The following is a 55,008-nucleotide window of genomic DNA, read 5'->3' as shown; positions in this document are numbered from 1 at the left end:
GGCCGCCGTGCTGGGTCGCGCCGTACCGCTGGGTGAACGCGAGGCGCCCGGCCTCCGCGGCGGGCGGCGCCGGGGCGGCCAGCGCGCCCCCCGGGGCCCAGAGGGCGGCGAGGGCGAGGACGCCCACCGTCGCTCGGCGCAGCAGCGGACCCAGGGAGTTGCGCATGACCGGCGTGGCCCTTTCAGAAAAGGTGCGATCTGCTGGCAATAGGCGTGCGGGGGACGGTCCGCAACTCTAATCACTGTCCGGATTAATCCTGAGAAGTCGGTCATGTGTGTCGGAATGGTGAAGCGTGATCCGTCGTGACTTCACCCCGTTGGCGGCACAACCGGCGGCGGCGTCACGCGTTGACACAACACCGGGCATCCCCGCCCGTGTGCATGTGTCGCAAACCCCCAAGGAGCACCTCTCCATGTCGCGTATCGCGAAGGGCCTGGTCCTGACCTCCGTTGCCACCGCGGCCGTCGCCGGCGCCTCCGGCATCGCCGCCGCCGACAGTGGCGCCGACGCCGTCGCCGCACACTCCCCGGGCGTGGTGTCGGGCAACGTCCTCCAGGTTCCCGTCCACATCCCGGTCAACGTCTGCGGCAACACCGTCGACGTGATCGGTCTGCTGAACCCGGCGTTCGGCAACACCTGCGTCAACGACTGACGTCACCTCGACCGAGGTCACGACGTGTACGCGTCAAACGGCCGCCCTTCCGCCAGGGCGGCCGTTCGCATTGCCCCGAATCGGCGGAGAGTGCCGCGGCACGGCCTACGGAGCTTGACGTGCCGCCCCGCCAGGGGAGATGCGCCAGCGGTCTGATGTCGGAGAGTGACCCTCCTGTTGCGGAGGGTGAGGAGTGTCTTCACGCTGGAGCTGCGTCCCGACGCATATCGAAAGGAACCTCCATGCGTGGTCTGCCCGTTCGGCGTACCGCTCCCATCGCACTCTGCGCCACCCTCGCTCTCGGCATCGCCGCTCCCACCGCTCTGGCCGCAGACGGCGACGCGACGCGTCAGCGCACCTATGCGGCGCCGAGCGCGCCTCTCACCGGTGCGGACGCGCTCCTCGCCAGTGCCAGGAAGCTGGACGAGGTCCAGCCCGTGCTCACTCCGATCACCGACCTGCTCGACACCTCGCTCAGGTCCGACGGCGACCGGCTCGGCACCGACAGCGCAAGACGCCTGGGCGCCGCCGCCGAGGAGGCCCTCACCGAGGTCACCAAGGCCGCCGCCCCGACCGGCACACCACCCAGCGCCGACACCAGGGCGCGGACCCGGGCCGCCGACGTCACGGACGACCTGCTCGCCGCCGTGCAGAAGCAGGTCGACGCCCTGCTCGCGGCGGCCACCTCCGGTGACATCGGCCAGATCCTCCCGGCGGCCACGAGCCTGGTGACCGGCCTGGTCGACATGGTCACGTCCCTCGTGGACGGCCTGTCCCTGCCGGCCCTGGACGACCTGCTGCCGGAACTGCCCGGCCTGCCGACGACGCCGGAGCTGCCGGTGGAGACACCCGAACTGCCGGTCACGCTGCCGGCCGTGACGACGGAGTTGCCGCCCGCGCCGGTCCGCGTCGGCTGACGGGCGGGCGGTTCTCCTTTTCTGCACCTCGGCGTTCGGGTGCGCCCCGCGCCGGGGTGCAGAAACTTTCTGCGTGCGGGGTTTCCGCCGTCGCTGCACATCGTTAGGCACGGCGACAGAATTCCTCCTGGTGACTTGAGTTGCCGAGTCGCCGAAGAAAGGTCCCCGATGAAGTCCCTGAAGGCTGCCGCTGTCGTTGCCGGATCCATGGTGATCGCAGGTGCCGCCGCACCGGCATTCGCGCACGACACCGCTGACCTCACGCCCACCAGCCTCAACGGCGCGGTCAACACGCTCACCAAGGGCCCCATCGACGTGATGCCGCTGCGGCACCAGTCGGACGCGCTCGACACGGAGAACAAGAACTCCGCGCTCAGCACGGTCAAGGACGCGACCACTGCGCTCAACGCCCCCAACTCGCTCCTCGGCGGCCTGCCTCTGCAGGGCTGACACCCCGCCCGGAGGTCTTCCCCAAGGCCGGTCCCGTCCCGGACGGGACCGGCCTTGCGGCGCTGTTCGAAGCGGGTCGGCAGACCTGTCCCTCGTTCGTGTGGAGCACGCGCCCGACGTCCTCCGCCCGGGTGACAACCGTCCGGGCGGACCTCGGGGACGCCTTAGGGTCGCGCGGTGACCTCAACCCCAAGCGCAACCCGCCCCTTCCCCGTCGCCGACCTCGGAACTCTCGTCATGATGCCGTGGAGCGGTGAGGCTTCGGACGGCCGCGCGATGCCCTACCTGCTCGCCTGTTCCCTCGGTAACGGTCCCGGCGGCCCCGAGGGCGCGACCGCCGCTGTCGAGAGGCTGCTGGACGGCAGCGGCCTGACCGTGGGCGGTATCACCGACGGCACTCAGAAACCGAGCCTGCCCGTCACCATGCTGGTCGTGGCCGGCCAGGCCGTCGTGACCATGCCATGGTTGAGGACCCAGTGCACGGTGCAACCGGAGTGGCTCGAGGCGGTGGCCCAGCGCGGCTGGGCCTACTTCCTCTTCACCACCCGCCCCTGGACCGGCGACGCACCCGGTACCACCGTTGCCCCTGAGGCGCTGAACACGTTCGCGGGCGACGAGGAGACCTTGAAGGCAGCCGCGCACATCATCTTGCCCGCCCGTAGCCTGCGCGCCTGACGGCGCGGACCGCCGGACCTCGCGACCGCCGTCCGGACAGCAGGAAAGCCGTGAGTCCGTGCTGTCGCCGGACTCACGGGCGCGTCGGAAGTGTCGGCCTCGCGGGTCGTCTCCCCGGCGGAGCCGAACCGGCGAACGCTGCGGACCTCACCCCCTGGACGCGGGGCCGGCCCGTGGTGTCGCACCGGCGACGTCCTGTCCGACTCCCGGCGTCGGGCCCCGGCCCACGTCGTGGCACCTGGGCGAACGTGCCTGTGACGCCGAAGCGGTCCGGGCGGATCGACAGGGTTCCGCGATGCCGGCCCCGGGACCCGCGGCCCGTGCCACAGCCACCCCGAGGAACAGCCCGCACGGCGCACTGGTGGGATTGCCGGACGGTCCGACCATCCCGCCGTCGCACTACTGCGGCATCCGGGGGATTTATGAACTGTTGCCGTTTTCAGGCTCGTTACCCGGTACGCAGGCGTAGCCCCGTCCAGAACTCCGAAAGGGCCCGTACCCGAGATGAAGTCGACCACCCGAGGAACCCTCGCCGCCGTGCTCACCTGTGTGGCGGCCGCGGCCGGCACCGCCTCCGCGACCTCCGCCGCCGCGGTCGGTACGGTCCCCGTGCCCGTCCCGCTGGACGGCGTCGAGAAGTCCCTCAACGTGGAACTGCCCAAGATCGGCGGCGAGATCCCGCTGCCCATGCCGGGCGCCCCCGAAGGCCCGCGGTACGTCGAGGGACGCCTCATCCCGGACCGGGTGATCCCGCAGCTGCCGGTCTCCGGCGGGCTTCCCGGCCTGGGGATGCGCGCGCCGCTGCCGGAGGTCCTCGGCGACGGGTTCAACCACGTCGGCCTCGACGCCCCCGCCTCCGACCTGCGCACTCTCAGCCCCGGCCTGACCCTGGACGCCCCGCTCACCGCCCCCGACCCAGACCGGTTCGGCCTGCCGGACCTTCAGCTGCCGCAGGCCGGCGTGCTCACTCCGGTCCTCCAGACGGTGCCGGGCGCCGACCTCGGGCTCGGCCAGGGCAGGTAACCACCGGCCACCCGACCACAGGCCCGGACCCGCCGTCCGGGCCTGTCGCCTTGCCCGGCCGCTTTTCCACCCCGCACGGTGACCCCTCGGGCCGCCGGACGGTTACCGCTGTGGACATCCGAACCGGACGAGGAGCACACATGGTCGTCAGCGTGGACGGAGCCGCCGTGACCGCGGTCCCGTCGGACACGACGCAGCCGGGACCTACGACGCGTCCGGCGAGACGCCGAACGAGGCGGGACGCGCTGCGCGGACTGCTCGGCGTCGCCGCGGCCCTCGCACTCGCCCCGCTCGTCGCAGCCTCCCGGCCCGCCCGCCGGGACGGCACCAGGCCCGCTCTCGGGCTCGGTCTCGGGCTCGGGGAGAACGCCTTCGACGTGACCTACCTCGGCCGTCACCTGCTCGGCCGCCTCGTCCCGCCGACCCGGGCCGGGGACGCCGCCCGCTGGGAGATCACCGTCGACGGCCGCCCCCTGCATCTCATGCGCCGCGCCGACGGCACCTGGCTCAGCATGATCGACCACTACCGCTCGTACGCCCGTCCGCTGGACGCGGTCCGCGCCGCCGTCGACGAACTGGGCCCCGGACAGATGCTGCGGGCCACCGCCCCGACCGGCCGTCACACACACATGGGGGGACACCATGGTCTACATCCGTAAGGACGTCAGCACGCTCACCACCGGTGAGCGCCGACGCTTCGTCCGGGCCCTGCTGGAGCTGAAACGCCGGGGCGAGTACGACGAGTTCGTGCGCATGCACATCGACTACTACGTCTCCGACGGCGAGGGCGGCCTGCGTACGGCCCACATGACGCCCTCCTTCCTGCCCTGGCACCGCCAATTCCTGCTGGAGCTGGAGAACGCGCTGCGCCGGGTCGATCCTTCGGTGACGGTGCCGTACTGGGACTGGACGCGGGACCGGGCGACGACCTCCGTGCCCTGGACAGCGGACCTGCTCGGCGGCAACGGACGGCGTTCCGACCGGCAGGTGACGACGGGGCCGTTCGCCTACACCACCGGCAACTGGACGATCAAGGACGGCGTCACCGACGCGGAGTTCCTCACCCGCGACCTCGGCCGGGCCGGCGACCCGATCGGCCTGCCGACGAAGGCCGACGTGGAGTGGGCGCTGAGCGACCCGGTCTACGACGTCTCGCCCTGGGACTCGACGGTCACCCGTGGATTCCGCAACAAGCTGGAGGGGTGGGGGACCGGCCGGGGCAGCACCGCCTGGCTCAACCACAACCGGGTGCACCGGTGGGTGGGCGGTGCCATGGTCGGCGGGGCGTCCGTCAACGACCCGGTGTTCTGGCTGCACCACGCCTTCATCGACCTGCTGTGGACCCGCTGGCAGCGGCGCCACGGCGAACACCGCTATCTGCCCGCCGAGCCGCCGCTGCCGGACAGCAGCCAGTTCCGCCGGGTCGTCGCCCGGCACCAGACCCTGCCTCCGTGGGACGTGACCCCGGACCAGCTGGAGGACGCGGGACGGATCTACCGGTACGCGTGACGGACGTACGCGAAAAGGGGAGAACCCCGGCGCTCGAGGTGCCGGGGCTCTCCTGGGGGGTGCTGCGAGACGGACGTCAGCCGCCGTAGCCACCGGCGTCGCCGCCGCTGTGGTGCTCGCCGCCCTTGTCGTGACCGCCCTTGTTGTGGCCGCCCTTGTCGTCGCCGCCCTTGTCGTCGCCGCCCTTGTCGTCGCCGCTGACGTTGGCGCAGGTGTTGCCGAAGGCCGGGTTGAGCAGGCCGATGATGTTGACGGTGTTGCCGCAGACGTTGATCGGCACGTGGATCGGAACCTGGACGAGGTTGCCGGACAGGACGCCCGGCGAGCCTACGGCCGCGCCCTGCGCGCCCGCGTCCGCCATGGCCAGGCCGGCTCCGCTGACGATCATGGCGCCGGCGCCGACGGCGACAGCGGCTGCCTTCGCGATGCGAGACATCACGTTCTCCTTTGGGATTCGGTTCGCACGGCAGCAGGTCGCGCCACCGCACTCCCCGTTCAACGCCGACTCCCCGGGCAGGTCACGGCGGCGCCCGCCGGATCACCCTTGCCGAGCATGCGCGGGGGGCGTGCGCCTCAGCGGGTGCCCCGATGCCCCGTCACGAAGTCGGCCAGGGTGGCGATGGACTGGAGGCTGTCCAGACTGAGGTCCAGCGCGGCGACATCGACGCCGAAGCGGGCGTCGACCGCGCCCAGCAGCGTCACCCCGGCCAGCGAGGTCAGGCCGATCTCCGGGCCGAACAGGTCGGTGTCGGCGGGGAGTCCGGCGACCACGGCGGCGTCCAGGCGGGCGGCCTCCGCGATCATCGTGCGGAGTTCGCGCTCCACCGCCGCACGGTCCGCGGAGGAGGGGGAGGAGGGGGCGTGGGCGTCGGTCATTCGGCGGCGTCCTTTCGGGTGGAGACGTGCAGCCAGGCGGGGGGCTTCGGCAGGTCCCCGCCACCGCCACCGTCGCCGTGGTCGAGGGCGCGGGCCAGGACCGCCCCGTCGTCGCCGGCGTTGTCGTCGGCCTCTGTACGGCGCAGGCCCGCCTGGCGGAGCAGGATCCGCATCTCCAGGTTGGCGTCCGTCGGCCGCAACGTCACCCGGAACTCACCGGCACCGGACTCCCGCGCCCGCTCCATCAGCCAGAACAGGAAGGCCGCCGCGGCGCCACGGCCGGCGACCCGGCAGGAGAGCGCCAGCAGCGGCACCGACCAGGAGCCGGGGGCGGTCCGGTCGACGAGAGCGGCTCCGATGATGCCGTACTCCCCGAAACGGTCGGACATCCGGGCGGTGTACAGCTCGTGCCCGGCCGCGGCGGCGAGCGCGCGGAGCCGGTCGGGGGTCAGGCCGGATGAGTTCAGACGGTGGGTGCGCGCGGCGAGTTCCAGTGCCCGCGGGACCTCCTCCGCGACGGCCGGGCCGATCGTGAGGCGCATGTCGCACCAGCGCAGGAACTCCTCCCGGGTGCCCTGGAAGCGCTCGCCCTCGGCCCGGCGGGTCTCCTCGGTGCGGTAGCGGCGCACCCGCTCCCGCGACTCGGGGGTGACCTCGCGGTCCTCGAACGCCGCCAGCAGCGCGGGGACTCCGCCCGGGTCGAGCGTGCGTACGCCCGGCAGCAGCGCCTCCACCTCGGCGCGCTCGTACGGGGAGTCGTCGATCAGGATCAGTGCCTCGACGGCGATCCCGAGGTCCTTGGCGATGCGGCGCAGCGACTCGCTCTTGTCCTGCCAGGACACCTGCGGGGCGAGGAAGCGCTCCCGCAGTCCGGGTACGGCGTCCATCCGGTCGAGGACCGCGGGCGCGCTGCGGCTCGCGAGGCTGCTGAGCACGCCGCGGGCCGCCAGCGCGTCGATCGCGGCCAGCATCTCGGGCCGGGGGACCGGCAGTTCGTCGGTGGGGGTCTCCACCGCGATCTCGTCCCACAGGGTGCCGTCCAGGTCCCAGACGACGCACTTGATCCGGTCGGGGTCGTGACCGGACGGGTCGACCGCCCCCGTCGCGCCGGTCATCGGGGGTCCTCCTCCGGGAGGCGCAGCTTCATGGTCAGGGTGGCGGGGTCGAAGCCGAACTTGCGGTAGACCGTGCGCATCGGGACGTTGCCCACGTGGACGCGGCCGACGACCTCCGTGATGCCGTTGGCCAGGCAGAACTCCAGGCCCTCGGTGAGGAGGAGTTCGGCGACGTCGGCGCGGTTGTCGAGCGGGGCGACGGCGAGGGAGCGGAAGTTGGCGTAGCGGTCGCCGGTCATCTGGTTGTGGTTGATGCTCACCCAGCACCAGCCGACCGTCTCCCCGCCGGGGCGGTGGGCGACGATCATGCCCTCCTTCGACTTCTCCATGGAACGGCCCACACGGGACGCGTGCCGGGCGGGGTCGTCGACGGCGTCCTCGCCGAAGGAGATGCGGGCGATCTCGGCCTCGAACTCACCGATGGCCGGGAGGTCGCCCTCGTCGGCCTGACGGGTGAGGTAGGGCCGGGCCCGCTCGGCGAGGGCGGCGCGGGACTCGGGGGCGGGGCGCTGCCAGCCGTACGTCCCCCCGGTGGGGCCCGGTGCGGGGGCCGCGGCGGGAGTCTGGGCCGGGGTGCGGAGTTCGGGCTCCGGGGAGGGAGTCGCCTTGCCGAGTTCGGGCTCCGGGGAGGGAGTCGCCTCCGCGGGGGCCGGTGTCGGCTCGTCCGCGGCGACCAGACGGCCGGGGCGGAAGGGGCCCTTGCCGCACCGGGGGCAGCCTTCGTCGCGCAGGGCGGCGACCGACGTCCACCGGGCGCCGGGGCCGACGCGCAGTTGTGCGTCACAGGCCACGCACGTGTACTCGCGCTGGCGGGTCCGCTTGTCGCCCGTGTAGAGGGGGCCCTCGAAGTCGCCCTGGTGGGAGGCGGTCGAGGTGGTGGTGAGGAGGTGCTGGAAGAAGCCGACCCCGCCGAGGATGCCGCTGCCCCGGTACTCGTTGAAGTTGCGGATGTAGCCGTTGGTGACCAGGCCCAGCGCCATGATCTCCCGCTGCACCTCGAGCATCTCGTCCGGGCTCTTGCCGCCGAAGGAGAAGAAGATGCTGTGCGAGGGGCCCGGACGCAGGCCCTCCACGGCACGCGACAGGAACAGCCGCGCCCCTTCCGCGGTGTAGGGCGGGTCGGTCATCGCCACGTCGAAGCCGCTGTGCAGCTCGGCGGGCAAGGGGTGGCGCAGGTCGTGCTCGACGGTCTCGACGCGGGTGCCGAGACCGGCCGACACCTTCCTGATGTAGGCGAGGATCTCGGGGGAGATGTCGACGACGGTCACCCGCTCGACGATCGGGGAGCCGAGCACGTCCCCGACGACGGCGACGGCCAGGGAGACGAGGTCGTCGTCGCCGATCAGCAGCAGGCTGCCGCCCGGCAGCGCGCCCGCCGCGAGCAGCGCGAGGACGCGGCGCACCTTCGTCTCGGGCGTGCAGTGGGACTGGTCGATCGACATGTCGGCGGCCGGGCCCGACTCCATCAGGTCGCTCAGTCGCCGTACCGCCTCCTCCAGCACGTCCGGAATGACCAGTTCGCGGCCCTCGCAGGTGGTGCAGGTCGCGTCGAGCGTGAGGCCCATGCCCAGCTCGGCCACGAGGTCCAGGCCGGCCGTGGTCAGCCGGGAGGGACGCTCCTTGGTGAGCAGGTCGCGGCGGCGCAGCTCGTTCCCCAGGGCGGCCACGATCGGGACGGGCAGGCCGGTGGCCCGGCTGATGTCCCTGGTGGAGGCGGGGGCCAGGCGACGCAGGGCTCGCAGCACGGAACGCACTCCGGGCGGGCCCTCCTGAAGCCTGACGGCGTCCGCGACTTCCGTGAGCACTCGATCGGCGGGGGTACTCCGACGGTGTCGAGGCGCGTTTTTCACAAAGCTGCTCCGGGCGGGCCGATGGAATCCAGGTCTATCGAGTATACGGGCTGGCGCGGGGTCGACGGGACACGCCCGCGCAGCGGGGAATTCCGAAAGGGATCACCGAAATGGGGAAGGCCTTTTCGGGGTGTTCGCCTAAACAGTTCCCGGATATTCGGAGGGTGGTGAGGGGAGAGGTCTCGTACCCCTTGACAGCATGCATGCGCGAGCCGTAGAGCGCCTCGGATGCTACGCTGGGCCACACCGCGCGTCGGTTTTCGGCGCCGAGACCTTCCCCCTTCGGCCGCGCGGACCAGCGCACCTCTATGTGAAAGGAGACGGGGGCAGCGGATAGCGACCCCCGGTTCCCCATGACCAACCCCGCCAGCCTCGCCACCGAGGGCATAAACGTCGATGATTTGTGCTCCTACGCCGTAGACGTGTGGGTGAGCGATCACAGCATCCTGACCGACCAGCAGCGCCTCCTCCAGGTGCTGCGCACGGCCGCCGAAAAGGGAAACGCCCAGGTGCTCGGCGAGGCCTCGCACGTTTTCCCCAATGGCGCCGTCACCGCCATTCTGCTGCTTTCGGCATCGCACCTGAGCATTCACACCTGGCCGGAATTCAGCCTGGCCAACGTCGATCTGCTCGCCTATGGCCGGCTGAACGGCGAGCGGATGATGCAGAGTGTGGAACTCGGTCTTTCGCCGACGAAAATCAATGTGACGCGCATGCTGCGTGCGGTGCACTGATTCGGGGAATGACGCGATCGCGGGGCGCGGTGTGTTCTGCGGCGTGAGGTGCGTTGATTCTCCGCCGCATTGATTTCACAGCCATGCCGAGGGGGATGCGACGAACGCGTCGAATCGGTCCCGGTGGATCGAATCGGTCCCGGAGGATCGCGTGCGGTGCGTCGGGCACGGTGCATCGGGCACGGTGCATCGGGCACGGTGCCACCTCGAAGCCCCGTCGCATGAGTCCGCCCGCCCCTGCGCGCCGACACCGGACCGGCGAGGGGACGACGGCCTTCTCCGCCGTGTGGTCGACGAGGCGGTGGGCGGAGAGGGCGAGGGCGGTGTTCCCGTCCCTGGCGTCCAGGGCCTGCCCCTCCACCGAGAGTCGCCGGCGCCCTCGGTGCCGCTCTGCGGCCGGGAGAAGCTGGTCGGCAGGTCGGGTGAGCGCTTGAAGAGCGTGAAGAAGGCCGGGCCGAGCCCGCCCACCGACCCGCTCAGCCGCCAGGCGGGCTCCGAGTGGACCGCGCGGGCCGGAGCCGGCTCCTCCACCGCCGGCACCAGGGCCGGCGCGCCCAGTGAGTGGCCCGGCACCAGCTCGTGGTGGCGAGGGAGCTGGTCCAGCAGGCCCTCGGCGGAGAGCGCGGGCGGGTACGCGGTAACCCGCCCGGTGAGCACCGGTGTCAGCTCGTGCCGGGTGCCGTGGTCGGTCATGATGCCGTGGACGCGGACGGCGAGACGGTCGCCCGTTCCCCCTCCTGTGCCCTGTGCGTGCAGGCGCCTGCTTGTACGCGCGGGCAGGGGTTCAGGGCGTGGGCAGGCCGGCGGATCAGGATGAGGGACCGTGACGGAGCACGAGGTGCTGGTGCGGTGGGCGCGGTCGGGTGACGCCCGGCCGGGGCTTCTCGACCTGCTCGACGCCGTGGAGCGCGCCCGCTACGAGGCCACGGCCCGGCCGGCCGACAAGGCCCGCTTCCTGGTCGGGTGCGCGCTCAGCCGCCTCACCCTGGGCGAGCTGCTCGGCCTGCCCCCCGCCGACGTGCCCCTGCGCCGGGTGTGCCCGCGCTGCGGCGGGCCGCACGGCAAGGTGAGACTGGCGCTGCCCGAGGGGTCGCCGTACGCGGACGTCGACTTCTCCGTCACCCACAGCCGGGATGCGGTCGGGGTCGCCGTCTGCCGGGACGCGGCCGTGGGACTCGACGTGGAGGACGACGACATCGGCCTCGACGTCGACGCGGCGGCGCGCACAGCGCTCGGTGACGCGGAACTGACTGCGCTGTACGCCCGTCCCGCCGCGGGGCGCCGTACCGCCTTCCTGCGCACCTGGACCCGCAAGGAGGCCGTACTCAAGGCGCTCGGCGTGGGCCTCCATGTGCCGTTGCGCGGCCTGGAGATGTCCGCCCCGGACGCCGCACCGGCCGTCCTCGCCTGGCCGGAACAACTCGGCCGGCGACCCGAAGTGAGCCTGGCGGACCTGACGGTAGCGGCCGCGCACACGGCAGCGGTCGCGGTGCTGGGAACGGGCGGAGTGCGGGTCGTCGTACACCCGGAGCCCAGAATCCCGGCCTGAACGCCAGTTGCCATGCCGACGAACGGCACCGCACTGACCTGCACAGACACGGAGCGGAGAAGAGCGCCCCCGGCAGGACTCGAACCTGCGGCCAAGCGCTTAGAAGGCGCCTGGCGTGTCAGGTGTCCGTCTGCTGCTGACCTGCATCCCTTCCGCCGCTGGGCGGCTCGTCGATCAGCCTTCGACACGTATTCGACTTCGACAGGGGACAGGCTAGGGCCACAACAGCGCTCCGAAACCGAGGATGTAGGCCGAGCCGAAGATCAGCGGCACCCACATCTCAACCAGGCTCAGCGGCACGTAGAGCCGCCAGTCCGCGCCCTCGCCGAGCGACCGCCACTCCGCCTGGGAGAGGGCCATAGCCGGCAGCCGCTCCTCCAGCGACGCGATGACCCGGTACTTGGCGCTGTTCAACTGACGGTACGACCGCACTGTGATCCACCAGGCGGCGCACTGGGCCAGCACCACAAGCAGCCCCGCCGCCACGGCCCACCGAGGCGCTACGGACAGGTCGCTCCCTCCGGACACGGCGAACGCCGCGACCAGACCGCTGTTCACCGTCAAGAAGAAGGTATTCGCCGCATTGCGCCGGGCACTGACCCGGTCCGACATCTCGACGCACAGCTTGTACTGCTCGAGCACCGCCGCGCGGTAGTGCTGGCCCTCGGCGTCGTACGCGGAGGGGGTGATGGCGGCGTTCCACAGGTCGTCTTCGGCACCCGTCACAGGTCCATTGTGGTCTGGCGGCCGGTCTCGGCGAGGCGGAGGAGAAGGAATACGCCAAGCTGCGGATCGCGCGTGGACGGCCGTGCACGGATATGGACCGTCCGGCCTTCCGTCGCTTCATCCGGCAGGCCGGTGCATGTCAGGATGCGTCATGATCCGAGTCATGCTGTGCGGTGCCGCGGACACGCGTCGGGTGCAGGACGAGTTCGTCCGGACCGTCACCGCCTTCGGCGGCGTTTCCTGGCACTTCCTCGACGGCACGGTGAACTACATCAACTCCGCCTCGTCCGACTGGGAGGAGAACTCCCGGGCCACGGTCCAGGAGGCGGACGTCTGTGTGTTCGTCATCGTGGAGGAGATCGGACGCATCACCTGGGAGACCGAGGTGACCGCGGCGCTGCTGGCGGGCAAGCCGTTCCTCGTGCTCTGTCTGCACTCGACCTACCAGCAGTACCTCGTCTTGGACGCCGCGTTCCGCCCTCCCGCCGACCTCGATTCCCTCTCGGAGGGCAACAGGCATCTGGTCAGGATCCTGCGTGAGATCGAGCAGGAGAGGCGGCTGACCGCTGTCCCCTTCGACCATGGGAGATTCGGAGAGGTCCTGCGGCGAGAACTCTCCAAGCTCTTCGACATCGCCCTGGGGCAGATGGAGGAACGCAACAGGAGGAAATCGATCCGGCCGTTGCTGACCGATCCTGCGCGACTCACCACGACCGATCTGAGAGCGGCCCAGGCCATCGCCGTCGACGAGTGGGAGGACAAGCAAGTCCGTAAGGCGGCGCTGCGCGCCCTGGCCGCCCGTCGGGCACTGGACGCGGAGGCGCTGCACTCCCTGCTGGCCAGCGGTGAGCAAGGCGTGCAGCGGACTGCGGTGGAGTTGCTGGCCGACCTGCATCCCGCCCGGCCACCCGACCCGGAGTTGCTGGAGCATGTCGTGGCCGTGGCCAATGTCTCCGACGACGTGGGCATCCCCCGACGCCTCATCCCCGTCCTGCTGGCCATGGACCTGCCGAGAGGGATCGAGGCCCTGACCCTGCTCGACATGGAGGACATAGGCAGCAAGCGCAGGCTGGCCGCAGCTCTGGAGAAATACGAAGACGCCGTCGCCCGCGAGGGGCTCCAGGCCGCGGTCGCGGCACTGCTGGAGAGATGCCTCTCCCAGGTGTCCGAATCGGACTGGAAGACCCGCTGCCGCGACTATCTCGCACGCCTGGGCTTCGAGCCTGCACCACCTGACCACGACGACTGAGCACATCCCCGTCACGGCACTGGAGGCACCATGGGAATTTTCGGACGGCGCAAGCAGCAGCGACCGGCACAGCCCGAGTACATCGGGCGCAAGTTCCACTCCGACGTCGGCGTCGAATCGTCGCTGGCCAACTTCCGCACCGCGCTGGGTCAGCAGATGAGTGTGGAGCCGGTGCTGACCCCGGTGCGCTGGACGGGGCCGGACCCGGCCCCCGAACGGGTCGTCGCCGCCCGCACGGCACAGGGCACGGCCTACCTCGCACTCTGGGTCGATGGGGCGATGCACTTCGTTGCCCCCGACTACCACCAGACGCCGACCCCGCCGCTGGTGGGACTGTGGAAGATGCGGGACGGCTCCTTGCGCGGCACCGGCAGCGTCCAGGCAGACGAGTTCGGAGTCGGCTGAGCCTCCTCGCACACCGGCCGGGGGCCTCGTTCGGGGAGGCCTGCGGCCGGTGTGCGAGGAGGGTCTGTTGCGAGAGTGGATCTTGCTCGTTCGTGATCACGACATGTGGGGCGTGGTGGTCTGACGAAGGGTCGGTGGACTCGGCTTGAACCGTTGCTGCCGACGGGAATCGAGCCGGGCCGTCCGCGGGTGTGGACGCGGCGGCAGCTGGTGGACGGTCGCGTGCGAGATCAACCGCCTTAATGGCCACCGAGCCGTCGTCACCAGATACAACAAACTCGCCGTGCGTTACGAAGCGACTGCGCTGGCCGCAGCCATCAATGAGTGGCTGTGACCAGCACTTTCACAACAGACCTTAGTGACGGTTGATCGGGATCTCATAGACAATCTCGCAATGTGCGGCGGGCACCACGATGTCCGCCGTCTCCACGGGCCGCCCCTCGTCGCTGTAGTACGTCCGCCGGATGTGCGTGACGAGCGCGGCCTTCTGGATACCGAGTAGCGACGCTTCCTCGGCGGTCGCCTGCCGCGGCTCCGGTTGCTCCACGGCATGGCCGACGGTGATGCCGATCGCGGCCATGCGGTTCACGACGCCCGTCCCGGCGTGCGGCCCTCCCTCGGGGAGGACGACGAGAGTGCCGGCGGTGAGGTCGTACGGCTCCCAACTCGTCGACAGCTGCACGGGCCTGCCGTCCGCCAGGAACTCGTACGTCGTACGGACGCACAGCTCGCCCTCGGCGATGCCCAGCCGTGCCGCGATCTCCGTCGGCGCTGGCACCTTGGCGTCGGTCCGGCTCTCCCAGTCCCCTTGCCTGCCGACGGCCTTCATGTCCGCGCGGAAGGGCGACCCGTTGGGCTGCTCGCGCGCCGAGGAACGGACCACCCGAACTCGCTTCCGCGGCTCGGCGACGTACGTGCCCGATCCGGCGCGGCCCTCCAACACACCTTGGGAGATCAGCAACTCCTGAGCCCGGCGCACCACGTTCTCGCCCACGCCGCACTCCTGGCCGATCTGAGCGCGGGAGGGCAGGCGGTCTCCCGGCTCCCACACGTGCTCCGCGATCCGCCGCCGGAGTTCGTCGGCGATGCGGAGATAGGGCGGCTGCTCAGGCATATGGAAAATCTAGTCCACTAGCTCTAATCTAGTTAACTAGCTTCACTCAAAGTGATAGCTGGTGGACGGAGGCTGCCCTGTGCCCGATTCGGGAGTTAGCGCGGCGGTCCTCGCCGCCCGGCTGTCCGCCCTCGGGCTCCTCACGCGAGTGGAGGAACACCCCCGGCACACGTCGGTCGAAGCGGAGGTGCCGGACACGATCTCCGCCGAGTCATGGCGGGAGGTCCTGGACGTAGTGGCGGAGGCCGATCGATTCGGACTCCTGGCTACAAGCATGAACGGCCGCACCCTCTGGGCGGTCGTACGCAAAACGGTCCCCACGACGGGCGATGTCGGGGGACCGGGCCATCAGCGATAGGAGCTGAACAGCGTGCTCAACCGTATCCGCCGTGCCGTCTCGCTCACCAGAGAGCGGCACTTCCCCAGGGGCAGGCACCGCCGCCCCTTAGCGACCTCCGGGCCGTCGGCCGCCCCCGCCTCCTCCCTGTCTCCGGACAGGACGACGGCCGCCCGCCGACGTGCCTCCGACGACGTGGACGACCGGCAAACGCTCAGGGGTGAGGACGTCGCGCTCGTCCGCCCGTACGTACTGGCCTGGGAGAAGCGCATGCGAACGCGTGAAGTGGTCGTCGCCCCCTATCTGCCGGCCGACGCGTGGTCGGCCCTGGTGGGAGTCCGCTGATGCATCCCTGTCGACAGACCCGCGTCACGGACGCTTCGGCCGTCCCCTACCGATCCACCGCATGCCGGATCGGCACCCACCCCGCCTGCGCGGAGTCCTCCCCGGCCTCGGCACCGGTCGACCTGCCGGTGGTCTATGAGGCATGCGACTGCCCGTGCCATGCGTTGCCCGGCCGGACAACGCCTTCGGAGGTGCAGCGGTGAGGGAGTGGGCCCCCGGCGGCACGCTGGCATCCAACGTCGAGGTGACCGCGGCCACCGTGCAGCGCGGCGACATCATCGAACTCGGAGGCCGGGCCTGCCGAGTGCAGGATCTCTTCCAGCTCTCCCAAGGGGCGAAGCAAATCCTCTTCGAGTCGGGCGAGTTGCTGACCATACACACGCGGACCCGGCTCGTTGCCGTGCGGATGATGAGGCGGCGGTGATCCGGTCCGTGTCTCCTCGCCACCACGACATCGCCGACGATCTCCGGCACCAGATCACGACCGGCCACCTCAAGCCCGGCGATCGACTCCCGTCCGAAACCGGCTTGGCCGACCGGTACAAGGTCAGCACGCAGACGCTCCGGAGTGCCCTCGCGACGCTTCAGAGCGAAGGCCTTGTCAAGAAGATCCACGGCAAGGGCAACTTCGTCCGCCGCCCTCTCCGCCGGATCATGTACGTCGGCGGCTGGGGAACGCTGGACCCGTGGACCGCCGCTGAAGCGGCCCTACGCGTCACCGTTCGCACCGCTACGGTCCAAGCCGACGGACACCTGACGACCTTGCTGAGGGTGCCGACGGGCAGCCCTGTCGCGGAGTTCTTCTGTGTCAGCCACGAGGGGCAGTCACCGCACGGACTGGCCCGCATCTACATCCCGCGCGACCTGGCACCGGCCGGAGTGCTCGACGACGAGTCCTCGTGCCCGGAGGCAGCCAAGAGATTCGCCGTACTCGGCCCTCCGCCGGCCGCTGTCCGGGAAACGGTATGCGCCCGCCCGCCGACGCCGGACGAGTCATCGACCCTACGGACCAACTCCGTCACGCCAGTTCTGGCGATCACGCGCGTCGCGACCGATCCCACTGGCCGAGTGGTCGAGGCGGCCCTTCTGGTCTTCCCAGGGGATCGAGCCGACGCAGTCTTCACCACCCACCACACGTCCGACGAGAGGCAGACGCCAGGATGACAGCACGGAACGAACTACGCCTCCTCCCGTGGTCAGGCCCGGAGGGCAAGCCCTGCTACCTGAGCACGGATGACAAGGGCGGCTACATGTCCCGCCTAGCGGACAACATTGAGAAAAACCAACTCGACATGGCGGCCATCCTGTTGGAGCACGCCGCGAACACACTCGACGACGAGGGCACGGACTCGGAAGACCTACGCCGGTTGACCCGGGAACTGACCGGCACTCTCCGGGACGTGCTCCGCGTCGCAACGAGCCGCGGTCACCTCTTGGGGATGAGCGAACCGCACCGCTTCTGAAACAGCGGCTGCAAGCAACGCCTGCCACCGACGACCCTCCGTCTCAACCGGGGAGGGGAGCCCGAGCACGACTCGGCTCCCCTCCCCGCTGCGTTATGCCGGCTACCGCTGAGCCTGCGGGCACCGGAGCAGCTGAAGCCGTCTTTCTTCGACGGCCTGAACCTCAGCCGACGACAGCCAGCCACGATGGCGGGTGCGCCGACCTACCACGCACGCGTGTGCCTCGCCGCATCCCAACCGGCCTCAGCCGCGCTGCCGGTGCCGTTGACCAGAGCAGGCCAGCACGTGGCGCACGGCTCCTGAGCCCTTAGCCTGGGAAGCTGCGAGCATTTGGGGCTGGCTCGGGCGCTGACCCAGGTTGACGGCAGGATGGAGGCCTCCTCCGGCTGTGCCGCCTTCCCCGTGATTCCCCGCTGTTCTCCGCCTGATCTGGTGCGCTTGTGGTGCAGCCGGACAGATGTCCAGGCAACCGACGGTAAATGGTGAGCGACGAGACCGCGGTTGGCGGCACCCTGGAGTCATGGGTCGCTGGAAGCTCTACGACAACTGGTACGACGATCTCGCCGGCCTCACCGTCGACCAACTGCGGGAGCGAAGAGCTTTCGCTGCCCAACGCGCTCAGGACGCTGCGGCGCGTGGCATGGGCCGTAGTCCCAAGGCGGCCCGGGACTGGCGTGAGAGGCTGCGCGCTGTCGATGATGAACTGATGCGGAGGGGTACTCAGCAGGCGTAGGCAGGCGCTGGCGGTTGCTGGGGTTGCGGTACTTCGTTGCTGTGCAGGAACGGTTACCAGTCCCGCCAGTCATCTGTGATTTCGGTACGGCTGATGCCTCGCCTCGCCGCCAGAGCAGAGACATCGATGCCGCGCTCCGTCAAGGTCTGACCGATGTAAGGCACAGCTGTTCACGTTCTTCCGTCTCGTAGCCAGCACCGTCGTGATCTTCGTTGATCTCGTTCAGCACCAGAACGACACGCTTGATCGCGTCGAAGACCTGCTCGTCACCCTGGCCCCGGAGCGCTTCTACCTCCGACTCGAACGTGCGCAGGGCCTCATCCGTCGCCGCTAGCAGCGATTCAGGGAAGAGCTCCGCCATGAAGGCATCGCTCGGGGCCCGTGTCCCGACCGCAAGCTCCGTTGCCTCTTCGTCCACACGCGCACGCCAACGTGCTGATGGTCTGATTGCCATGTCCTGGACCGTAAGCCCAGGCTCTGACAACGCTGTTGCTGCGCACGCTTTCCAAATGTGGTGGTGGGGCTTAGAGCGCCTGCAGGGGTGTTCACCTGCGTTCACGGGCGGCCCGCTCGTGGGTTGCAGCCGACTCGTGGTCTCGCCTGAACGGCCGTGAACGGGGCTGAGTGAGACGGAAACTGAGATGGAGGCCGCGCATAAGGCGGGTGACGGTTGGCTGCGGTCGGCGTTAGCGTGCGGCGGTGATCAGCAATGAGGGAGTACGGCTGGGTGCAGAGGCCGCACATCGCCTGGCACAGACGGGCCTCTATGAGTTCGAGGCGGGACTGACGGAGGCCGAGTTCGCGCGCATCGAGCACGAGTATGGCTTCGAGTTCGCGGACGATCACCGAGCGTTCCTTGCGGCCGGGCTACCGATCAACGTCCCTCCCGAGGACGGGCAGACCTGGTCCAGGCCTTGGCGGGAGTGGCGCGGCGGAGATTTGGACAGCTTGCGTCGGCAGCTCGACTGGCCGGTCGAGGGTGTACTGCTCGACGTCAAGCACAACGCGTTCTGGTACGAGGGTTGGGGCGAGCGTCCAGCCGACGCAACGGCGGCACTGGATACGGCGCGGCGTCACCTGGCGGAGGCGCCGGTGACGGTGCCCGTCTATGCCCACCGATACCTGCCTGCCGGCCGAGGAAGCTTCGGGCATCCGGTGCTCTCGATGTGGCAGACCGACATCATCTGTTACGGCCTGGACCTGGCCGACTACATGCACCAGGAGTTCGACGAGGCGCGGGGCGAGGTCGACGACAGCTGGAACCCGCGAGCGACGGCCCCCTTCTGGCGGGACCTTCTCTGACGCTTCGAGGAGCCCTGGGCAGGCGGCGGGCGCCCTCAGCTCGGGTTCCCCGGGGTCGATGGGCTTGACCTGCTGCGGAGCGGACTCATGACCTGAGGGCGTGCTGGATGGGTGGCCGCTGTTCCCTGTGGTGCCCTATCTGGCACGTGCGGTACGGGGGTCATGTTCATGGGGTGAGTCAGCGGCGCCGCGGATCCGGCCGCTGGGCCGAGGTCGGTAGAGGTGGTCAACGAGGAGCTGCGGTCTCCGGGTTCCTGAACGGCGTTGGCATTGGGCCCGGCGCTGCTACTGGCCGGCCGCAGCGAGCTGAACTGAGCCGCTACTCAAGCAACCGAATCGTCGCCAGAATGACTGATATGACGTCATTACTGGCCTTGCTTGCGGCTCCGGTCGTGGCTGTGTTGACCACACTGATTGGCGTGTTCGTCGGGAGCATCGTCAGCAGAAGAGCTCAAGATCGCCACTGCATCAGGGAACAGCAGGCGGCAGCGTGTGTCCGGGTACTGCGGGAATCCTCCTCAGTGCTTGTAGATCTCAGCGACATGGACCGCAACCGACCCGACGGCATCCCGCAAGGCGTGCTGGCCCCGACGACAGTCGACTGGCGCTCCTGGGGCGAGGCCCTCGGCAGCGTTAATCTCGTGCCAGCAGGGACATTGCAGCAGCCGCGCACGCCATTGACGAGCAGATCTGGCGGTTTCACATTGCCATTCGGCGGGGCCTGACTCCCGAGGAGAACTGGATGGAGCTTAGAGGGAGAGTCGTTGCCGCACAGGGGCACTTCATAGCCGTTGCTCGTCGGCATCTCTCGCTCACCGGAGAACCCCTCCAGCGCCTCGACGGACGCCCCGCACCGGACGACCCGATCTGGCAGAGGGGGCGGCTCTAGAGCCCGGCCTGAACTAAGTTGCTGCCGTGCGCGCGCCTCGATGCGAACTACGAGCAGCAAGGTCGCTGAGGTCTGACGCGCTGGTCAGATCCGTCTGCCAGAGCCATAGGTGATCGGTGCCAGTCGCCATAGTTGCTGTACTTCACTGCTGCACCGAACACGGCTCCGCAGGCCGCTTGGGTCCTAGACGACGCAGCAGGTCACGGCCCTGCATTTGGCAGATCGGGCGAGGCGAGTCCACGGATAGGCCACGGCTGGCTGAGAGGATGCGGGGAAGTCTGCAACCTCCCCTGTAGAGCCTGAAGTTTGGAGGCACCGCCCCGTCTCAGTCGGTAGGAAGCCTGTCTGTGCCCATGTCGAGACGCATCGCAGCACGCACAGCGGTCAGGGCTTCCATCACTTCCTGAAATGCGACCTCGTACCCCTCGTCACCGTTCGACATCCCCCTGATGGTTGCCTCCCGTGCTCGACGGACGCTACGAAAGTAGTCCAGCGCCGGCTCAACAACGGCTCGTGGTGCGAAGACCTCCAGTTGGTAGCGAATGTCGTAGCACCTTGCGAAGCTTTGCCTGGCTGCGATCTTGCGCTCAGCTTCTGACATACCGCGATCCAAGATGATGAGCTGAAGTTCGCTCCGTACCTGGGACAGCACCCCGAGATAGGCGCCATACAACTCTCGCTTGCTTCGCCTCCACTCCGTCACTGCTTCACGCCGATCCTTTCGAAGCTCAACTAGCAAGGCGGAGCCCGTAGCGATCGCGGCACCAAGGAGCGTGGCCAGAAGCGGTGTCCAATCCATGTCGGCAAGGTACGAGAGTGCGGTCCCCGTGGACAAGGCGCTTGTGGCCCGTCGCTATCGGGCGTTGGCATCGACAGCAAGCCTGAGTTGGGACTCCCGCTCACCTCGGTTGATCGGCTGACCTACCTGCCCTTTGATGGTCGTGAAGCAAGCACCGCTTTAGGAGAGAGGCTGGCGGATCTTACGGCTGAGCTGCGGCTTCACCGGTCAAGGCGGCAGGCGAGTACTAGACCGCCGGACACTGGTGCTGACCGTGGCTGACCCCTGTATCTGGCACGGTTGTGGCACGGACTTCGCTCATCAACCGCCGTTGGTTCCGGGGCGGGGATCGGCCGATCGGATGCAGTCGTTGAGGGCGGCAAAGGACACTGGTGGACCGGCCGCGCGAACGGTGCTCAGGCTGACGCTGTCCGCGTCTAGGGCAGTGACTGCTGGGCGGGGGAGTACGTAGAACTCCCACTGGGCCGTGTCGAGCGGGTTGTAGGCAGCGTGTTCACGGGCGGTCTGGACGGCGAACACGTAGACGTCGGCGTTGTACGACTTCGCCTCCGAGTAACCGCCCTCGGATGACCATGTGCAAGCGCGGAGCCCATTGAAGCGGATTTGAGAGGGCGTGCGCTGCTCCCAGGCTTGCAGATAGGCACCGGCCTTGACCTCGATGCGCAGTCCGTCGTCAGTCTCGACATCGTGGCTTGCCCACTCCACCCGGGGCTCGTGGGAGCCGACCGCCTGGTGGACCAGGAATTCGGCGAACAGGCCGCGTGTGTTGTTCATGCGGAGGTCCGGCATGGCAAACCGCCAGAAGTCGACCACGGTGGCGTCCGGGACGCCGACGATCGACTCGTCGCCGCGGAGCGGGGGCATGGGACGCGGGGTCAAAGGCAGACGGGCAGGCTGCTTCATGGGTCCGCAGTCTGCCAGCGAGGCGTGGACGCTTGCACATCTGCTGCCGGCAGCCCTTGCCAAGACGCTGGCTGGGTGGTCGCGGAAGTGGAGCCGGGTCCACGCTCTCAGCTTGGGAAGCTCGGGTTCTCGGTGGGGGGCTGCTTGGCTGAACTGCGGCGGAGCGGGCGTGGGGCCTGACTGACCGGCGGCCTGGTCCCCGCCATTCCCCGTGGTTCCCCGCACGATCTGGCACGTGTCTGGCATGGGATCGGCCGTCCGATCTGTACGTCTGCGTTGAGCCACGGACTACTAGTAGTGGTCGCAGTTCGTAGAGCATGTGCGAAGAAGCTCCAGTGACCGGCTGGCGGGCAGAGCACGACCGGCGTTGCTGTACCCGCCGTCCGCATCGTCCAGGTGGTACGGGTTGATCGAGGAAGGCAAACGGCGCACATTCCCAGCCTCGCCAGCGAGGCCAACGCGCAAGGTATGGGCGGACGTTGAGGTCTGGAGGGTGTCCAATGGCGGTCGGCATCCGGCAAGATTGCACAGCACTGGCAAGGTCGAAGTCGGGTTATTCACGACCTTCCAGGGAAAGATCTCGAGTGCATCTCAGTGAGTCGGAGGGGGCTGCTCATGAGCGGTACACCACGGTCGCGTCACGACAGAGCCGGGGCCGCCGCCCGAGCGCGGCTCCAATCGCTTCAGCGACGATCCCCCTGATCCCCTCGCCTCGCTGCTAGCCAAGGTCAACAAGGGGGAACACATTTCGACTCCTGGAGACAACGCGGCCGGCGAAGACCGCGACCCCCATGACGAGGAATGGCGGGAACATGATCGCCACGGCCCCTATGCGCAGGGGCGTCGCCGGAGGAACTAACGCACAGGGCGGAGTCCCCGTCTGCGGCAGCGCAGGCGGGGACTTGGCGTGAGGGCTGCTTACGCGGGCTGGGAGCGGGGCGGCTTGCAATTCGATGAGTAGACGGCGCGCGCCGGGCGACAGCTCGCCCCCGTACCGGCACATGTGGCCCGACCGTCTCAACGCGGTGGCCGACGCTCTCGACGTGAAGCGTCAGTTCATGCCCTCGCGACGGAGGAACTCGTCCCGTTCGCCGGGCTGCTGCGCGGGCTGCTCGATCAGTGTGCAATCGAAGTGGCGGCCCGCGCTGGCCATCTCCTGGAGGGTGTACACAATGTGTACGGCCCCGCCCGGGCAGTCCCAGACGGTCTGTCACGAAACGCCCTCTGAATAGGCGTTTCCCTTGGTACCCCCGGCAGGATTCGAACCTGCGACCCCGCTATAGGAGTTCGTTCCGAGCCCACTTCGGCTGAGGTCGGTGACTGGTACGACGGCCGGTCAGAGACGCTGATGTCCGCCCCCGTCCAGCGTCGTTGATGTCAGCCGTGGATGTCAGAGGCACCCGGGGTTCGTAGCTCGGTGTGGACCCGGCACCTGGTCGTCGAAGTCGACACGGAGCGCTCGCGGTCTGTGGCCTTCGTGGTGTATGCGGTCGTGGCGCTGCTGCGTTGCCGAACAGATGGCCTTGATCGCTCTTCCCCGATGCGTCGCGATTTCGTAGGGTCCGATCATTCGAGACTGGCTCTGGGGGGCGTGTGGCTGTTCCTGTGGCTCGGAGTCGTGTTCTGCGCGTGATCCGCGGCGTGGGTTCGTTCTTGAAGGAACTTCTGGGGGAGCTCGTCGGGGAGGTGGTGCTGATGGTTATTGCCTGCCTCGCCGTGGCCGGTCTCGCTCTGGCGTTCGTCTGGGGGTGGGAGCACAGCCCGCTCGTCACCGGCGGTGTAGGTGGTGCCCTACTGGCCTTCCTCGTCTATGGCGGCTGGGAGCTGCTTCGCCCCTCAAGGCCAGGGCGGCGCGGGCGACTGGCCGGCGCGGCGGCCGCTACGTTTGCCGTGGCGGCCGTATTCATCACCTACGCCTGGTCCTGCAATTGCTCCTGAGCGATCAGGGTAGAGACAAGCCTGACTGTCGTCGCGACGGATGGGCGCGGACCTCTTCGTCCCGAAGCAACTTGGGTGGGTGCGCTGCCTGGTGCTGGTGTGGCTCTCGCCTGCGTTGATGGTCCGCAGACGTTCGCGCTTGTTCGCCGTTGTTCGTCGGCGTTGTCACGCAGCTAGACACTCACCGCTGGTGCGTCCCGTCAGCGCAATACTTGGCAGAGGACCACCTGATCCGTAGCTCCGGGCGGGCATCAGGGCGCCTATACGCCAGGATGCGGGGCAGCACCTCGCGCATGCGTGCCACGTCCGCCGCTGGCGCCCGAAGGCCGGTCGCTGGGGTCCGCTCCGGTTCGCCCTCGTCCGCCACTGTTGGTGTCAGACACTGGTGTTGTCGGTGGTCGGGGCGGTACTTGACGACAAGCTTGTGGGCCTCCTCAGTCGGTGACCCGGTACCAGATAGCCTGTTCGCCGGTCGCGTCCTCAAGCTGGCGTGCGATCTCGGATGCAACCGAGTCCGCCCGCTCAAGGGAGTCGGAGCCTTCGATGGCGACGTACCAGGCCCCAAGAAGCTCCCAGGAAACGCTGACGGTGGCGCCCCCGACGCGGAGAACGAGCACACTGCTGTCGTCCACGACCTCGTATTGAAAAGACTTCGGTGCGAGATAGCTGGAGAGCTTGCCGACGGGTATGACGGGCCAGTCAGCACCGCTCTGCGTACTGATCGTGTACTCGGGCATGGCGCCGCAATCTTCGCCCACCAGTCGGCCTACCCGTCTCTGTTTAGATGATCGACGGGGCCTGCTCAAACCTCAGCCGACGACAGCCAGCCACGACGGCGGGTGCGCCGGCCGATCAGGCGCGCGTGTGCCTCGCTGCGCCCCCACCGACCTCCGCCACGCTGCCGCTGTCGTCGACCAGAGTAAGCCGCGACGGCCGTACCGTAACGACGGTGCATGAGCCCTCAGCTTGGGAAGCTGCGGGTGTTTGGGGGCGGTTTGTGCGCTGATCTGGGTGAACTGTCGGGCTGGAGCTTCGTCGGGCCTACTGGCTATCACCGTGATTTCCCGCTGTTCCCCGCTGGATCTGGTGCGTTTGTGGTGCAGGCCGCACGGTGTCGAGACCACTGCTGGCCGCGTACATGAACCAGGAGGCGTACGGGCCGGAACGGTGACGTACGCGCCGTGGCGGCTGGGGACGACGATCAGGCGCAGCAGCTCCCCGACGACGGCCTGACTGCCAGCCGGCTCGGTGTCGACGACCGCCAGGCCGTCACTGGCTGAGTGCCTCCAGTACGTCTAGGGCTCAGAGGTATCGCTGTGTGCTGATGTCCAGGCTCATTGATGTCAGCTGCGGATGTCAGACGTCGCAAGCCTTACTGGCCGTCGAGCGACGACAGCATGGTGCTCAAGAGCCACGCGGCACCGTTCGCTTGCTCACCATCACCGTGGGCTGCTTCCACCATCGCCATCAGCGCAGCACCCGTGCTGGGGCCGAGGCGGTACACGAGAACCACCCGATCTTGGCGCTTCGGTATCTCGAAGGGAACGTGGCCAAACCCACCCGCCCGTAGGCCAGCAGAGATTTCTGCTACCACGTTCTTCTTCGCACGGGCTGCCCCCACAGCGTTGCGAAGAGTCTTGACGCTGATAGCTGCATAGCCTCTGCCGTCGTCCACGGCCTTCTTAACCTCACTGAGGTCCAACGTTCCCTCCCCTTTAGCGGGCTGTGACCCTACCCGGCGCATCGTGGCCTCATTCGTCTCTGGGTGACTGAGTGTTGGCCGGCCGGGGATGTGGTGAGGGAACGGCTCCGGAGGCCCCTTGGGTTCTGGGTGCCGCAGCAGGTCACGGCCCTGCACGCGGCAGATCAAGCGGGACGAGTCCACGGCCGCGGCTGGCTGAGCACCGCTTAGGAGTTCGATCACTCTGAGGCGCGGCCTACCGAAACGGGGCTAGGTGGTCGCTCTACGATCCGGCTGCGACCGCTTCGGTGCGTCATTGTTCGGTGCGGTTGATGTCAACTGGTGATGTCAGCCCGACGGTCTATGCGCTGATAGACAACTCCTGGGCCCGCTGGCGGGCTTGAGCCCTCAGCCCCGTAAGGCGGCCGTGGAACGCGTTGTGGCGGTTCTGATCCAGGTTCAGCGGCAGGTCGAGCTGAGAGATGAGCTCCGACTCCATGGTCCATGGCTCGTCATGCTCGATCCAACACACTCGGGCGCTCTCCGCCATCCACTGGCTGAGGGTGGCTTCCCCTGCCTTACTGAAGGTCATGCGCTTGCCGCTGCCCACTCGGCGCAGCTCAAGTCCGAGTAGGCAGCCGAGAGTGAGCCGCAGCGTCGAGCCGGCCGCGTTGCCCCGGTAGTGGTACCGCACGCGCTTGCGCAGGTTTTGCGTACTCGTCCGGTTCGCCATGTACCGCGGCGCTATGCCGACGTAGAGCAAGCGTCCGGTCACCAAGTCTGGGTGGGGCGCCTGCTTGAAGTGCCGCCCGTAGACCCCCGCTGTGGTCGGCACGGGACTCGGCCGGCCCACGACCTCTTGTGCTGTCCAGAGTCGGTCCGGGCGGGTGAGGGTCGTAGCATCCATGGATCCTCCGGGACAGGGCTGGGCAAGCGCGCTGCGGGGCAGACTACTTGGCGACCAGACAGAGGAGCCATTGCGCACCTTTCATTGACGGCTATCCAGCCCATTAGGGGGACATGTGAGCTTGGCGGTGCAACTTCCGGCCCTGATAGGCGTAGTGATTGGAGGTGTTGTTTCTTTTGCTGGCAGCGCTCTATCCGAACGCTTTCGGTGGAAGCGTGATGTGCAGCGGGAGTGGAGTCAGCGTCGGTTTGAGGCGTACCGGGAGTTGATACATGTAGCGCATGTCCAGGTTGGGGCTGCACGTTCGCTTGCCACGACAAGGAACCTCCTCGAAGGTCCCCCACCCGTCTCTGTTGAAGATGGGGTCAAAGAGATAGCCGACTCTGATAGGCGATTGGCGCTCGCATACGAAACAGTGCAAATGCTGGGCGATGAGCAAGTCGGTAGAGCTGCACATGCGTTCCGCTCGACCATTTGGCAGCTGAGCGACTATGCCCGTGGAGTGATTGACGCAGACGCAAGGGAGTGGGAAAAAGCGTACAGAAGGTATCGGATGTCGCGCGACAATTTTCATGCGGCTATTCGTCACGATCTCGGGATAGCTGGCCGAGGTTATCAGCGAAATACAGTAAGCCTTTCCTCTCGACCTCCCGTGATAGGGGCCCCGTGACATGTGTGGTCTCTCATCGTTGATCAGTTACTTCTGAAACTCCCTACCCGGAAGCACCGATTTAGGAGAGCGGCGGGGGAATCGTGCCGCCGAGCTGGGGCTTCGATACCTGGCCAGGTTGCCGAGAGCTCGACCGCGAGACACCCTCGTTAACCGTGGCTGACCCTTGCATCTGGCACGACAGTGGCACGAACTTCAGCCGACGACAGTCAGCCACGAGGGCGGATGCGTCGACTGATCACGCACGCGTATGTCTCGCTGCACCCCCACCGGCCTCCGCCACGCTGCCATGCCGTCGACTAGAGCAAGCCCTGCCGGCCGAACCGTGACGACGATGCCTGAGCCCTCAGCTTGGGAAGCTGGGGGCATCTGGCGCCTGTTGCTGGACTGACCTGCGGCGGAGCAGTGTCGGCGCCTACCGGGACGGTCGACTGGTTCCTCACACGATCTGGCACGCGCCTGGCACGACCGCTTCGTCATGAACTCTCGGCCTGACAGCCCTTGAGGGCTGATGGGCATGTCAGCCAACGTCAGAGGGTGGCTCAGGTCAGTTGGTTGGTTGAGGGCTGCTCTATGCCTACGTCCAGAAGTTCGTAGCTGATTCATTCCTCTTCTGTGTTGCGGCGTCAGCCTTAAACTCTGCGGCTTCGATATCAGTCGCAAGTTCGACACTCACCTCGTCCCAGCGAAAAGGAATGCCATCTCTAGGCGGATCGAAAATTTCCCACTGCTTGTCCAAATAGGCTTGAAAGTATTTTGCCCGCTGGATTCGATCTTTGATGCCGTGAACGTCCCTTACATTCCGTCGCACACTTGGATCGACGATGGGGGTATCTACGATCATGGCATCCACGTAACTGAATGAGTGTGCGAGCTTACGGTGCAGATAACTTCCGACACTTGTAGGACGATACGAGCCTCCGTCCACGGAACCGGAAAAGACTAGCAGGTTATTTTTCACGCCCCTGTCCAGTTGTGCGCCGACTTGCTCCTGAGAGAACCCGGAACTCTGACCGAATGAGTAGATGCTTGCTGCTGATACTAGGCCCTCGCTGCCGGCACTTTCTGCGACCCTTTGAGAATGGGCGAGGATATTGGGCAGCAGAAAGTGTTTACGACCATCAGGGGGTCGAACTGTTCCCGCTGGGCCGCAGGTTCTCCGCGCTGGCCGACAACCCCGACACCGCCGCCGAACTGCTCGATGCGCTCGTGGCCCGGATGGCGGACGTCTATCAGCTCATCCGTGCCCAGCAGCGGATCACCGTCGACGTGCCGGACGCGGAGATCGCCGCCGACATCTGGGATCTGCCCGACGGATTGCGTCCGACCCCGGTCGTCGTCCTGGTCGACGAGGTTGCCGAACTCGCCCTGTACGTCAGCAAGGAGGAGGAGAAGCGGCGTGACCGGATCATCACCGCGCTGGTCCGCCTCGCCCAGCTCGGCCGCGCCGCCGGCATCTACCTGGAGATCTGCGGACAGCGCTTCGGCTCCGAACTCGGCAAGGGCATCACCATGCTCCGCGCCCAGCTCACCGGCCGTACCGCCCACCGCGTCAACGACGAGACCTCCGCCAACATGGCCTTCGGCGACATCTCCCCGGACGCCGTCCTCGCCGCTATCCAGATCCCGGCCGAGATGCGGGGGATCGCCATCGCGGGCGACTCCTCCGGAGGCTGGTACCGGATCCGTGCCCCGCACACCTCGCTCCGCCAGGCCGTGAACATCTGTAATCGGCACGCCGACCGGGCCCCCAACCTGCCTGAGCTGGCGCCATTCCGGCCTGCCCTCTCGGGAGCCGCCGCCGCCCCCGTGCCGTCGGCCAAGCCTTCTCCGGCCACCGCCTGATCTCTCACTCGTCCCATCGGTCGGCGGGACCGTCTTCGCGCCAAGTCCCTACCCCTGCCATGCCCGATGAAGGGAGAACCCGCGTCATGTGCCCCGACTGCGAGGACTTCGCCCGCACCGTCCTGCTCCTGGGCCAACTCGCCCTCTACGCCGACACCACCGGCGCCGACCTCGACTTCGTCGACGCCGTCAGCCCCTCTCTGGCCGCCTCGCTCCCCGAGCCGCCGACCGGTGAGGAGTCCTGATGGCTGCCCGTCACGGCCTGCGCGTCGACGCCGTCCTGGTTCAAGCCGTCATCGCCGGCGCCCTGTCCTTCGCCCACCTGCACGACCTGGCCGCCGCTGCGGGACAGAACGGCTGGAAGGCCTGGGCCTACCCGGTCAGTGTCGATCTGCTCCTGGTCGCGGCCTGGCGGCGACTGCGTAATGAGGGTCCGTCCCGGCTGGCCTGGTGCTGGTTCCTCATCGCCCTCTTCGCCTCGCTCGGCGCCAATGTCGCCACCGCCGGGTTTCTCGACCTGGCCGACCCGCCCGCCCTGCTCCGTCTCGGCATCGCCGGGTGGCCCGCGGTCGCGTTCCTCGGTGGAACGCTCCTCGCTCACTCGTCGGCTGCGGAGCCGGAGCCGGTTCCGCCGGCACCCGTCGCGGACACACCCGACGCCGATCCCCGGCTACCGGAAGCAACCGTTCCCGAGCCTGACGCGCTCCAGGACCCGGCCCTGGTCTCGGACCCAGCCCCAGCCCTGGTCTCGACTCCCGCCTCGACCCCCGCGCCGGCGGTCCCCGCCGTCCTCGTCGACCACGCCCGCAAGGTCGCTGACGAGTACCGCGCCCGCACCGGCGCTCCGATCGACACCGACACCCTGCGTTCCCGCCTCGGCGTCCCGCCCTACCTCGCCAACGCCATCGCCGCCCACCTCGCCTGACCAGGAAGGAGACACCTCGATGATGCCCGCCCGCGACAACTTCCACTCCGTGATGCGGATCGGCCCCGTGCAGATCGGCACCCACCGCGACCGCAACGGCCGGACCGTGCACGCCGCCGTCTACACCGCCGACCGCTGCGGCTGGTCCGCCGACTACTCCAGCCAGACCGCCGCCCAGCTCGCCGCCCGCACCCACCGCTGCCGCGTCCGCTAGGAGGCCCACGTGCAGGTCCCGCTCTGGCTCGCGCTCCTCACCGTCGGCTACCTCGGCGTGAAGCTCATCCGCCCGCCCTGGTGGCTCATCGCCGTACTGCTCCTCGGCGGATTCCTCCTGGCCGACAGCGTCTTGGCCCCCGTCATCGACAACGCCGTCAAGTAGCCGTGAAAGGTGAACCGCCCATGTTGCGTCCCAAGATCCCGACCATGCCCCAGCCCACCGGCCTGACGGCCCCGCCCGCCGTCATCGAGCCGACCACCATCACCCCGGTCCCGCCGCCGGTGCCCGTCGTCCCGGCCCCGTCCCGCCCGGTCGTCCAGCTCACTCCCAGCACCATGCTCGCGCTCGTCGGCGCCGGCACGGCCGCGGTCCTGGTCCTCGGTGCCGTCCTGGTCTCTCTGCTTCTGGCGGTCGCCGTCACCGGCGCGTCCGTCGCCGTCTGCGCCGTCGTACTGCGCTCCGTGCTCGCCTCCGAAGCCAAACGACGCTGACCGGCCCCCGGGCGGCCCTGATACCGCCAAGCATCCGCCGCCCGGGAGCCGTCCCCACCGATCAATCTCGTAACCGGAAGGAACCTCCAGCATGGCCCACCGGGCCTCACCAGCGACACCCAAGGTGACCACGTCCGCCCACCCACTCGACCCGATCACCCTCGGAGACGTCCTCCGGGTGGCCTCGGCCTCCGACTACACCCGCTGGGAAGACCAGATCCGCCGCACCGGCGGCTGCTCCGACCCGATCCACTTGACCGGCTGGACGCTCACGAAGGACAAAACAACCGGCGAGACGCTGCACCACTACTCCACCGAGAACGAGCCGGGCGGACGCCTCCGCCTTGCCTGCGGCAACCGCCGTGCCTCCCGCTGCCCGTCCTGCGCCTGGACCTACGCGGGCGACACCTACCACCTCATCCGTGCGGGCCTCGCCGGGGACGACCGCCGGGACATCCCTGCCGACGTCCGCGACCACCCGCGCGTCTTCGCCACCCTCACGGCCCCCTCGTTCGGGCCGGTCCACAACCGGCCCAATCACGGCGGCCTCTGCCGCTGCGGTGACCGGCACGCGTCCGACGCCCCGGAGCTGGGCACCGCCCTCGACCCGGAGGCCTACGACTACGCGGGCGCCGTCCTGTTCAACAACCACGCCGGACAACTCTGGCAGCGCTTCACCACCCGGCTCCGCCGCGAACTCGCCGCCCGCGGCGGCCTGGCCCGCCGGGAACTCGCCGGCCACCTGCGCGTCTCGTACGGCAAGGTGGCAGAGTTCCAGAAGCGCGGCGCCCTGCACTTCCACGCCGTCGTACGTCTCGACGGCCCCGGCACACCGCCGCCCGTCTGGGCCACGGTCGACGTGCTCACCGACGCGCTCCGGGCCGCCGCCGCGCACTCGTACACGTCCGTCTCGGTTCCGGCCGCCGACGACCAGCCTGCCCGGACGTTCCGATGGGGCCGACAGCTCGACGTCCGCCCGGTCAAGGCCTTCGCGGACGGCTCCGACATCACCGAACAGGCCGTCGCGTCGTACGTGGCCAAGTACGCCACCAAGGCGGCAGAGAACACCGGCACCCTGGACCGCCGTATCGGTGAACTCGCCGAACTCGACCGCCACGGCGTCCCCGACCACACCCGGCGGCTCATCACCGCCTGCCGAGACCTCGACGCCCTGTACCCGGACCGACGGCTCTGGGCCTGGGCGCACATGCTCGGCTTCCGCGGGCACTTCTCGTCCAAGTCGCGCACCTACTCCACCACCCTCGGCGCCCTCCGCCAGAACGCGCCGACTTCCGCGCCGCGCAGGAGGCATCCGCCCTCGGTCTCGACGACCGCGAACCGGACACCGTCCTCGTCCTGACCGACTGGCAGTACGCCGGCCACGGCCACACCCCGGGTGAAGCCGCCCTCGCCGCGACCATCGCGCGCGACTTGCACGCCAACCGCGAGACCGCTCGCGAAGTCCTCCAGAGCGAAGGGAACACGGAATGACCACGGCCGTCCGGTCGCGCACGATGCTGACCCTCGCGGAGGTCTGCGAAGAACTGGGCGTCTCGCGCTCGACCTTCTACGACTGGCGGGCGAAGCGGCGTGCGCCACGTTGCATCAAGCTCCCGAACGGCGACCTCAGGATCCGGCGGAGCGATCTCGACCACTGGCTCGACGACCGTGAGGACGCCGCCTGATGGAGACCACGTACGACGTGAAGGTCTACAAGATCCTCACGTACAAGGGCGCCCGGAAGACCACCTACACCGTGCGTTGGGTCGTCGCGGGCAAGGCTTGGCGTGAACCCTTCGCCACCGTCTCACTCGCTGAGGGCTTCCGCTCCGAACTGATCCGGGCCACCGGTAAGGGTGAGGCCTTCGTCATCGCCACCGGGCTGCCGGTGTCCCACCGTTCCAAGTCGGCTTCGATGAGCTGGTACGCGTTCGCCGTCGAGTACGTGGACGCTCGTTGGACCCAGCTCGGCGGCAACAGCCGTAAAAACACCGCCAAGACTCTGACGGCGGTCACCATCGCGCTGCTGCGTGCCCAACCGACCCAGTTCGCCCCGGTTGCCGTCCGGACCGCGCTGCGCGAATGGGCGTTCAACGCGACCCGCCGTGCGGACGCCCCGCGAGACGTGGTGGCCATCCTCAGATGGGTGGAGCGCAACTCCCTGCCGGTCTCGGTCTGGGAGGAGGCAGAGAAGGTCGACGAGATTCTGAGACCCGTCGACACGCGCCTCGACGGCAAGCAGGCGGCGGCCTGGTCCAGGAAGCGCCACCGCCGGATCCTCAACGTCGTCATGAAGCACGCGATCCGGCGGCGCGTCCTGCGGACCAACCCGCTCCCCAAGGGGAAGGAGTCGACGGCCGTCGCCAAGACCAGCAACGCCGTCGACAAGCGGTCGTTGATGAACGCGGACCAGGCGGCGGCACTCCTCGACTGGATCCGGTGCCGGCCGCGTAGAGGACAGCGGCTGCACGCGTTCTTCGCCACGCTGTACTACTGCGCTCTGCGGCCGGAGGAGGCCGTAGCCATGCGTGTGCAGGACGTGACGCTTCCCGGTCCCGACGCGGGGGCCAGTGGTGCGAGCTGCTGATCCACACGGCGACTCCGGAGGTCGGCAAGCAGTGGACCGACACCGGCGAGATCCACGAGGAACGCGACCTGAAGGGCCGTGCCGAGGGCGAGACGCGCACCGTGCCGGGGCATTCCGCCCTGACGCGCACCCTGCGGCAGCACATCGCGGACGAACAGCTCAAGCCCGGTGATCTGCTGTTCCAGGGGGAGACGGGCGGCATTCTCGCGGGGTCGGTCATCCGCCGGGCGTGGCGCAGTGCGCGCAAGGCTGTCCTGCTCCCGCACGTTTTCGAGTCGCCCACCGGGAGGCGGGTGTACGACAACCGGCACACGCGCCTCACGAAGTGGCTCAACGACGGAATTCCACCCGCCCAGGTGGCGGAATGGGCCGGGAACAGCGTGCCGGTGCTGCTGGCCACCTACGCGCGATGCGTCGAGGGGCAGCCGCCTGACCTGAAAAGGCGCCTGGAGGCCGCCGGGGATCTTCCCGAGCTGCCCGACGGAGGCTGAGGCTTCTCACCGAGAAGCGCCGACAACTTCGACACGTATTCGACAGGGCCACCCGCGAAAACCCGGTGACAGCCGGACAGCCCCGGAACCTCCCCTTGATCGTCGGGGGAGTGTCCGGGGCTTCGTCGTGGCGAGTGAAACACGCCGTGACCAGCAAAAATGCCCTCCCAAAGGGAGGGCGGAGACTTGCGCCCCCGGCAGGACTCGAACCTGCGGCCAAGCGCTTAGAAGGCGCCTGCTCTATCCACTGAGCTACGGGGGCCGGGTGTGGTGGCCTCGTACCTGGTGCCCGGGTGTGGGCTGATCCGTGACGTTGCCGGGGACAAGGATAGGGCTCCCGGTTCCTTGTCCTGAGCGCTTCGCCTCCGTGGCTCAATGTGGAGGTTCGGTGAAGCGGTCCTGATAATCGCAGGCAGGTACGAATTGTGCACCGCTTTTGGCGCCTGGAGCGCCGGGTGTTGTGCACTCGTTATGCCTGCGCTGTGCCTCTGTCCCAGTCGCGCCTTGCGTCCCTTCTGTCCCATCGGCGCGCAGGCATGTCTATATGCTTCATAAATCCCCCGAAATTGGGCATTCTTCGCATGTGGTGACCTTGGACGTACGGCCTCAGCTGCTCGACGCACTCTCCGCCCTGCGCGACCGTGTCGCCGCCGCACGCTTTCCGCTGCCCCTGGCGGGGGCTCCACGCGCGCGTGCCAACCGCGACGAACTCCTCGCCCAGCTCGACGACTATCTGGTGCCCCGGCTGAGACAGCCCGAAGCACCTTTGCTGGCCGTGGTGGGCGGTTCCACCGGCGCCGGCAAGTCGACCCTCGTCAACTCCCTGGTGGGGCGGCGGGTCAGTGAGGCGGGCGTGTTGCGGCCGACGACCCGGACACCGGTGTTGGTGTGCCATCCGGAGGACCATCACTGGTTCAGCGGCATGCGCGTGCTGCCCGACCTCACGCGCGTGTGGGTGCCCCATCAGGAGCCCGCGGACGACCTGTTGCTGCCCGGGGAGGACGGCAGACGCCTCCTGCGCGTCGAGACCGCGGAGACCCTTCCGCCCGGCCTCGCCCTCCTGGACGCGCCCGACGTCGACTCCCTGGTCGCCGACAACCGCGTCCTGGCCGCCGAACTCATCTGCGCCGCCGACATCTGGGTCATGGTCACCACGGCGGCGCGGTACGCCGACGCCGTGCCCTGGCACCTCCTGCGCACCGCCAAGGAGTACAACGCGACGCTCGTGAGCGTCCTCGACCGCGTACCCCACCAGGTCGTCTCAGAGGTTTCCCGGCAGTACGGCGCCCTGCTCACCAAGGCCGGGCTGGGCCACGTACCGCGCTTCACCGTGCCCGAACTGCCGGAGTCCGCCTGGGGCGGAGGGCTGCTTCCGGCAACCGCCGTGGCACCACTGCGCGCCTGGCTCGTCCAACACGCGCAGGACCTCGCCGCCCGCCACGACGCGATGGCCCGCACGGCCTACGGCGTCCTCGACTCGCTCAAGTCCCGGATGCCCGAACTGGCCGGCGCCGCCGCCGCCCAGTACGCGGCCGCGCTGCGGCTCACCTCGGCCGTCGACGGGGCGTACGACAGTGAGTACGCGCGCGTGCGGGGCCGGTTGCAGAGCGGCGCCGTGCTCGCCGGTGACGCCCTCAAGCGCTGGCGGGCCTTCCCGCTGGACTGCACCGCCGGGGAACTGCTCGACGCCCTCGTGGAGAGCCTGGCCGCGTTGTTGCTCTGCGCCGTCACCGCGGCCGACGAACGCGTCGACGAGGCCTGGCGCCGCGAACCGGCCGCGGGCGCCCCGGAACTACTCGACCGCGACCACTCCCCGGAGTCCGCCGAACACCGCATCGGCATGGCCGTACGGCGCTGGCGGCGCGAGTTGGAGGAGTTCGCCGAGGACGAGGTGCGCGACCTCGAACGCGGCGCCGTACCCGATTCCGAAATCGTCGCGGCCCTCGTCGCCACCGTCCTGCTGGGCGGCCGCAGGGCCCGTTCGGCGGGCGAGGGGCTCGCCGAACGGATCGGCGCCCACGGCGCGCTGCGGCTGCGCGACCGGGGCGGACGCCTGCTCACCGAGCACCTCGACCGCGTCCTGCACAACGAACGCGAGCGTCGGCTCGCCCCGCTCGACGAACTCGACGTCCACGCCGAACCCCAGGCCGAACTCATCGCCGCGCTGTCCGTACTACAGAAGGAGAGGTGACCGGTGACCGCCGTCACGAACGAGGACCACACCGACCACACCGACCACACGGACCACGTGGAACACCTGGAACACCTCGATCACGGGGAGTGTGGGGGGCAGTCGGGGGCGGTGACCCACGGCGATCACCGGGGGCAGAGCGGCTTGCAGGACTCAGTGGACGTGGGAGGGCTGAAGGACCTCCGGGGCCTCGGGGATCCGCCCGGCGAGTCGGCTCTGCGTGCGGAGGGTGCGGAGGGCGTGGTGGAGGGCGCCGTGGAGGGGCGGCAGCCCGGTGAGAAGGAGCCCGAGGCGGGCGGCGAGGGAGAGAAGCAGGGGTCCGGCGAGAGCCCGGCGGATGCCGGGAGCGGCGACGGCGGAGACGGTTCCCCGGTCGGCCGGCAGGAGGACAGCCGGGTGGACGACCGGGGTGTGCAGGTGGGCGAGGCGGATCGCCTCGCGCGCGTGACCGACGTCAACGGTTCCGCTCGCCCGGCTGACGTCAACGGTTCCGCTCGCCCGGCTGATGTCAACGGTTCCGCACGCCCGGCTGATGTCAACGGTTCCGCTCGCCCGGATGACGCCGATCGTTCCGCTCGCGGGGCCGAAGGGGAACGTCCCACGCGCGTGGGTGAGGACGAGCGTCCCGCCCCTGTGGAGGGTGCCCTGTCCCCGTACAAGGCCGAAGGCGGCCGTCCCGGCAAGGTGGTGGAGGGCGGCTCCGCCACGCCCGTCGGCGAAGGCGAGCACCCGGCGCGTGCGCGCGCGACCGAGGAATCCTCGGGCGGCCGGTCGACGGCCGCGACCGACGAGTCCTCGGGCGGCCGGTCGAAGGCCGCAACCGAGCCGCACGCGCGCGTGCGAGAGGGCGACGCTTCTGCGCGCGTGCGAGAGGGCGACGTTCCCGCGCGCGTGCCGGAAAAGGGACGTCCGGCCCGCGTACCGGAGGGCGACGAGTCCTCCCGTGGCCGGGCGAAGGCCGCAACCGAGCCGCCGGCGCGCGTGCGAAAGGGCAATGCTCCCGCGCGCGTGCGGGACAAGAAGCGCCCCGCGCCTGTGCCGGGTACCGACCGCCCCGCCCGCCCACCGGTGGCCGAAGCTCCCGCACGCGGTCGCGACGGTCGCGGGAGGGACGGTGAGGGTCAGTCGGCGCAGGAGGACCCCGCGTCCGGTGAACCCTGGGGCGACGGTCTCATCGCGCGTCGCGTGAACGAGGCCACTGCCGCCGAGCAGGCCGCCGCGGCCCTGGAGGTTCGGTCCGGCGGGCCTCAGACCACGGCCCCGCTCGCCTACGACGGTGCCCTGCGCTCCCGGCTCGACGCGCTGCGGGAGCTGGTGGGGCTCTCCCGCACCCGGCTCGACAGCCGGACGCTCTCCGAGGCGGGGCGCGTTCTCGACGAGGCGGCGGCCCGGCGCAGGCTCTCCGGGCAGCACACCGTCGTCGCGATCGCCGGAGCCACCGGCAGCGGCAAGTCGCAGTTGTTCAACGCCCTCGCCGGGGTGACCATCTCGGAGACGGGCGTACGACGGCCGACCACCGCCTCGCCGATCGCCTGCAGTTGGAGTGACGGCGCCGCGAGCCTGATCGACCGGCTCGGCATCCCGGGCCGGCTGCGCCGCCGCCCGGTGCAGAGCGCGGACGCGGAGGCCCAGTTGCGCGGGCTCGTCCTGGTCGACCTGCCCGACCACGACTCGGCCGCCGTACAGCACCGTGAGCAGGTCGACCGTGTGCTGGCCCTCGTGGACGCCGTCATCTGGGTCGTCGACCCCGAGAAGTACGCCGACGCCATGCTCCACGAGCGCTACCTGCGGCCCATGGCGGGCCACGCGGAGGTCATGTTCGTCGTCCTCAACCAGGTCGACCGTCTGCCGGGCGAGGCCGCCGAGATGGTTCTCGACGACCTGCGGCGGCTGCTCGACGAGGACGGCGTCGCCCTCGGCGAGTACGGCGAACCGGGCGCGACCGTCCTCGCGCTGTCCGCGCTCACCGGCGACGGCGTGGGGGAGCTGCGGGAACTGCTCGGCCAGTTCGTCGCGGAGCGCGGTGCCGCGGCGCGGCGTATCGCGGCCGATGTGGACGCGGCCGGGTGGCGGCTGCGGTCCGTCTACGCGACGGAGCGGCGCACCGGCCTGAGCGAGGAGGCGCGGGACGATTTCGCCGCCCGGCTCGCGGACGCGGTGGGCGCCACCGCCGCGGGCGAGGCCGCCGAACGCGCCTGGCTGCGCAACGCCAACCGCGCGTGCGGGACGCCGTGGCTGAGGCTGTGGCGGTGGTACGAGGACCGCGGCGATCCCCCCACCGGTCGGCTGCCGGTCCGCTCGCAGGCCGACGAGGAGGCCACGGCGCGCCAGCGTGTGGAGCAGGCCGTGCGCACCGTGTCCGAGCGGGCCTCGGCGGGCCTGCCCGCGCCGTGGGCGCAGGCGGTGCGCGAGGCGGCCGTACGCGGTGCGCAGGGGCTGCCCGAGGCGCTGGACGAGCTGACCGCGCGGGCCGGGGTGCCGGAGGGTCGTCCACCGCGGCCGGGCTGGTGGCCGGTGGCCGTGCTGGCGCAGGCGTCCATGACGGTCCTTCAGATCCTCGGCGGGCTGTGGCTGGTCGGCCAGATCGCCGGAGTCATGTCGCCGAACCTGGGCGTGCCGGTGCTGCTGATGGTGGCCGGCATCATCGGCGGCCCGCTGGTGGAGTGGAGCTGCCGGCTGGCGGCCCGCGGCCCCGCACGCAGATACGGCCAGGACGCGGAACGGCGCCTTCGGGAGGCGGCCGCCGGGTGCGGCAGAGCGAGGGTCCTGGACCCCGTGGCCGCCGAGTTGCTGCGGTACCGGGAGGTACGGGAGCAGTACGGGCGGGTCATGGGCGCGCAGGTGCTGGCCAGGTGAGGGAGGGGCCTGTGGAGCGCGGGCCGTGGCGGTGATCCGGGGTCGGCGCGACGCGCATCCCCCGTCCGGGTGACGGCTTTTTCCACAGGCGGGTGGTGATCCACAGGGCGCGACGGGCTCGGCCCGGCGGAGGCAGTCTGGTTTCGCGGCGATCGCGGCGGACGCGGTCGTGGCGACGGTGGCGGTGAGCGGCTCGGGGCGGATGCCTCGCGGCCGGCACCGCCCCGGCAGACGCAGCCGTACGGGACGGGCCCGTACGCGTATCAGCCCGGCGTGGACGTCCGGGTGAGGGAGGGGTTCTCGATGAACGAGACGATGGTCTGTGCGGTGGGGAACGTGGCGACGCAGCCGGTGTACCGGGAGCTGTCGGCGGGGCCGTCGGCGAGGTTCCGGCTGGCGGTGACCTCGCGCTACTGGGACCGGGAGAAGAGCACCTGGACCGACGGCCACACCAACTTCTTCACGGTGTGGGCCAACCGGCAGCTGGCGACCAACGTCGCGGCGTCGCTGAACGTGGGCGAAGCCGTGATCGTCCAGGGCCGGCTGAAGGTGCGCGCGGAAGCGCGTGAGGGACAGAACCGGACGTCGGCCGACATCGACGCGGTGGCGATCGGCCATGACCTCGCCCGTGGCACCTCGCTCTTCCGTCGCGCGGCCAGGCCCGATACGGCCGCGGCGGCCGGCGTACCCACGCAGCCGGAGCCCGACTGGGAGACCCCGGCGGCGCATCCCGCGGAGCCGGAATCACCGCGGCGACGCGAGCCGGCTGCCGTGACGTGATGTCAGAGAGCGCGCCGTTCTGACGGGTCGACGGCTTATCGGCGGATTCGCCCTGGAAGGGCTGGTGGATTTGTCGATAAGCCCTGCTCGTGGGCGATCTTGGGATAACGATTCCGAGTCGGATCACCCATCGGGCGACCTGACCGGGAAGGCCGGTGCGCCCGCCTCTCTAGGATGCCGAACGTGGCTCACGGGGCTTCTGATTCTGCTGGTGGGACCCATCCCCCCACGACAACGGGTCCTGCTCGAAGGGGAATTACGTGATTTCTTCGTTCTCCGCGCCGTTCGCGCGCGGACGGGGCGCGGTCCGCCTCGCGGCGGGGACGCTGGTGTCCGGACTCGTCGCCGCCGGTGTCCTCGTCACCGCGGGCACGGCCGTCGCCGACACCCCGGCGCAGACGCAGGGTGGAGCGACGGCGACGATAGGCGGCCTCAAGACGTACGGCGCCGCAGTGTTCCACGACGAGAGCGGGGACCAGGAGGTCTCGGCCGGCCTGTTCGAGATGTCCGTCGACGGCGGTGGCACCCTCCACACCTACTGCGTCGACCTTCACAACCCCACGCAGAAGGACGCCAAGTACCAGGAGACCCCCTGGAGCGGCACCTCACTGGGCGTCAACAAGGACGCGGGCCGGATCCGTTGGATCCTCCAGAACTCCTATCCCCAGGTGAACAACCTGGCCGCGCTGGCCAAGAAGGCCGGGATCACCGGAGGCGGTCTCACCGAGCAGGACGCGGCGGCCGGCACCCAGGTGGCGATCTGGCGCTACTCGGACGGCGCGGACGTCGACGCCGTCGACCCACAGGCCGAACGGCTCGCGGACTACCTCCACAAGACCGCCCGCGCCGTGGCGGAACCCCGGGCCTCACTGACCCTCGACGGGTCCGCCGTCTCCGGCCACCCCGGCGAACTGCTCGGCCCGGTCACCGTACGGACCGGCGCGAGCGCCGTGACGGTGACACCGCCGCTCGACGCCGCGACCACCGGTGTACGGATCGTCGGCAAGGACGGCGAGCCCGTCACCTCCGCGCGGGACGGCAGCGAGCTGTTCTTCGACGTACCCGCCGGCACCGTCGCCGGGGCCGCCGAGCTGACCGTCCAGGCCTCCACCACCGTCCCCGTCGGCCGCGCCTTCACCTCCGGGAGCCGCAGCCAGACACAGATCCTGGCCGGCTCCAGCGAGTCGACCGTCTCCGCGACGGCGTCCGCGACCTGGGCCGAGACCGGCGCCGTCCCGGCCCTCTCCGCGGCGAAGAACTGCCCGAAGAACGGCGTCGACATCACCGCGTCCAACGAGGGCGACCAGGCCTTCACCTTCGAGCTGATGGGCGTGCGGCACAGCATCCCCGCCGGCACGTCCCGCACGGTGACGATCCCCCTCCAGGAGGATCAGGCCTACGACTTCACCATCACCGGTCCGCAAGGAACCCAGAGCCGCTTCACCGGCGTCCTCGACTGCCGGACCAGAGCCGACGAGACCGGCCTGACCACCCAGACGCTCGCCGAACCCAGCCCGGCCACGGTGGGCGGCACCGCCTCCTCGGGCACCGACCTCGCCGAGACCGGCGGCTCCGACGCCACCCCCCTGATCGCCGGTACCGCGATCGGCCTGGTCGTCATCGGCGGCACGGTCCTGCTGCTCGTGGGCCGCAAGGAGAACAGGACGCAGGGCTGAGGCAGCCGCCGCGGCACGCACCACGGGGAAGGGGGAGGCCCGCTCCCCCCCCGACCGACCGCCTGTGGCTCCTCGGCGTCCAGGGCGTCGGCCCGGCGCTCCTCGCCCTGCTCACCGTCGGCGGGATCAGGCTCATCACCCGCGGCCATCACCCCCGCGACGACGGAAACGAGTGACGTTCCTCGCCCTCGTCCCCTGCTGGGGGCAGAGTGGCCGTATGAACGCAGACGACAGGAACACCCTGGCCGGGGCGCGGGTGGCGACCAGGCTCCCGGCCCAGGACCTGGACCGGGCACGCCGCTTCTACGCCGAGCGGCTCGGCCTGCACCCCGTGGACGAACGCCCCGGTGGCCTGCTGTACCGATGCGAGGGCGGCGCGGAGTTCGTGCTGTTCCGGTCGATGGGAGCCTCGCCCGGCACGTTCACACAGATGGCCTTCGAGGTCGACGACATCGAGGCCGTGGTGACGGAGCTGAAGCGCCGCGGTGTGGTCTTCGAGGAGGTCGACGTACCCGGCTTCCGGACCGTCGACAACATCGCCGAGATCGACGGAAACTACCCGAGCAAGGGCGCCGGAGCCGAGCGCGGAGCCTGGTTCCACGACAGCGAGGGAAACCTGCTGGGCATCGGCCAACTTCTCACCTGACCCGGCCGCCCCCATCGGTCGAACTGCCGGCGGGTGTGGCGGGTGCGAGCCGGCCGTGCCGGAGCCGGCGCGAGCCACCGGGTTCCCAGCGGGTGTCCACGAGCGGCCGAGACCCATTCGGCACACCTCAGGGATTGGGCAGGTGATCGAGTGCGTGAGCAAGAGTCAGCGCGGCCAGTGACATTCCGTCCTCGATGCGCCCCTGGGCCACCCAATGCCACAGCTCTCGGACGGGGAGCCAGCGCACGGCAGCAACTTCTTGCACATCGACTGTTCGTCCGGTGGGTTCGTTGACCCGCGCGAGGATTACGGCAACCCTGGTCGCCAACATCCCTGAATCCGGTGTCATGAAGCCGAGGAGTTCGAATGCGGCGTCGCGTACGCCAATCTCTTCGTGGAGTTCCGTCCGGGCAGTGACGAGGGGATCGTGATTGTGGGAGAAACCGCGAGGCAATCCCCACTGCCAGGATTCCACAGGATAGCGATATGTCTGGACGAGCCCGACGTTAATCCCATGGACGGGCAATACCACGACGCCTGGACCGTCACCGCGATTGACGATTCTCAGGTACCGGCCAGGAGTGCCGTCCGGGAACTCCACCTCGTCATCGAAGACCTCGGCGAATCGATTGGCATAGGCGCGGACCTCGCGCTTTCGGCGGATGGGATCGAGGCGTCCAGGGTTGCTCAAGGCGGTTAGATCCTCACGTCGACGACTCTTCCGAGTGCATGGGTTCGGCGCCTTGTGCCCTGCCAGCGGCGGACGGATTGAACTCCCTTTTGGGCTACGACGGGAGCAACCGCCCCGAGGGCTATCGCCGGAAATTCGAGGATACGCGGAAATTGCCAGAGTGCGGCCGCGACCGCAGGTCCGGCGGCACCGCTGCCCGTGAGGAACACCTGAACTCCGGATTTTCCTACCAGACCGGCATCGCCCTGACCGCCGAGAACAGCGGCGACGTGGGCGAGATGAGCGTCAAGGGCCTTCCGGGCGGACGCGGAGTCCTCTGCCGCGGCCAACTTGTCCAGCCCTTTCCAGAAGGGCGACCGGGCCCGGCCGGAACCTCCCCGCTGAGCCCGAGCGTCCAGGAGAGCGGCGATGGCGTCCACCGCGCTGTCCCGCAGATTCGACAACTGGTCACGGGTCTGCTTCTCCGTGATGGCGGCTCGCGCATCGAGCCGCACTTCGAACAGCGGATGTTCCTCCGCCTCACCTGTCGCTGCGTCCTGGCGTGGCAGCCAGGCTGCCTGGTGCGCTCCGGAACGATATTGCGCGATCGCGAGCTCCTGCGCGATCGCGCGTGAGCTGAGAACCCTGTCCCCGACGGCTACGTCAGTGCTGAAGGTCGCGGGAGCAATCCCGATGGAATCAACCACGATCACGTTGTACAAGGTGTCGACGAACTCGATCACCAGATCGAGAGTGTGCCGGCTTCCGGCGATTTCCTCTGGCGTCCGGCGGCCCGGATCGTTGGGCCACGGGTCGCGGCTGCGGAGTCGACTGCGTTCGTTGAAAGCCTGCGGGCGCGTGGGATCGAGACGGCGAATCACGTTCACGATCTCTGCGTGCACCTCCCGGAAAGCCGCTGGAAGGGATTGCGCCGCTCGACCCATCGACGAATTCTCCTCGACGGTGGACGCGAGCAGTTGTCCCATTCCCAATGGGGAGGCTGGCGGACTTGCTTTGACTCGCGGGAGACCTCGGAATTCCGCTCGGACATCGTTCAGCGCCTGTGCCCGTTTGTCTCCTATCCAGTCGCTGTTGAGGAGGCGATCGAGGCTCTCGGCCTGCCAGCGAACGTCGCTGGGGTCGAGGCCGTATTCTTCCGGCTTGTGCAGTTCTGGTAGCAAGGAGCTGAGAAATGGGTGATTCTCGTCGAAGGCGCGGCTGAGCATGCTTGCCATGGCGTCTTCGAAGGAATCCGATCTGAAGAGATGGATCCGAAAAGGGTGTTCGTCGATCGCTGCCCTGTTGCGAATCTGGAGTACTGTGCGCGCGACGCTGAGAAATGCAGTGGAATCGAATGCGTAGGACTGGGGGACGACGACATCGCGGCCCAGTGCCAGCGTCATGAGTACTTCGACGAAGACCTGAAGCTCGTGGTCGTCCCGTTGTTCCCGCTCGGAGTCCGAGATGCCGGCCGGGCCTGGCCAGGGCATCCGCACGGAGTCGAGGGACTCCAGATACTGGAGATCGTGACCGCCTGAGAAAGCCATGTTCTCTCCGATATGCCAAATGGGTTCGGCCACTGCTGGACGCTACCGCCAGGCCGTGGAGTGTGTACATGACCACACCGCAGCGGGGCCGAAGAAGCGAAGCCCCTGCGGTCGCAGCCTCGCCGAAGCCGTGTGCGAGGGCCCTGCGGACGAACCGGATCGCACCTTCGACCGGCTCCACGACGAACAGCCTTCGGTCGCCCCTCACCCGCTGTGCGATGCACTCGGCTCCGTGCGAAGACCGGCGGTCGATACCTGGACCGTCCCCCCGTCCGGTGTCCCCTGGTCGCTCTGCGACGAGCGGCAGCGAGGTCAGCCGCAGCCGTCTGCATCAAACCCCCAGGTCAGCGTCTCCCGACGGAACGGGTTTCCCCCCAGGGGTAGCCGTCCGGCAAGATGGGGTGTATCTGCCCACTGCCAGAATTCAAGCTGCCGGACGGTTTCTCTTGGCTGAGTACATCTACACCATGCGCAAGACGCGTAAGGCTCACGGCGACAAGGTCATCCTTGACGACGTGACGCTGAGCTTCCTGCCCGGCGCGAAGATCGGTGTGGTCGGTCCTAACGGTGCCGGTAAGTCCACCGTTCTCAAGATCATGGCCGGGCTGGAGCAGCCGTCCAACGGCGATGCCTTCCTGTCGCCCGGCTACTCCGTCGGCATGCTGCTGCAGGAGCCGCCGCTCGACGAGTCGAAGACGGTCCTGGAGAACGTGCAGGACGGCGCCGCCGAGATCATGGGCAAGCTCAAGCGCTTCAACGAGGTCGCCGAGCTGATGGCGACCGACTACTCGGACGCGCTCATGGAGGAGATGGGCAAGCTCCAGGACGACCTGGACCACGCCAACGCGTGGGATCTGGACGCCCAGCTGGAGCAGGCCATGGACGCCCTGGGCTGCCCGCCCGGCGACTGGCCGGTCACCAACCTCTCCGGTGGCGAGAAGCGCCGCGTCGCGCTGTGCAAGCTGCTGATCGAGGCCCCCGACCTGCTGCTGCTCGACGAGCCCACCAACCACCTGGACGCCGAGTCGGTGCAGTGGCTGGAGCAGCACCTCGCGAAGTACGCCGGCACCGTCGTCGCCGTCACCCACGACAGGTACTTCCTGGACAACGTGGCGGGCTGGATCCTCGAGCTCGACCGCGGCCGCGCCATCGGCTACGAGGGCAACTACTCCACCTACCTGGAGTCCAAGGCCTCCCGCCTCAAGGTGGAGGGCCAGAAGGACGCCAAGCGGGCGAAGCGCCTCAAGGAGGAGCTGGAGTGGGTGCGGTCGAACGCCAAGGGGCGTCAGGCCAAGTCCAAGGCGCGTCTGGCGCGCTACGAGGAGATGGCCGCGGAGGCCGACAAGATGCGGAAGCTGGACTTCGAGGAGATCCAGATCCCGCCGGGCCCGCGTCTGGGCAGCGTCGTCGTCGAGGTCGACAATCTCAGCAAGGCGTTCGGCGAGAAGGTCCTCATCGACGACCTCTCCTTCACGCTGCCGCGTAACGGCATCGTCGGTGTCATCGGCCCCAACGGCGCCGGCAAGACCACCCTCTTCAAGATGATCCAGGGCCTGGAGGAGCCGGACTCCGGCACCATCCGGGTCGGCGACACGGTCAAGATCTCGTACGTCGACCAGAGCCGCGAGAACATCGACCCGAAGAAGTCGCTGTGGGAGGTTGTCTCCGACGGCCTCGACTACATCAACGTCGGCCAGGTCGAGATGCCGTCGCGGGCGTACGTCTCCGCCTTCGGCTTCAAGGGCCCGGACCAGCAGAAGCCGTCCGGTGTCCTCTCCGGCGGTGAGCGCAACCGCCTCAACCTGGCGCTCACCCTCAAGCAGGGCGGCAACCTGCTGCTCCTCGACGAACCGACCAACGACCTCGACGTGGAGACCCTGTCCTCCCTCGAGAACGCGCTGCTCGAGTTCCCGGGCGCGGCTGTGGTCGTCTCCCACGACCGGTGGTTCCTGGACCGGGTCGCCACGCACATCCTCGCCTACGAGGGCGAGTCCAAGTGGTTCTGGTTCGAGGGCAACTACGAGTCGTACGAGAAGAACAAGATCGAGCGTCTCGGTGCGGACGCGGCCCGTCCGCACCGCGCCACCTACAAGAAGCTGACCCGGGGCTGATCTTTCTTGCGGCACATCTACCGCTGCCCGCTGCGCTGGGCGGACATGGACGCGTACGGCCACGTCAACAACGTGGTGTTCCTCCGTTACCTGGAGGAAGCCCGTATCGACTTCCTGTTCCGCCCGGAGAAGGACTTCAAGCAGGGGTCCGTGGTGGCGCGCCACGAGATCGACTACAAGCGGCAGCTCGTCCACCGGCACACGCCGGTCGACATCGAACTGTGGATCACGCAGATACGCGCCGCGTCCTTCACCATCTCCTACGAGGTGAAGGACGGCGACCAGGTCTACGTCAGCGCCTCGACGGTGATCGTGCCGTTCGACTTCGCGGCACAGCGACCGCGCCGGCTCACCGACGAGGAGCGTGAGTTCCTCGAGGAGTACCGGGACGACGACAAGGAGGCCGTCGCCGCATGACGGTGCTCCACCTCGCCGACGAGGGGGAGGCGGCGGATCTCGCGGCCTTCCTCTCCCGGCTGCTCCACTACGACCGTGGAGCAGCGGTCCGGCTCCAGGCGGCCGGCACCGCGCTGGCCGTCTTCGGACGGCCGCCGTCCTTCGAGGTCCTCGCGATCCGGGCGGTCCGGCTGGCGAAGCCGTACGAGAACGGCCTCGACGTCACGCTGGACGTGACCGTGTCCGCCGGGGAGCTGCTGGAGAGCGTCGACGATGCGGCGGCCACGGCCGCGGTGCCCGCCGCGGTCACCGGGCCGCCCTGGGCGGGCGTACTTCCGCCGCGCGGCGGCTGGCGGCCGCAGGCGGGCCTTCCGGCGCCGGACGCGCTGCGCGCGATGGTCGGCGCGGCGGTCGCCGAGTTCCGCCGCCGCATGGAAGGGCTGCCGGACGAGGGGCGTACCCGCGCCGAACTCGACCGGATCGGGCGGGACATCTGGTCCCGGACGGTCGGGGACACCGGCCTGCCCGTGCGGGCCGTGCACGCGGCCCAGTCGCTGGGCTTCCTGCGGCCGGCCACCGCACCCCGGGACGTCGGCCTGTTCTCCTCGGGGGCGTGGCTGCGGCTGCGGACTCCGTACGGCTCGATCGCCGTACGCCGGGCAGGACTCGGCGGCCTGGGGCTCAGCGTGCGCTGAGCGGCCGTACGCCCCCTCAGGCCGCCGTACGCCGGGTCATTCCGGGGTGTTGAGCATGGACGCCGCCGCGTACGTCAGGTAGTTCCACAGCGTCTCCTCGTGCTCCTCGGAGAGCTCCAGCTCGTCCACCGCGTCCCGCATGTGCTTGAGCCAGGCGTCGTGCGCGGCCCGGTCCACGGTGAAGGGCGCGTGCCGCATCCGCAGGCGGGGGTGGCCGCGGTTCTCGCTGTACGTCGTGGGGCCGCCCCAGTACTGGATCAGGAACAGCCTGAGCCGGTCCTCGGCCGGGCCCAGGTCCTCCTCGGGGTACATCGGCCGCAGGACCGGGTCCTCGGCGACTCCCTCGTAGAAACGGTGGACCAGCCGACGGAAGGTGTCCTCCCCGCCGACCTGCTCGTAGAAGGTCTGCTCCTGAAGCGTGCCGCGCCGGATCTCTTTCACGCTCCCCATGGTCTCAGACCCGGGGACCGAGGACTCCAGGCCTAGGACCTCCGGGGTCAGGACCTCCGGGGACCAGGACCCTTGGGCACTCGCCTCGTGCGCTCCGGCGCCGCACAGTGGACGTATGACAGCGCATGCGCTCGGCAAGGAGTTGGAGCAGCTCGCCGTCTCCGAGCGGGCGGCGTTGGTGCGGGAGATCGAGGCGAGCGGGGCCTTCGCCGCCGACCCGGTGTGGCGGGAGGTCTTCGCCACCGTTCCGCGTCATCTCTTCGTGCCCTACTACTACGTCGGCGCCGCGCGCGGGTACGAGCGGTGCTGGGGCGAGAGTCCTGATCGGCGGGCCCGTGAGCGCTGGTTGCGCGGTGCGTACGAGGATGTGCCGCTGGCCACCCGGCTGCGGGACGGGGAACTGCTCTCCTCCAGCAGCCAGCCCTCGCTGATGGCCGAGATGCTGGCCGAACTGCGGGTGCGGGACGGGGACCGGGTGCTGGAGGTCGGCGCGGGCACGGGCTACAACGCGGCGCTGCTGTCGTACCGGCTCGGGGACGAGCGGGTCACCACCGTGGACCTCGATCCGGAGATCACCGAGTCCGCCCGGCGGCATCTCGCCGACGCCGGTTACCGGCCGACCGTCGTCACCGGCGACGGCGCCCGCGGGGTCCCCGAACGCGCCCCCTTCGACCGGATCATCGCCACCTGCGAGCTGGCGTCGGTCCCGCGGGCCTGGGTCGCCCAGTGCCGTCCCGGCGCCCGCATCCTGACCCCGCTCGCCACCGGACTGCTCGCGCTGACCGTCGGAGAGGCCGGGCAGGCCGAGGGGAACTTCCTGTCCACCCCCGCCTACTTCGTCCCGCTGCGCGGCACCGGCCGGCGCGCGCCGGAGCCGGTCGCCCTCGGCGGCGTACCGCCGAGGGCCAGGGAGAGCGACCTGTTCCGCTTCCTGCTGGCCCTCACCCGCGACACCCTCGACCCACAGGAGGCCTACGCGCTGTGGGAGCGCGAGGGCAGGCCCGGACGGGACCGGTACGGCGTCACCGTCGGCGGCGAGCAGACGTGGGCCTGGCTGGACGACCCGGAGGGACCGTACGCCTGGCCCCTGCCGGGTTCGTCGGGACCCAGCCTCGTGGCGCCCTAGCCTCGCCGGACCGTGATCGTCGTCCACGCGCCGACGTGGACCCGGTCGCCGTCCTGCAGCGGCACGGGCACGAAGGGCTGGATCGGCTCGTCGGAGCCGTTGACCGTGGTGCCGTTCGTCGAGTTCTGGTCGACGACGGCCCAGCTGCCGTCGGGCTGCTGGACCAGCACCGCGTGCTGGTGCGAGACGCCCGGGTCCTCCGGCGGCACCGACAGGTCGATGTCGGGGGTCTCACCGGTGGAGTGCCGGCGGCGGCCGATGGTGATCTGGTTGCCGCCGAGCGTGCGCTGCTGCTCCGGGGAGTACGCGGGCAGGTTCAGGCCCGCGGCCTCCGGTCCCGAGCGGTGCATCATCGCCATGAAGTACTCGCGGTCCGGGCCTATCGTCGCCGTCCAGGTCGCCGGCTGCTGCGGGAACGTCGGGCCGGGCGGGGGCGGGGCCTGGTTGCCGCCGGGCTGGGGATAGCCGTAGCCGCCGCCCTGGTTGTTGCCGCCGGGGCCGCCGGGGCCGCCGGGACGGCCGGTGTGGGACGGCGGGGAGAGCACCCAGTCGTCGTCACCGCCGCCGAAGGACGGGCCGGACGGCTGCTGCGGCCGGCCGGTCTCCTGCGGGTAGCCGGACGGGGCCTGCGGGCCGGGCTGCTGGAAGGCCTGCGGGGCGCGGTGGCTGCCGGGGCCGGCGGGACCACCGGGCCCTCCACCGGGACCACCAGGGCCGCCGGGCCCACCAGGCCCGCCATGACCGCCGCCGGGCCGGGGATCCTGCCGGGACGGGTCGGGGCCGTAGCCGCCCTGACCGCCGGGGCCGGAGGGCTCGCGTGCGAAGGGGTCGGCGGACGGGTTCGTGGGGCCGGGGCCGCGTTGCCCGAAGAGGTCACCGGGGGCACCCGACGGGTCACGCCCGTAGGAACCCGCCGGCGATCCGCCACCGGCCGTGCCGCCTGGACCCTGGGGACCGCCGGGCGGACCACCGAACGGCCGACCGCCGCCCTGACCGCCGGGACCACCCGGGCCACCCTGACCACCGGGACCGCCCTGCTCACGCCCGAAGGGCCGGCCGCCCCCTTGACCCTGACCCTGACCCTGACCCGGAGGCCGCGACGGGTCGCCGAACGACGGGATCGGTTCGGCGGGACGATTCACCTGGGACGGACGGGAGCTCTGGTACTCGAAGGAGTCGCCGCCGCCGAAGGACGGGGGCGGCGGCTGGAACCGCGCGTCCGGACCCGCTCCGGGGCCGCCGGGCCCGCCCGGACCGGGCGCGCCGGGTCCCGGCGTGCGCGGGGCGGCCGGGGTGTACGAGGTCGCCGTGTTGGTCAGGAAGTTCCACCGGCACTCCTCGCAGAAAGGCGCGCCGCCCTCACGGGGCGTACGGCACTGCGGGCACAGCTCCGGCTCGGCGTTCGGCACCGTGGACGGATGTCGGTTGTCGGGACGGCCGCCGGCGCCCGGCGGGGGCGGCGGGAAGCCGTACCCTCCGCCGGCCGGGGGAGGCGGGGGAGGGGGCGGAGGTACGGCACCGGCCATGCGGTGACCGCAGACCTCGCACCAGTCGTCGGAACCCGACTGGTGTCCGTTCGGGCAGGTCGGCATGTCGGCGCGTCCCCCTTTCCTTCGGTGTCCCACTGGAGTCCTGCGGGCGTCCTGCTAGGTCACTTCTTTACACGAACAGTCTTTGTGGACCGGGTCTCGAGGGTCATCTCGTCGGCCTCCGCGACCTTCGCCTTCAATCTGACAGTACCTGTCGGGGCGTCGACCACGTCCACCACCTTCGCAAGCAGTTTCGCAGTATCCGCGTTCCCGGACGCGCTCGCGAGCTGAACGGCCCGGCCCAGTTTGGCCGTTGCTCCATCCATATCGCCCGCTTTGCGGAGATCCAGCCCCTGTTGGATAACCTGTGCCAGTTCGGCCTGCCCGGTGTAGTGGGCGACCTGGGGGTTGATCGAGGTCGAGGCGACCATGTCGTCGGTCCACACGGCCCGTACGAGGCCCTGCGCACCCAGGTTCTGCACGCTCCCGTCGGGCTGCGGGATGATCAGGGAGACGCGCGCGGCCAGCATCTCCTGGCCGATGTTCGCCGTCGGGACCTCCACGCACACGTGGTAGTCACGGGACTCGTCGCCCCAGGAACCGGTGGGGTAGTCACCGGAACGCGGCCCCGACTCGGTGCGCCGCCCGGTCAGTTCCTCGACCGTCGGCGCGACCTGCTTGACGAACTTGACGGCCGTGCCGACCGGGGTCCACAGCCGCAGGGCGACGTCCGCGACCTCCTTGCCCATGGCCGTCTCCATCATCTGCGTGAAGTCGGCGGCGAGACCGGCCGGGTCGGCGACGATGTCGGCGGTGCCGAGCAGGGCGGAGGCGATCCCTGTGACTTCTTTCACTTCCCAGTCGGTGCCCACACCGCGTGCGTCACAGGTGAACCGGCCCGCGCAGGAGTCCAGGGCGGCCTTGAGGTCCTCGGGCGACTCGTGTTCGTTGCGGCCGTCGGTGAGCAGGATGCCGTGCCGGATGGCGACGTCGGCGGTGGACAGCAGCCGGTCGGCCAGCCGCAGCCAGGTCCCGATGGCAGTGCCGCCGCCCGCGCTGAGCCGGCGCAGGGCCTCCTTGGCCTGCCCGCGGGTGGCCGAGTCGGCGACCGCGAGCCGCCCGTTGCCCGGATAGACCTCCGTGGCCACGTGCGTACCGCCGATGACCGAGAAGTGCACGCCGTCGCGGAGCGTGTCGATGGCGGCGGCCGTGGCGTCACGGGCGTTGCGCATCTTGGTCGTCGGGTAGTCCATCGAACCGGAACAGTCGACCATGATCGCCACGGCGGCGGACGGGCCGTCGCCGGGCGAGTACAGGTGCGGTGCCGCGACCGCGGTGCCGACGGTGCCGCCGCCGGTGGCGGTGACCGTCACGATCGCGCTGACCTCGCGGCCGCCCTCTGGCAGGTACTCGTTCTGGTAGACGTCCACCGAGAACTGCGGCACGTTCGACTTCGAGAAATTGGCCATGCCTCTTCCCATCCCCCTCGGAAATTCCCACGGCGTGTGGGGTGACGACGTGGACGGACCGGTCCCCTCCGGTCCGCCTCTGCTTCCCCGTGCACCGGCCGGTACTGGGCCTGGGCCGGCCCGTACCGGCCGGGCAGTGCTCTGTCCGTGCGCGGCCTCAGGCCGATCCTGCCCCCTGCGCGGGGGCGGGGAACGGCACGAGGGCCACTGTTACGTTGTCGTGGCCCCCGCCGTCCAGGGCGTGACCGACGAGGACCTGTGCGGCGTGCAGCGGTCGGGCGGCGGCGTCGAGGGGGAGCGCCTCCGCCATCTCCTCGGCCGCCTCCGCGTAGTTCCACAGACCGTCGGTGCACACGATCACCACGCCCGGCCGGTCCGGCTTGAACGCGGCGGTGTGCGGCTCCAGTTCGTAGGCGTCGGCGCCGAGCCAGCCGGTGATCGCGTGGGCGCGTTCGTCGGCGTAGGCCTCGGCCTCGTTCATCAGGCCCGCGGAGACCATCTGGGCGGCCCAGGAGTCGTCCTCGGTGAGCCGGGCGGGCGGTGAACTCCGGTCCGCCGGGACCCAGTAGACACGGCTGTCGCCGACCCAGCCGACGACCAGCAGGCCCGCGGTGACGATCGCGCCGACGAGGGTGCAGGCGGGGGCGTTCTGGTGCGGGGCGTGCTCGCGGGCCGTGGCCGGCTCCTCGGCGAGCGCGTTGACCGCGTGCGAGGCGGCCACGATCGCCTCGTGCATGGCCTGTTGCGGGTGCGCGCCCTGCGGCAGCGCCGCCAGCAGGGTCCGGCCGGCCGTCTGTGCCGCGGCGTACGAGGCGTCGTCGGGGCGGGTCGCGGAGGAGACGCCGTCGCAGACGATCGCCACGAGCGCGGGGCCGCCGTCGGGCAGCGCGGTGTGGCCGACGGTGAAGGAGTCCTCGTTGCGGTGGTGGCGCAGGCCGCGGTCGCTGACGGCGGCGATCGGGCCCGACTCCTGCTCCATGTGGTCGCGTTCGCGCGGCTGGGCGTGCCCGCAGTTCTCGCAGTACCCGTCGTCGTCGACCCGGCCCGCCCGGCAGGCGACACACACCTTGGCGACGGCCAGCCGCGGGTCCGGTGCCTGGAGCGGGTACTCCTCCGGCTCGGCGGGCCGGTCGAACCGGACACCGGCGGCGGGATCCGGTGACACGGAGGCGGCGGGGACCGTGGGCGGGGCGACGGGTGCCGCAGGCGGGGCGGCGGGCGCCTGCGGGGCGACGGACAGCGGCGCAGCGGCCGCGGCCGGACCCGGTGGTGGCGGTGGTGGCGGTGGTGGCGGGCCGTCGGCACCGTGCGCGGCTGGCATCTGCGCACCGAGCGCGGCCGACACCTCCGCGCCGTTCATGGTGAGCGTCGGAGTGTCGTCCGGGCGGGGCGGTACGGCGGACAGGTCGTATCCGCACGCGCCGCAGAAACGGTCACCCGCATCGAGCGGCTCCGCGCAGCTCGGACACGTGGGCAGGGCGGCCTGCCTGGGGATCTGGGACATCAACTACACCCACGTCCGGGGGCGGTAACGATTGGCACGTTCCACCAGGTCGATCCTCTCCTCGGCACCGGTCGCCAGCCGGGCCAGCGTGCGGTACGAACGCTCCAGTCCGAAGCGCAGCCCCCGCTCGTCCAGGTCGCTGCCGAGCAGTTCCCGCGGGGCGTCGGGGCCGGTACTGCCCCGGCCACCGGAGAGTACCCAGTCCAGTGCGCAGCCGAGGACTTCGGCGGACAGTTGCTCGCGGCGCGTCGGATCCAGCCCGTAGGCGTCCAGCGCCCGGATCTGCGCCGCGGCGGCGACGAGGTCCTCCTGGAAGGGTACGTCGGCGGCGGCCGCCGTCCGCTGCCGGAGCCGGGCGCGGACGGCCGCGACGCGGGCGGCGGTGTAGTGGATGGACGACTCCGGCACCGACTCCAGCGTCCGTACGGCGCTTCTGCGGTCGCCCGCCGCGAGCTGGACGCGCGCCAGGCCGAACGCGGCGCTCACGAAGCTCGGATCGGTCGACCACACCAGACGGTAGTACTCGGAGGCGTTGTCCAACTGGCCGAGCACCTCCGCGCACAGGCCGAGGGCCAGCTTCGGCGTGGGCTCGCCGGGGAAGGCGTCGTAGATCGCGTCGAAGGCCAGGGCGGCGCCCTCCTGGTCGCCGGTGACGAGCGAGGTCACGCCCCGGTACCAGACGACCCGCCAGTCGTCGGGACGTTCGCCCTCCAGCTTGGCCAGGGACATCAGGGCGGCCTCGGAGTCGCCGTTCTCCAGCCATGCGCGGATCTGCCGCAGCCGGGTCTCCACCGACGGGGCCGGCGCGGCCGCGAGGGCGGTGATCAGCTCGGCGGGCGCGGAGGCCATCAGACCGGCCAGGAAGCCGGCGTTGGGGTCGGACGGGTCGACATGCGGGACGGGCAGCGCGAGCCCGGCGGCGGGCGCGGGGACGAGCCTGACCAGCCCGGCCGGGGTACCGCCGGAAGCGGCCGGAGCGGCACCGGGCACGCGGGGCGAGGGCACGAGCCCGGCCGGACCGACCCCGCCCGCGGCAGCCGTCTCCCCCGAGCCGCGGCGCGTCGCGGTCACCCGTGACCCCAGCCGCGACACCTCCCCGTCCAGCTTGGGGAACAACTCCGTGTCCGTGACCTTCACCTCGGGCCCGAACAGTGTCGACAGCGCGGGGCGGGGCCGACCCGACTGGAGCGAGACGACCTCGCGCAGGACGCCCGTCAACTGCTCGGCCATCTCCTGCGCGGAGGCGAACCGGCGGGCCGGGTCGGGGTCGGTGGCGCGGACCAGGAGCCGGTAGAAGGACTCGTACCGGTGGAAGACCGCGATGGAGTCGGGGTCGGGCAGGGAGTCCGCGAAGACCGTGGTGTAACCCTGGAAGTCGAAGGTGAGCACGGCGAGGGTGCGGCCGACCGTGTAGAGATCGCTCGCCACCGACGGGCCGACGTCCGCGACCTCGGGCGCCTGGTAGCCGACCGTGCCGTAGATGGCCGACTCGTCGTCGTCCATCCTGCGCACGGCGCCCATGTCGATGAGCTTGAGCTGGTCCTCGGTCTGGATGGCGTTGTCGACCTTGAAGTCGCAGTACAGCAGGTTGCGGCTGTGCAGATGACCGAGGGCCTCCAGGGCCTCGATACCGAACGCGCAGGCCTGCTCCACCGGCAGCGGGTCGCGCTTGCCGTCGGGAGTGCGGCGGGCGTTGGCGATCTCCTTGAGGGACTTGCCGCCGACGTACTCCATGACGATGTACCCGTCCAGGGAACCGGTCCGCTGGTCGAGGTGCTCGACGAAGTTGTAGATCCGCACGATGTTGGCGTGCTCGATCTCGGCGAGGAAGCGCCGCTCGGAGATCGCCGCCGCCATCGCGTCCTGGTCGCCGGTGTCCAGCAGGCCCTTGAGGACGACCCAGCGGTCCGAGACCGCCCGGTCGACGGCGAGGTAGACCCAGCCGAGACCGCCGTGCGCCAGACAGCCCACGACCTCGTACTGGCCGTGCACGA

58 protein-coding genes, 2 tRNA genes and 2 pseudogenes (2 of these 62 cut by a window edge) are annotated in these 55,008 nt (G+C 69.7%); 38 read left to right on the top strand and 24 right to left on the bottom strand.

Features of this window, described 5'->3' with window-relative positions:
* A protein-coding gene (locus ACFWJX_RS15310; protein WP_383242216.1) for a DUF3344 domain-containing protein crosses the window boundary here: on the bottom strand, window positions 1-166 show its 5' portion. Its footprint begins 956 nt before the window's first position; 166 of the gene's 1,122 nt are visible here — the first part of the coding sequence; its start codon is at window positions 164-166; its stop codon lies off the left edge, out of view.
* A gap of 247 nt (window positions 167-413) precedes the next feature.
* Here ACFWJX_RS15310 and ACFWJX_RS15305 point away from each other — a divergent pair, with 247 nt between their 5' ends.
* From ACFWJX_RS15305 to ACFWJX_RS15275, 7 genes are all read left to right on the top strand, one after another.
* Window positions 414-653 (top strand): chaplin, encoded by a 240-nt coding sequence (locus tag ACFWJX_RS15305; protein WP_383242213.1) that lies wholly within the window; start codon window positions 414-416, stop codon window positions 651-653.
* Between the two features lie 242 nt (window positions 654-895).
* Entirely contained in the window at window positions 896-1,570 is a 675-nt protein-coding gene (locus ACFWJX_RS15300; protein ID WP_383242210.1) for a hypothetical protein, read from the top strand.
* A gap of 168 nt (window positions 1,571-1,738) precedes the next feature.
* A complete protein-coding gene (locus tag ACFWJX_RS15295; RefSeq protein ID WP_383242207.1) occupies window positions 1,739-2,020 on the top strand; it encodes a hypothetical protein in 282 nt (93 codons plus the stop codon).
* 177 nt (window positions 2,021-2,197) lie between these two features.
* Window positions 2,198-2,695 carry a DUF5949 family protein gene (locus ACFWJX_RS15290; protein WP_383242204.1) on the top strand — a complete coding sequence of 166 codons (498 nt, stop codon included), beginning with the start codon at window positions 2,198-2,200 and terminating at the stop codon, window positions 2,693-2,695.
* A gap of 504 nt (window positions 2,696-3,199) precedes the next feature.
* Complete coding sequence (locus ACFWJX_RS15285) at window positions 3,200-3,718, top strand: hypothetical protein (protein ID WP_383242201.1); 519 nt, start codon at window positions 3,200-3,202, stop codon at window positions 3,716-3,718.
* 140 nt (window positions 3,719-3,858) lie between these two features.
* On the top strand, window positions 3,859-4,377 hold the full coding sequence (locus ACFWJX_RS15280; protein ID WP_383242198.1) for a tyrosinase family oxidase copper chaperone: 519 nt from the start codon (window positions 3,859-3,861) through the stop codon (window positions 4,375-4,377).
* Window positions 4,361-5,227, top strand: coding sequence for a tyrosinase family protein (locus tag ACFWJX_RS15275; RefSeq protein WP_383242196.1), 867 nt, complete (start codon window positions 4,361-4,363; stop codon window positions 5,225-5,227). Before ACFWJX_RS15280 ends, ACFWJX_RS15275 begins: the two co-directional genes overlap by 17 nt.
* A 76-nt stretch (window positions 5,228-5,303) precedes the next feature.
* Here ACFWJX_RS15275 and ACFWJX_RS15270 read toward each other — a convergent pair whose 3' ends face one another.
* From ACFWJX_RS15270 to ACFWJX_RS15255, 4 genes are all read right to left on the bottom strand, one after another.
* On the bottom strand, window positions 5,304-5,663 hold the full coding sequence (locus tag ACFWJX_RS15270; RefSeq protein ID WP_383242193.1) for a chaplin: 360 nt from the start codon (window positions 5,661-5,663) through the stop codon (window positions 5,304-5,306).
* Window positions 5,664-5,800: 137 nt separating this feature from the next.
* The gene (locus ACFWJX_RS15265; protein ID WP_383242190.1) at window positions 5,801-6,103 is read right to left on the bottom strand and encodes an acyl carrier protein; all 303 of its coding nucleotides are present in this window, start codon (window positions 6,101-6,103) and stop codon (window positions 5,801-5,803) included.
* A complete protein-coding gene (locus ACFWJX_RS15260) occupies window positions 6,100-7,218 on the bottom strand; it encodes an HAD-IIIC family phosphatase (RefSeq protein ID WP_383242187.1) in 1,119 nt (372 codons plus the stop codon). Before ACFWJX_RS15260 ends, ACFWJX_RS15265 begins: the two co-directional genes overlap by 4 nt.
* The gene (locus ACFWJX_RS15255) at window positions 7,215-8,963 is read right to left on the bottom strand and encodes a GNAT family N-acetyltransferase (protein ID WP_383242184.1); all 1,749 of its coding nucleotides are present in this window, start codon (window positions 8,961-8,963) and stop codon (window positions 7,215-7,217) included. Before ACFWJX_RS15255 ends, ACFWJX_RS15260 begins: the two co-directional genes overlap by 4 nt.
* A 458-nt stretch (window positions 8,964-9,421) precedes the next feature.
* On the opposite strand from ACFWJX_RS15255, the gene ACFWJX_RS15250 reads away from it, so the two are divergent.
* Entirely contained in the window at window positions 9,422-9,802 is a 381-nt protein-coding gene (locus tag ACFWJX_RS15250; protein WP_383242181.1) for an S-adenosylmethionine decarboxylase family protein, read from the top strand.
* A gap of 823 nt (window positions 9,803-10,625) precedes the next feature.
* Entirely contained in the window at window positions 10,626-11,351 is a 726-nt protein-coding gene (locus ACFWJX_RS15245; protein ID WP_383242178.1) for a 4'-phosphopantetheinyl transferase family protein, read from the top strand.
* A 64-nt stretch (window positions 11,352-11,415) separates the two neighbouring features.
* On the opposite strand, the gene ACFWJX_RS15240 is transcribed toward ACFWJX_RS15245, so the two are convergent.
* Window positions 11,416-11,515 (bottom strand) — tRNA-Arg (locus ACFWJX_RS15240).
* A gap of 49 nt (window positions 11,516-11,564) precedes the next feature.
* Complete coding sequence (locus ACFWJX_RS15235; RefSeq protein ID WP_383242175.1) at window positions 11,565-12,077, bottom strand: hypothetical protein; 513 nt, start codon at window positions 12,075-12,077, stop codon at window positions 11,565-11,567.
* A gap of 151 nt (window positions 12,078-12,228) precedes the next feature.
* On the opposite strand from ACFWJX_RS15235, the gene ACFWJX_RS15230 reads away from it, so the two are divergent.
* The gene (locus tag ACFWJX_RS15230; protein ID WP_383242172.1) at window positions 12,229-13,326 is read left to right on the top strand and encodes a hypothetical protein; all 1,098 of its coding nucleotides are present in this window, start codon (window positions 12,229-12,231) and stop codon (window positions 13,324-13,326) included.
* Between the two features lie 30 nt (window positions 13,327-13,356).
* Window positions 13,357-13,731: a hypothetical protein gene (locus ACFWJX_RS15225; protein ID WP_383242169.1), complete on the top strand. Its 375-nt coding sequence runs from the start codon at window positions 13,357-13,359 to the stop codon at window positions 13,729-13,731.
* 355 nt (window positions 13,732-14,086) lie between these two features.
* Here ACFWJX_RS15225 and ACFWJX_RS15220 read toward each other — a convergent pair whose 3' ends face one another.
* Window positions 14,087-14,845 (bottom strand): GntR family transcriptional regulator, encoded by a 759-nt coding sequence (locus ACFWJX_RS15220; RefSeq protein WP_383242166.1) that lies wholly within the window; start codon window positions 14,843-14,845, stop codon window positions 14,087-14,089.
* Between the two features lie 79 nt (window positions 14,846-14,924).
* Here ACFWJX_RS15220 and ACFWJX_RS15215 point away from each other — a divergent pair, with 79 nt between their 5' ends.
* From ACFWJX_RS15215 to ACFWJX_RS15195, 5 genes are all read left to right on the top strand, one after another.
* On the top strand, window positions 14,925-15,203 hold the full coding sequence (locus tag ACFWJX_RS15215; protein ID WP_383242163.1) for a hypothetical protein: 279 nt from the start codon (window positions 14,925-14,927) through the stop codon (window positions 15,201-15,203).
* A 12-nt stretch (window positions 15,204-15,215) separates the two neighbouring features.
* On the top strand, window positions 15,216-15,527 hold the full coding sequence (locus ACFWJX_RS15210) for a hypothetical protein (protein ID WP_383242160.1): 312 nt from the start codon (window positions 15,216-15,218) through the stop codon (window positions 15,525-15,527).
* A 199-nt stretch (window positions 15,528-15,726) separates the two neighbouring features.
* The gene (locus ACFWJX_RS15205) at window positions 15,727-15,951 is read left to right on the top strand and encodes a hypothetical protein (RefSeq protein WP_383242157.1); all 225 of its coding nucleotides are present in this window, start codon (window positions 15,727-15,729) and stop codon (window positions 15,949-15,951) included.
* Window positions 15,948-16,691: a GntR family transcriptional regulator gene (locus ACFWJX_RS15200; RefSeq protein ID WP_383242154.1), complete on the top strand. Its 744-nt coding sequence runs from the start codon at window positions 15,948-15,950 to the stop codon at window positions 16,689-16,691. Before ACFWJX_RS15205 ends, ACFWJX_RS15200 begins: the two co-directional genes overlap by 4 nt.
* Entirely contained in the window at window positions 16,688-16,990 is a 303-nt protein-coding gene (locus ACFWJX_RS15195) for a hypothetical protein (RefSeq protein ID WP_383242152.1), read from the top strand. The genes ACFWJX_RS15200 and ACFWJX_RS15195 overlap by 4 nt, the downstream gene beginning before the upstream one ends.
* 872 nt (window positions 16,991-17,862) lie before the next feature.
* Here the strand turns inward: ACFWJX_RS15195 and ACFWJX_RS15190 are convergent.
* Entirely contained in the window at window positions 17,863-18,141 is a 279-nt protein-coding gene (locus ACFWJX_RS15190; protein WP_383242150.1) for a hypothetical protein, read from the bottom strand.
* A 281-nt stretch (window positions 18,142-18,422) separates the two neighbouring features.
* Between ACFWJX_RS15190 and ACFWJX_RS15185 the strand changes: the two genes are divergently transcribed.
* The gene (locus tag ACFWJX_RS15185; protein WP_383242147.1) at window positions 18,423-19,025 is read left to right on the top strand and encodes a hypothetical protein; all 603 of its coding nucleotides are present in this window, start codon (window positions 18,423-18,425) and stop codon (window positions 19,023-19,025) included.
* A 347-nt stretch (window positions 19,026-19,372) separates the two neighbouring features.
* The gene (locus ACFWJX_RS15180) at window positions 19,373-19,750 is read left to right on the top strand and encodes a hypothetical protein (RefSeq protein WP_383242144.1); all 378 of its coding nucleotides are present in this window, start codon (window positions 19,373-19,375) and stop codon (window positions 19,748-19,750) included.
* Between the two features lie 489 nt (window positions 19,751-20,239).
* On the opposite strand, the gene ACFWJX_RS15175 is transcribed toward ACFWJX_RS15180, so the two are convergent.
* Both ACFWJX_RS15175 and ACFWJX_RS15170 read right to left on the bottom strand, forming a co-directional pair.
* Complete coding sequence (locus ACFWJX_RS15175; protein ID WP_383242142.1) at window positions 20,240-20,713, bottom strand: hypothetical protein; 474 nt, start codon at window positions 20,711-20,713, stop codon at window positions 20,240-20,242.
* A gap of 300 nt (window positions 20,714-21,013) precedes the next feature.
* Entirely contained in the window at window positions 21,014-21,616 is a 603-nt protein-coding gene (locus ACFWJX_RS15170; RefSeq protein ID WP_383242140.1) for a hypothetical protein, read from the bottom strand.
* Between the two features lie 1,641 nt (window positions 21,617-23,257).
* On the opposite strand from ACFWJX_RS15170, the gene ACFWJX_RS15165 reads away from it, so the two are divergent.
* Window positions 23,258-23,554, top strand: a complete 297-nt coding sequence (locus ACFWJX_RS15165) for a hypothetical protein (protein ID WP_383242137.1) — start codon at window positions 23,258-23,260, stop codon at window positions 23,552-23,554.
* Between the two features lie 434 nt (window positions 23,555-23,988).
* Here ACFWJX_RS15165 and ACFWJX_RS15160 read toward each other — a convergent pair whose 3' ends face one another.
* The 4 genes from ACFWJX_RS15160 to ACFWJX_RS15145 form a co-directional block, all read right to left on the bottom strand.
* The gene (locus ACFWJX_RS15160) at window positions 23,989-24,291 is read right to left on the bottom strand and encodes a hypothetical protein (protein ID WP_383242134.1); all 303 of its coding nucleotides are present in this window, start codon (window positions 24,289-24,291) and stop codon (window positions 23,989-23,991) included.
* A gap of 635 nt (window positions 24,292-24,926) precedes the next feature.
* Entirely contained in the window at window positions 24,927-25,256 is a 330-nt protein-coding gene (locus ACFWJX_RS15155) for a hypothetical protein (protein WP_383242131.1), read from the bottom strand.
* A gap of 340 nt (window positions 25,257-25,596) precedes the next feature.
* Window positions 25,597-26,010, bottom strand: coding sequence for a GIY-YIG nuclease family protein (locus ACFWJX_RS15150; protein WP_383242128.1), 414 nt, complete (start codon window positions 26,008-26,010; stop codon window positions 25,597-25,599).
* A 1,379-nt stretch (window positions 26,011-27,389) separates the two neighbouring features.
* Complete coding sequence (locus ACFWJX_RS15145; RefSeq protein ID WP_383242125.1) at window positions 27,390-27,665, bottom strand: hypothetical protein; 276 nt, start codon at window positions 27,663-27,665, stop codon at window positions 27,390-27,392.
* A gap of 269 nt (window positions 27,666-27,934) precedes the next feature.
* Here ACFWJX_RS15145 and ACFWJX_RS15140 point away from each other — a divergent pair.
* From ACFWJX_RS15140 to ACFWJX_RS15095, 10 genes and pseudogenes are all read left to right on the top strand, one after another.
* Window positions 27,935-28,657: pseudogene (locus ACFWJX_RS15140) on the top strand (FtsK/SpoIIIE domain-containing protein); the annotation flags it as partial.
* Window positions 28,658-28,743: 86 nt separating this feature from the next.
* The gene (locus ACFWJX_RS15135; protein WP_167396220.1) at window positions 28,744-28,902 is read left to right on the top strand and encodes a hypothetical protein; all 159 of its coding nucleotides are present in this window, start codon (window positions 28,744-28,746) and stop codon (window positions 28,900-28,902) included.
* Window positions 28,902-29,582 carry a DUF2637 domain-containing protein gene (locus ACFWJX_RS15130; RefSeq protein ID WP_383242122.1) on the top strand — a complete coding sequence of 227 codons (681 nt, stop codon included), beginning with the start codon at window positions 28,902-28,904 and terminating at the stop codon, window positions 29,580-29,582. Before ACFWJX_RS15135 ends, ACFWJX_RS15130 begins: the two co-directional genes overlap by 1 nt.
* 22 nt (window positions 29,583-29,604) lie before the next feature.
* A complete protein-coding gene (locus tag ACFWJX_RS15125; protein ID WP_383242964.1) occupies window positions 29,605-29,796 on the top strand; it encodes a mobile element transfer protein in 192 nt (63 codons plus the stop codon).
* A 9-nt stretch (window positions 29,797-29,805) separates the two neighbouring features.
* Entirely contained in the window at window positions 29,806-29,961 is a 156-nt protein-coding gene (locus ACFWJX_RS15120; RefSeq protein WP_383242119.1) for a hypothetical protein, read from the top strand.
* A gap of 20 nt (window positions 29,962-29,981) precedes the next feature.
* The gene (locus ACFWJX_RS15115; protein ID WP_383242116.1) at window positions 29,982-30,290 is read left to right on the top strand and encodes a SpdD-like protein; all 309 of its coding nucleotides are present in this window, start codon (window positions 29,982-29,984) and stop codon (window positions 30,288-30,290) included.
* Window positions 30,291-30,381: 91 nt separating this feature from the next.
* Window positions 30,382-31,781, top strand: a pseudogene (gene repSA, locus ACFWJX_RS15110) (replication initiator protein RepSA).
* Window positions 31,778-31,975 (top strand): AlpA family transcriptional regulator, encoded by a 198-nt coding sequence (locus ACFWJX_RS15105; protein ID WP_257564444.1) that lies wholly within the window; start codon window positions 31,778-31,780, stop codon window positions 31,973-31,975. Before repSA ends, ACFWJX_RS15105 begins: the two are co-directional and overlap by 4 nt.
* The gene (locus ACFWJX_RS15100; RefSeq protein ID WP_383242113.1) at window positions 31,975-32,877 is read left to right on the top strand and encodes a hypothetical protein; all 903 of its coding nucleotides are present in this window, start codon (window positions 31,975-31,977) and stop codon (window positions 32,875-32,877) included. Before ACFWJX_RS15105 ends, ACFWJX_RS15100 begins: the two co-directional genes overlap by 1 nt.
* A gap of 101 nt (window positions 32,878-32,978) precedes the next feature.
* Entirely contained in the window at window positions 32,979-33,368 is a 390-nt protein-coding gene (locus tag ACFWJX_RS15095) for a hypothetical protein (protein WP_383242110.1), read from the top strand.
* A 189-nt stretch (window positions 33,369-33,557) separates the two neighbouring features.
* On the opposite strand, the gene ACFWJX_RS15090 is transcribed toward ACFWJX_RS15095, so the two are convergent.
* Window positions 33,558-33,630, bottom strand: a tRNA-Arg gene (locus ACFWJX_RS15090).
* Between the two features lie 321 nt (window positions 33,631-33,951).
* On the opposite strand from ACFWJX_RS15090, the gene ACFWJX_RS15085 reads away from it, so the two are divergent.
* Complete coding sequence (locus ACFWJX_RS15085; RefSeq protein ID WP_383242107.1) at window positions 33,952-35,559, top strand: dynamin family protein; 1,608 nt, start codon at window positions 33,952-33,954, stop codon at window positions 35,557-35,559.
* 153 nt (window positions 35,560-35,712) lie between these two features.
* Here the strand turns inward: ACFWJX_RS15085 and ACFWJX_RS15080 are convergent, their stop codons facing one another.
* A complete protein-coding gene (locus ACFWJX_RS15080) occupies window positions 35,713-36,288 on the bottom strand; it encodes a hypothetical protein (RefSeq protein ID WP_383242104.1) in 576 nt (191 codons plus the stop codon).
* A gap of 456 nt (window positions 36,289-36,744) precedes the next feature.
* Between ACFWJX_RS15080 and ACFWJX_RS15075 the strand changes: the two genes are divergently transcribed.
* The 4 genes from ACFWJX_RS15075 (at window position 36,745) to ACFWJX_RS15060 (ending at window position 41,517) form a co-directional block, all read left to right on the top strand.
* Window positions 36,745-38,415, top strand: coding sequence for a GTPase (locus tag ACFWJX_RS15075; protein ID WP_383242101.1), 1,671 nt, complete (start codon window positions 36,745-36,747; stop codon window positions 38,413-38,415).
* 303 nt (window positions 38,416-38,718) lie between these two features.
* Window positions 38,719-39,195: a single-stranded DNA-binding protein gene (locus ACFWJX_RS15070; protein ID WP_383242098.1), complete on the top strand. Its 477-nt coding sequence runs from the start codon at window positions 38,719-38,721 to the stop codon at window positions 39,193-39,195.
* A gap of 260 nt (window positions 39,196-39,455) precedes the next feature.
* Entirely contained in the window at window positions 39,456-40,871 is a 1,416-nt protein-coding gene (locus ACFWJX_RS15065; protein ID WP_383242095.1) for a TQXA domain-containing protein, read from the top strand.
* A gap of 217 nt (window positions 40,872-41,088) precedes the next feature.
* Entirely contained in the window at window positions 41,089-41,517 is a 429-nt protein-coding gene (locus ACFWJX_RS15060; protein ID WP_383242092.1) for a VOC family protein, read from the top strand.
* Window positions 41,518-41,644: 127 nt separating this feature from the next.
* Here the strand turns inward: ACFWJX_RS15060 and ACFWJX_RS15055 are convergent, their stop codons facing one another.
* Entirely contained in the window at window positions 41,645-42,208 is a 564-nt protein-coding gene (locus ACFWJX_RS15055; protein ID WP_383242089.1) for an NUDIX hydrolase, read from the bottom strand.
* A gap of 5 nt (window positions 42,209-42,213) precedes the next feature.
* The gene (locus tag ACFWJX_RS15050; RefSeq protein WP_383242086.1) at window positions 42,214-43,767 is read right to left on the bottom strand and encodes a hypothetical protein; all 1,554 of its coding nucleotides are present in this window, start codon (window positions 43,765-43,767) and stop codon (window positions 42,214-42,216) included.
* 413 nt (window positions 43,768-44,180) lie between these two features.
* Here ACFWJX_RS15050 and ettA point away from each other — a divergent pair, with 413 nt between their 5' ends.
* Genes ettA through ACFWJX_RS15035 form a run of 3 tightly spaced genes read left to right on the top strand, consistent with a single transcriptional unit; the run spans window position 44,181 to window position 46,936 of the window.
* Complete coding sequence (ettA, locus tag ACFWJX_RS15045; RefSeq protein ID WP_383242083.1) at window positions 44,181-45,845, top strand: energy-dependent translational throttle protein EttA; 1,665 nt, start codon at window positions 44,181-44,183, stop codon at window positions 45,843-45,845.
* Between the two features lie 6 nt (window positions 45,846-45,851).
* Complete coding sequence (locus ACFWJX_RS15040; RefSeq protein WP_073498682.1) at window positions 45,852-46,262, top strand: thioesterase family protein; 411 nt, start codon at window positions 45,852-45,854, stop codon at window positions 46,260-46,262.
* Window positions 46,259-46,936 (top strand): hypothetical protein, encoded by a 678-nt coding sequence (locus ACFWJX_RS15035; protein ID WP_383242080.1) that lies wholly within the window; start codon window positions 46,259-46,261, stop codon window positions 46,934-46,936. Before ACFWJX_RS15040 ends, ACFWJX_RS15035 begins: the two co-directional genes overlap by 4 nt.
* A gap of 36 nt (window positions 46,937-46,972) precedes the next feature.
* Here the strand turns inward: ACFWJX_RS15035 and ACFWJX_RS15030 are convergent, their stop codons facing one another.
* Window positions 46,973-47,386 carry a globin gene (locus tag ACFWJX_RS15030; RefSeq protein ID WP_383242077.1) on the bottom strand — a complete coding sequence of 138 codons (414 nt, stop codon included), beginning with the start codon at window positions 47,384-47,386 and terminating at the stop codon, window positions 46,973-46,975.
* A gap of 115 nt (window positions 47,387-47,501) precedes the next feature.
* Here ACFWJX_RS15030 and ACFWJX_RS15025 point away from each other — a divergent pair, with 115 nt between their 5' ends.
* A complete protein-coding gene (locus tag ACFWJX_RS15025) occupies window positions 47,502-48,512 on the top strand; it encodes a methyltransferase domain-containing protein (RefSeq protein WP_383242075.1) in 1,011 nt (336 codons plus the stop codon).
* On the opposite strand, the gene ACFWJX_RS15020 is transcribed toward ACFWJX_RS15025, so the two are convergent.
* From ACFWJX_RS15020 to ACFWJX_RS15005, 4 genes are all read right to left on the bottom strand, one after another.
* A complete protein-coding gene (locus ACFWJX_RS15020) occupies window positions 48,509-50,104 on the bottom strand; it encodes an FHA domain-containing protein (protein WP_383242072.1) in 1,596 nt (531 codons plus the stop codon). The genes ACFWJX_RS15025 and ACFWJX_RS15020 overlap by 4 nt on opposite strands.
* A gap of 59 nt (window positions 50,105-50,163) precedes the next feature.
* On the bottom strand, window positions 50,164-51,510 hold the full coding sequence (locus ACFWJX_RS15015; protein ID WP_383242069.1) for a VWA domain-containing protein: 1,347 nt from the start codon (window positions 51,508-51,510) through the stop codon (window positions 50,164-50,166).
* A 157-nt stretch (window positions 51,511-51,667) separates the two neighbouring features.
* Window positions 51,668-53,014 (bottom strand): PP2C family serine/threonine-protein phosphatase, encoded by a 1,347-nt coding sequence (locus ACFWJX_RS15010; RefSeq protein ID WP_383242066.1) that lies wholly within the window; start codon window positions 53,012-53,014, stop codon window positions 51,668-51,670.
* A gap of 3 nt (window positions 53,015-53,017) precedes the next feature.
* A protein-coding gene (locus ACFWJX_RS15005; RefSeq protein ID WP_383242063.1) for a tetratricopeptide repeat protein crosses the window boundary here: on the bottom strand, window positions 53,018-55,008 show its 3' portion. Its footprint extends 592 nt past the window's final position; only the last 1,991 of its 2,583 coding nucleotides appear in the window; the start codon falls outside the window, past its right edge; its stop codon occupies window positions 53,018-53,020.

Origin of the sequence: Streptomyces sp. NPDC058335 (assembly GCF_042723915.1) — a bacterium.
Classification (GTDB): Bacteria; Actinomycetota; Actinomycetes; order Streptomycetales; family Streptomycetaceae; genus Streptomyces.
Note: the sequence above shows the minus strand (reverse complement) of the source record. Positions and strands in the feature narration are given on the sequence as shown.

Coding starts and splice junctions, on each gene's coding strand:
- ACFWJX_RS15305 (WP_383242213.1), top strand. CDS start 414: ATGTCGCGTATCGCGAAGGGCCTGGTCCTGACCTCCGTTGCCACCGCG.
- ACFWJX_RS15300 (WP_383242210.1), top strand. CDS start 896: ATGCGTGGTCTGCCCGTTCGGCGTACCGCTCCCATCGCACTCTGCGCC.
- ACFWJX_RS15295 (WP_383242207.1), top strand. CDS start 1,739: ATGAAGTCCCTGAAGGCTGCCGCTGTCGTTGCCGGATCCATGGTGATC.
- ACFWJX_RS15285 (WP_383242201.1), top strand. CDS start 3,200: ATGAAGTCGACCACCCGAGGAACCCTCGCCGCCGTGCTCACCTGTGTG.
- ACFWJX_RS15280 (WP_383242198.1), top strand. CDS start 3,859: ATGGTCGTCAGCGTGGACGGAGCCGCCGTGACCGCGGTCCCGTCGGAC.
- ACFWJX_RS15275 (WP_383242196.1), top strand. CDS start 4,361: ATGGTCTACATCCGTAAGGACGTCAGCACGCTCACCACCGGTGAGCGC.
- ACFWJX_RS15270 (WP_383242193.1), bottom strand. CDS start 5,663: ATGTCTCGCATCGCGAAGGCAGCCGCTGTCGCCGTCGGCGCCGGCGCC.
- ACFWJX_RS15265 (WP_383242190.1), bottom strand. CDS start 6,103: ATGACCGACGCCCACGCCCCCTCCTCCCCCTCCTCCGCGGACCGTGCG.
- ACFWJX_RS15260 (WP_383242187.1), bottom strand. CDS start 7,218: ATGACCGGCGCGACGGGGGCGGTCGACCCGTCCGGTCACGACCCCGAC.
- ACFWJX_RS15250 (WP_383242181.1), top strand. CDS start 9,422: ATGACCAACCCCGCCAGCCTCGCCACCGAGGGCATAAACGTCGATGAT.
- ACFWJX_RS15230 (WP_383242172.1), top strand. CDS start 12,229: ATGATCCGAGTCATGCTGTGCGGTGCCGCGGACACGCGTCGGGTGCAG.
- ACFWJX_RS15225 (WP_383242169.1), top strand. CDS start 13,357: ATGGGAATTTTCGGACGGCGCAAGCAGCAGCGACCGGCACAGCCCGAG.
- ACFWJX_RS15220 (WP_383242166.1), bottom strand. CDS start 14,845: ATGCCTGAGCAGCCGCCCTATCTCCGCATCGCCGACGAACTCCGGCGG.
- ACFWJX_RS15195 (WP_383242152.1), top strand. CDS start 16,688: ATGACAGCACGGAACGAACTACGCCTCCTCCCGTGGTCAGGCCCGGAG.
- ACFWJX_RS15180 (WP_383242144.1), top strand. CDS start 19,373: ATGACTGATATGACGTCATTACTGGCCTTGCTTGCGGCTCCGGTCGTG.
- ACFWJX_RS15175 (WP_383242142.1), bottom strand. CDS start 20,713: ATGGATTGGACACCGCTTCTGGCCACGCTCCTTGGTGCCGCGATCGCT.
- ACFWJX_RS15170 (WP_383242140.1), bottom strand. CDS start 21,616: ATGAAGCAGCCTGCCCGTCTGCCTTTGACCCCGCGTCCCATGCCCCCG.
- ACFWJX_RS15160 (WP_383242134.1), bottom strand. CDS start 24,291: ATGCCCGAGTACACGATCAGTACGCAGAGCGGTGCTGACTGGCCCGTC.
- ACFWJX_RS15135 (WP_167396220.1), top strand. CDS start 28,744: ATGTGCCCCGACTGCGAGGACTTCGCCCGCACCGTCCTGCTCCTGGGC.
- ACFWJX_RS15130 (WP_383242122.1), top strand. CDS start 28,902: ATGGCTGCCCGTCACGGCCTGCGCGTCGACGCCGTCCTGGTTCAAGCC.
- ACFWJX_RS15125 (WP_383242964.1), top strand. CDS start 29,605: ATGCCCGCCCGCGACAACTTCCACTCCGTGATGCGGATCGGCCCCGTG.
- ACFWJX_RS15115 (WP_383242116.1), top strand. CDS start 29,982: ATGTTGCGTCCCAAGATCCCGACCATGCCCCAGCCCACCGGCCTGACG.
- ACFWJX_RS15105 (WP_257564444.1), top strand. CDS start 31,778: ATGACCACGGCCGTCCGGTCGCGCACGATGCTGACCCTCGCGGAGGTC.
- ACFWJX_RS15100 (WP_383242113.1), top strand. CDS start 31,975: ATGGAGACCACGTACGACGTGAAGGTCTACAAGATCCTCACGTACAAG.
- ACFWJX_RS15070 (WP_383242098.1), top strand. CDS start 38,719: ATGAACGAGACGATGGTCTGTGCGGTGGGGAACGTGGCGACGCAGCCG.
- ACFWJX_RS15060 (WP_383242092.1), top strand. CDS start 41,089: ATGAACGCAGACGACAGGAACACCCTGGCCGGGGCGCGGGTGGCGACC.
- ACFWJX_RS15035 (WP_383242080.1), top strand. CDS start 46,259: ATGACGGTGCTCCACCTCGCCGACGAGGGGGAGGCGGCGGATCTCGCG.
- ACFWJX_RS15030 (WP_383242077.1), bottom strand. CDS start 47,386: ATGGGGAGCGTGAAAGAGATCCGGCGCGGCACGCTTCAGGAGCAGACC.
- ACFWJX_RS15025 (WP_383242075.1), top strand. CDS start 47,502: ATGACAGCGCATGCGCTCGGCAAGGAGTTGGAGCAGCTCGCCGTCTCC.
- ACFWJX_RS15020 (WP_383242072.1), bottom strand. CDS start 50,104: ATGCCGACCTGCCCGAACGGACACCAGTCGGGTTCCGACGACTGGTGC.
- ACFWJX_RS15015 (WP_383242069.1), bottom strand. CDS start 51,510: ATGGCCAATTTCTCGAAGTCGAACGTGCCGCAGTTCTCGGTGGACGTC.
- ACFWJX_RS15010 (WP_383242066.1), bottom strand. CDS start 53,014: ATGTCCCAGATCCCCAGGCAGGCCGCCCTGCCCACGTGTCCGAGCTGC.